At 49.0% G+C, this 57671-nt stretch carries 57 protein-coding genes and 2 riboswitches (2 of these 59 running past the window's edge); of the genes, 42 read left to right on the forward strand and 15 right to left on the reverse strand.

Annotation, left to right across the window (positions count from 1 at the left end):
• The 13 genes from EDM56_RS20660 to EDM56_RS20720 form a co-directional block, all read left to right on the forward strand.
• A protein-coding gene (locus EDM56_RS20660; RefSeq protein WP_122919812.1) for a phosphodiester glycosidase family protein crosses the window boundary here: on the forward strand, positions 1-321 show its 3' end. It extends 645 nt beyond the left edge of the window; 321 of the gene's 966 nt are visible here — the last part of the coding sequence; its start codon lies off the left edge, out of view; it ends in the stop codon at positions 319-321.
• A complete protein-coding gene (locus EDM56_RS20665; RefSeq protein ID WP_122919813.1) occupies positions 318-1097 on the forward strand; it encodes a hypothetical protein in 780 nt (259 codons plus the stop codon). The genes EDM56_RS20660 and EDM56_RS20665 overlap by 4 nt, the downstream gene beginning before the upstream one ends.
• Positions 1098-1302: 205 nt before the next feature.
• A complete protein-coding gene (locus tag EDM56_RS20670) occupies positions 1303-2463 on the forward strand; it encodes an iron-containing alcohol dehydrogenase (RefSeq protein WP_122919814.1) in 1161 nt (386 codons plus the stop codon).
• A 30-nt stretch (positions 2464-2493) separates the two neighbouring features.
• A complete protein-coding gene (locus tag EDM56_RS20675) occupies positions 2494-3903 on the forward strand; it encodes an APC family permease (RefSeq protein ID WP_122919815.1) in 1410 nt (469 codons plus the stop codon).
• 36 nt (positions 3904-3939) lie between these two features.
• Complete coding sequence (locus EDM56_RS20680) at positions 3940-4503, forward strand: DUF3156 family protein (protein ID WP_122919816.1); 564 nt, start codon at positions 3940-3942, stop codon at positions 4501-4503.
• A gap of 9 nt (positions 4504-4512) precedes the next feature.
• A complete protein-coding gene (locus EDM56_RS20685) occupies positions 4513-6024 on the forward strand; it encodes an aldehyde dehydrogenase family protein (protein WP_122919817.1) in 1512 nt (503 codons plus the stop codon).
• Positions 6025-6233: 209 nt separating this feature from the next.
• A complete protein-coding gene (locus EDM56_RS20690; RefSeq protein WP_122919818.1) occupies positions 6234-6455 on the forward strand; it encodes a hypothetical protein in 222 nt (73 codons plus the stop codon).
• Between the two features lie 101 nt (positions 6456-6556).
• Positions 6557-7720, forward strand: coding sequence for a tryptophan synthase subunit beta (trpB, locus tag EDM56_RS20695; RefSeq protein ID WP_122919819.1), 1164 nt, complete (start codon positions 6557-6559; stop codon positions 7718-7720).
• A gap of 157 nt (positions 7721-7877) precedes the next feature.
• On the forward strand, positions 7878-9479 hold the full coding sequence (locus EDM56_RS20700) for an acetate--CoA ligase (protein WP_122920022.1): 1602 nt from the start codon (positions 7878-7880) through the stop codon (positions 9477-9479).
• 99 nt (positions 9480-9578) lie between these two features.
• Positions 9579-10220, forward strand: a complete 642-nt coding sequence (locus EDM56_RS20705; protein WP_246009470.1) for a VanW family protein — start codon at positions 9579-9581, stop codon at positions 10218-10220.
• A 285-nt stretch (positions 10221-10505) separates the two neighbouring features.
• Positions 10506-11786 (forward strand): ArsB/NhaD family transporter, encoded by a 1281-nt coding sequence (locus EDM56_RS20710; RefSeq protein ID WP_122919820.1) that lies wholly within the window; start codon positions 10506-10508, stop codon positions 11784-11786.
• A 150-nt stretch (positions 11787-11936) separates the two neighbouring features.
• Entirely contained in the window at positions 11937-12518 is a 582-nt protein-coding gene (locus tag EDM56_RS20715) for a TetR/AcrR family transcriptional regulator (protein ID WP_122919821.1), read from the forward strand.
• Between the two features lie 28 nt (positions 12519-12546).
• Positions 12547-13107: an HXXEE domain-containing protein gene (locus EDM56_RS20720; protein ID WP_122919822.1), complete on the forward strand. Its 561-nt coding sequence runs from the start codon at positions 12547-12549 to the stop codon at positions 13105-13107.
• A 9-nt stretch (positions 13108-13116) separates the two neighbouring features.
• Here EDM56_RS20720 and EDM56_RS20725 read toward each other — a convergent pair whose 3' ends face one another.
• From EDM56_RS20725 to EDM56_RS20745, 5 genes are read right to left on the reverse strand one after another with little or no spacing between them, the layout of a single operon-like run.
• Entirely contained in the window at positions 13117-14154 is a 1038-nt protein-coding gene (locus EDM56_RS20725; protein WP_122919823.1) for a ThiF family adenylyltransferase, read from the reverse strand.
• A gap of 21 nt (positions 14155-14175) precedes the next feature.
• Positions 14176-14916, reverse strand: a complete 741-nt coding sequence (locus EDM56_RS20730) for an ABC transporter ATP-binding protein (RefSeq protein ID WP_122919824.1) — start codon at positions 14914-14916, stop codon at positions 14176-14178.
• A complete protein-coding gene (locus EDM56_RS20735) occupies positions 14913-15584 on the reverse strand; it encodes an ABC transporter permease (protein ID WP_122919825.1) in 672 nt (223 codons plus the stop codon). The genes EDM56_RS20730 and EDM56_RS20735 overlap by 4 nt, the downstream gene beginning before the upstream one ends.
• Positions 15585-15596: 12 nt before the next feature.
• On the reverse strand, positions 15597-16484 hold the full coding sequence (locus EDM56_RS20740; protein ID WP_122919826.1) for an ABC transporter substrate-binding protein: 888 nt from the start codon (positions 16482-16484) through the stop codon (positions 15597-15599).
• A gap of 28 nt (positions 16485-16512) precedes the next feature.
• Positions 16513-17457, reverse strand: a complete 945-nt coding sequence (locus EDM56_RS20745; RefSeq protein ID WP_246009471.1) for a substrate-binding domain-containing protein — start codon at positions 17455-17457, stop codon at positions 16513-16515.
• A 255-nt stretch (positions 17458-17712) separates the two neighbouring features.
• Between EDM56_RS20745 and EDM56_RS20750 the strand changes: the two genes are divergently transcribed.
• Entirely contained in the window at positions 17713-19521 is a 1809-nt protein-coding gene (locus tag EDM56_RS20750) for an aldehyde ferredoxin oxidoreductase family protein (protein ID WP_122919827.1), read from the forward strand.
• Between the two features lie 44 nt (positions 19522-19565).
• On the opposite strand, the gene EDM56_RS20755 is transcribed toward EDM56_RS20750, so the two are convergent.
• On the reverse strand, positions 19566-19841 hold the full coding sequence (locus EDM56_RS20755; protein WP_122919828.1) for a MoaD-like domain-containing protein: 276 nt from the start codon (positions 19839-19841) through the stop codon (positions 19566-19568).
• A gap of 1 nt (position 19842) precedes the next feature.
• A complete protein-coding gene (locus EDM56_RS20760) occupies positions 19843-20118 on the reverse strand; it encodes a ubiquitin-like small modifier protein 1 (protein WP_122919829.1) in 276 nt (91 codons plus the stop codon).
• A gap of 183 nt (positions 20119-20301) precedes the next feature.
• Between EDM56_RS20760 and EDM56_RS20765 the strand changes: the two genes are divergently transcribed.
• From EDM56_RS20765 to moaA, 3 genes are read left to right on the forward strand one after another with little or no spacing between them, the layout of a single operon-like run.
• Positions 20302-21534 (forward strand): molybdopterin molybdotransferase MoeA, encoded by a 1233-nt coding sequence (locus tag EDM56_RS20765; protein ID WP_122919830.1) that lies wholly within the window; start codon positions 20302-20304, stop codon positions 21532-21534.
• Positions 21535-21573: 39 nt separating this feature from the next.
• Entirely contained in the window at positions 21574-23478 is a 1905-nt protein-coding gene (locus EDM56_RS20770; RefSeq protein WP_122919831.1) for a molybdopterin biosynthesis protein, read from the forward strand.
• Positions 23479-23511: 33 nt separating this feature from the next.
• Positions 23512-24531, forward strand: a complete 1020-nt coding sequence (gene moaA / locus EDM56_RS20775) for a GTP 3',8-cyclase MoaA (RefSeq protein ID WP_122919832.1) — start codon at positions 23512-23514, stop codon at positions 24529-24531.
• A gap of 141 nt (positions 24532-24672) precedes the next feature.
• On the opposite strand, the gene moaD is transcribed toward moaA, so the two are convergent.
• The gene (gene moaD / locus EDM56_RS20780) at positions 24673-25368 is read right to left on the reverse strand and encodes a molybdopterin converting factor subunit 1 (protein ID WP_122919833.1); all 696 of its coding nucleotides are present in this window, start codon (positions 25366-25368) and stop codon (positions 24673-24675) included.
• A gap of 104 nt (positions 25369-25472) precedes the next feature.
• On the opposite strand from moaD, the gene moaC reads away from it, so the two are divergent.
• On the forward strand, positions 25473-25958 hold the full coding sequence (gene moaC / locus EDM56_RS20785) for a cyclic pyranopterin monophosphate synthase MoaC (protein ID WP_122919834.1): 486 nt from the start codon (positions 25473-25475) through the stop codon (positions 25956-25958).
• A 25-nt stretch (positions 25959-25983) separates the two neighbouring features.
• Here moaC and EDM56_RS20790 read toward each other — a convergent pair whose 3' ends face one another.
• Positions 25984-26544, reverse strand: a complete 561-nt coding sequence (locus tag EDM56_RS20790; RefSeq protein ID WP_122920025.1) for a PadR family transcriptional regulator — start codon at positions 26542-26544, stop codon at positions 25984-25986.
• Positions 26545-26726: 182 nt separating this feature from the next.
• A riboswitch (glycine riboswitch) is annotated at positions 26727-26838 on the forward strand.
• Positions 26839-26840: 2 nt separating this feature from the next.
• Positions 26841-26944, forward strand: a riboswitch (glycine riboswitch).
• Between the two features lie 81 nt (positions 26945-27025).
• Between EDM56_RS20790 and glyA the strand changes: the two genes are divergently transcribed.
• The 6 genes from glyA to EDM56_RS20820 all read left to right on the forward strand — a co-directional run bounded on the left by glyA (position 27026) and on the right by EDM56_RS20820 (position 31862).
• Entirely contained in the window at positions 27026-28276 is a 1251-nt protein-coding gene (glyA, locus tag EDM56_RS20795) for a serine hydroxymethyltransferase (protein WP_122919835.1), read from the forward strand.
• Positions 28277-28286: 10 nt separating this feature from the next.
• Positions 28287-28820: a serine dehydratase beta chain gene (locus tag EDM56_RS20800; protein WP_122919836.1), complete on the forward strand. Its 534-nt coding sequence runs from the start codon at positions 28287-28289 to the stop codon at positions 28818-28820.
• The gene (sdaAA, locus tag EDM56_RS20805; RefSeq protein WP_122919837.1) at positions 28802-29683 is read left to right on the forward strand and encodes an L-serine ammonia-lyase, iron-sulfur-dependent, subunit alpha; all 882 of its coding nucleotides are present in this window, start codon (positions 28802-28804) and stop codon (positions 29681-29683) included. The genes EDM56_RS20800 and sdaAA overlap by 19 nt, the downstream gene beginning before the upstream one ends.
• Before the next feature lie 30 nt (positions 29684-29713).
• A complete protein-coding gene (gcvH, locus tag EDM56_RS20810; RefSeq protein WP_122919838.1) occupies positions 29714-30103 on the forward strand; it encodes a glycine cleavage system protein GcvH in 390 nt (129 codons plus the stop codon).
• Between the two features lie 118 nt (positions 30104-30221).
• Positions 30222-30734: an RNA polymerase sigma factor gene (locus EDM56_RS20815; protein WP_122919839.1), complete on the forward strand. Its 513-nt coding sequence runs from the start codon at positions 30222-30224 to the stop codon at positions 30732-30734.
• A gap of 156 nt (positions 30735-30890) precedes the next feature.
• Entirely contained in the window at positions 30891-31862 is a 972-nt protein-coding gene (locus EDM56_RS20820) for a YpdA family putative bacillithiol disulfide reductase (RefSeq protein WP_122920026.1), read from the forward strand.
• A gap of 40 nt (positions 31863-31902) precedes the next feature.
• Here EDM56_RS20820 and EDM56_RS20825 read toward each other — a convergent pair whose 3' ends face one another.
• Together EDM56_RS20825 and EDM56_RS20830 are read right to left on the reverse strand one after the other, a co-directional pair.
• Positions 31903-32652: an SDR family NAD(P)-dependent oxidoreductase gene (locus EDM56_RS20825; RefSeq protein WP_122919840.1), complete on the reverse strand. Its 750-nt coding sequence runs from the start codon at positions 32650-32652 to the stop codon at positions 31903-31905.
• Between the two features lie 167 nt (positions 32653-32819).
• Positions 32820-34499, reverse strand: coding sequence for a PucR family transcriptional regulator (locus EDM56_RS20830; protein ID WP_148040409.1), 1680 nt, complete (start codon positions 34497-34499; stop codon positions 32820-32822).
• Positions 34500-34902: 403 nt separating this feature from the next.
• Here EDM56_RS20830 and EDM56_RS20835 point away from each other — a divergent pair, with 403 nt between their 5' ends.
• The 10 genes from EDM56_RS20835 to EDM56_RS20885 all read left to right on the forward strand — a co-directional run bounded on the left by EDM56_RS20835 (position 34903) and on the right by EDM56_RS20885 (position 45712).
• A complete protein-coding gene (locus EDM56_RS20835; RefSeq protein ID WP_122919842.1) occupies positions 34903-36114 on the forward strand; it encodes a cystathionine gamma-synthase family protein in 1212 nt (403 codons plus the stop codon).
• Between the two features lie 72 nt (positions 36115-36186).
• Positions 36187-37227: a homoserine dehydrogenase gene (locus EDM56_RS20840; RefSeq protein WP_122919843.1), complete on the forward strand. Its 1041-nt coding sequence runs from the start codon at positions 36187-36189 to the stop codon at positions 37225-37227.
• A 31-nt stretch (positions 37228-37258) separates the two neighbouring features.
• Positions 37259-38698, forward strand: coding sequence for an aldehyde dehydrogenase family protein (locus tag EDM56_RS20845; protein WP_122920027.1), 1440 nt, complete (start codon positions 37259-37261; stop codon positions 38696-38698).
• A gap of 249 nt (positions 38699-38947) precedes the next feature.
• Entirely contained in the window at positions 38948-40432 is a 1485-nt protein-coding gene (locus EDM56_RS20855) for an amino acid permease (RefSeq protein ID WP_122919845.1), read from the forward strand.
• 262 nt (positions 40433-40694) lie between these two features.
• Positions 40695-41315: an FMN-binding negative transcriptional regulator gene (locus EDM56_RS20860; protein ID WP_122919846.1), complete on the forward strand. Its 621-nt coding sequence runs from the start codon at positions 40695-40697 to the stop codon at positions 41313-41315.
• 239 nt (positions 41316-41554) lie between these two features.
• Positions 41555-42187, forward strand: coding sequence for an FMN-binding negative transcriptional regulator (locus tag EDM56_RS20865; protein ID WP_246009472.1), 633 nt, complete (start codon positions 41555-41557; stop codon positions 42185-42187).
• A gap of 46 nt (positions 42188-42233) precedes the next feature.
• Positions 42234-42839 carry an FMN-binding negative transcriptional regulator gene (locus EDM56_RS20870; protein WP_122919847.1) on the forward strand — a complete coding sequence of 202 codons (606 nt, stop codon included), beginning with the start codon at positions 42234-42236 and terminating at the stop codon, positions 42837-42839.
• A gap of 81 nt (positions 42840-42920) precedes the next feature.
• Positions 42921-43634: a B3/B4 domain-containing protein gene (locus EDM56_RS20875; RefSeq protein ID WP_122919848.1), complete on the forward strand. Its 714-nt coding sequence runs from the start codon at positions 42921-42923 to the stop codon at positions 43632-43634.
• Positions 43635-44061: 427 nt separating this feature from the next.
• Positions 44062-44862 (forward strand): fumarylacetoacetate hydrolase family protein, encoded by an 801-nt coding sequence (locus EDM56_RS20880; RefSeq protein WP_122919849.1) that lies wholly within the window; start codon positions 44062-44064, stop codon positions 44860-44862.
• A 283-nt stretch (positions 44863-45145) separates the two neighbouring features.
• Positions 45146-45712 (forward strand): SLOG family protein, encoded by a 567-nt coding sequence (locus EDM56_RS20885; RefSeq protein WP_122919850.1) that lies wholly within the window; start codon positions 45146-45148, stop codon positions 45710-45712.
• Positions 45713-45852: 140 nt separating this feature from the next.
• Here the strand turns inward: EDM56_RS20885 and EDM56_RS20890 are convergent, their stop codons facing one another.
• Positions 45853-46758 (reverse strand): DMT family transporter, encoded by a 906-nt coding sequence (locus tag EDM56_RS20890; RefSeq protein WP_122919851.1) that lies wholly within the window; start codon positions 46756-46758, stop codon positions 45853-45855.
• Positions 46759-47120: 362 nt separating this feature from the next.
• Here EDM56_RS20890 and EDM56_RS20895 point away from each other — a divergent pair, with 362 nt between their 5' ends.
• From EDM56_RS20895 to EDM56_RS20910, 4 genes are all read left to right on the forward strand, one after another.
• On the forward strand, positions 47121-47801 hold the full coding sequence (locus EDM56_RS20895) for a TetR/AcrR family transcriptional regulator (protein ID WP_122919852.1): 681 nt from the start codon (positions 47121-47123) through the stop codon (positions 47799-47801).
• A complete protein-coding gene (locus EDM56_RS20900) occupies positions 47801-48481 on the forward strand; it encodes a formylglycine-generating enzyme family protein (protein ID WP_246009473.1) in 681 nt (226 codons plus the stop codon). Before EDM56_RS20895 ends, EDM56_RS20900 begins: the two co-directional genes overlap by 1 nt.
• A gap of 101 nt (positions 48482-48582) precedes the next feature.
• Positions 48583-49035 (forward strand): VOC family protein, encoded by a 453-nt coding sequence (locus EDM56_RS20905; RefSeq protein WP_122919853.1) that lies wholly within the window; start codon positions 48583-48585, stop codon positions 49033-49035.
• A 207-nt stretch (positions 49036-49242) separates the two neighbouring features.
• Positions 49243-49710, forward strand: coding sequence for a DinB family protein (locus tag EDM56_RS20910; RefSeq protein ID WP_122919854.1), 468 nt, complete (start codon positions 49243-49245; stop codon positions 49708-49710).
• A gap of 135 nt (positions 49711-49845) precedes the next feature.
• Here the strand turns inward: EDM56_RS20910 and EDM56_RS20915 are convergent, their stop codons facing one another.
• Together EDM56_RS20915 and EDM56_RS20920 are read right to left on the reverse strand one after the other, a co-directional pair.
• A complete protein-coding gene (locus EDM56_RS20915; protein ID WP_122919855.1) occupies positions 49846-50184 on the reverse strand; it encodes a histidine triad nucleotide-binding protein in 339 nt (112 codons plus the stop codon).
• 84 nt (positions 50185-50268) lie between these two features.
• Positions 50269-51042, reverse strand: a complete 774-nt coding sequence (locus EDM56_RS20920; RefSeq protein ID WP_122919856.1) for an SDR family oxidoreductase — start codon at positions 51040-51042, stop codon at positions 50269-50271.
• A 530-nt stretch (positions 51043-51572) separates the two neighbouring features.
• On the opposite strand from EDM56_RS20920, the gene fdhF reads away from it, so the two are divergent.
• Together fdhF and EDM56_RS20935 are read left to right on the forward strand one after the other, a co-directional pair.
• Complete coding sequence (gene fdhF, locus EDM56_RS20930) at positions 51573-54530, forward strand: formate dehydrogenase subunit alpha (RefSeq protein ID WP_122919858.1); 2958 nt, start codon at positions 51573-51575, stop codon at positions 54528-54530.
• Positions 54530-55015, forward strand: coding sequence for a helical membrane plugin domain-containing protein (locus EDM56_RS20935; protein ID WP_122919859.1), 486 nt, complete (start codon positions 54530-54532; stop codon positions 55013-55015). Before fdhF ends, EDM56_RS20935 begins: the two co-directional genes overlap by 1 nt.
• Positions 55016-55062: 47 nt before the next feature.
• Here EDM56_RS20935 and xerS read toward each other — a convergent pair whose 3' ends face one another.
• Positions 55063-56229 (reverse strand): tyrosine recombinase XerS, encoded by a 1167-nt coding sequence (xerS, locus tag EDM56_RS20940; protein ID WP_122919860.1) that lies wholly within the window; start codon positions 56227-56229, stop codon positions 55063-55065.
• A 183-nt stretch (positions 56230-56412) separates the two neighbouring features.
• On the opposite strand from xerS, the gene EDM56_RS20945 reads away from it, so the two are divergent.
• Both EDM56_RS20945 and EDM56_RS20950 read left to right on the forward strand, forming a co-directional pair.
• The gene (locus tag EDM56_RS20945) at positions 56413-57285 is read left to right on the forward strand and encodes a transglycosylase domain-containing protein (RefSeq protein ID WP_122919861.1); all 873 of its coding nucleotides are present in this window, start codon (positions 56413-56415) and stop codon (positions 57283-57285) included.
• A 310-nt stretch (positions 57286-57595) separates the two neighbouring features.
• Positions 57596-57671: the start of an NAD(P)-dependent oxidoreductase gene (locus EDM56_RS20950; protein WP_122919862.1), read on the forward strand. The gene runs 563 nt beyond the window's last position; 76 of the gene's 639 nt are visible here — the first part of the coding sequence; it begins with the start codon at positions 57596-57598; the stop codon falls past the right edge of the window.

The raw sequence follows: 57671 nt of genomic DNA on the forward strand, positions 1-57671 counted from the left end.
TTGGTCAAGGATGGGAAGCCTTACTTGAAAGAATCGTCCGGATCGTGGGGGATAGCACCGCGTACGGCGATTGGGCAGCGTGAGGACGGGGCAATTTTGCTGCTTGCCATCTCTGGACGCGGCAACAACGGAATTGGAGCTACACTCTTGGACATTCAAAACGTCATGCTTGACCAAGGAGCCGTCATTGCCGCCAATCTAGACGGCGGATACAGCACAGAGCTTTATTATCAAGGGAAGTTTCTGGTACCGCCATCCAATCCGTTGGGTGAGCGCTATGTCGCAACCAGCTTCCTAGTCGATGGTGTGAAAAAACAATGATGAAACGATCAGTTAAAAAGAAACGAAAACAAACGCTTTTGAATAAATGGATCACAATCTTCCTGGTTCTCTCTCTCGTACAAATTGGCGGACTATATGGAATGGACCAATTTTTGCAGCCATCCTCCATTTCTGCGAATGGCAACAACCAAGGGAATCAAGAGCCGGTGAAGACGATCCTGATCCCAAAAGAAGCCACTGTGTCTGCGTACAGTCCAGACGGCAAGCATTTGGCCTACGTGCTGAATGACGGGACGTTCGTGGTTGCTGATGAGCAGGGGACCGTCTACAGCAAGCAGGCGGAGGAAATTCCCCATTTTCAATGGTTAGGAAATACCTCGATCTTGTTCTTTGCACAAGAAAACTCGCTGCGAGCTTACTTGCTTCAAGTGCACGGAGCTGGCACCGAGACACAGGAACCAGTGATGATCCAGCGCTGGTCAGGTAAAGAGACCAAGATCGAGCAAGTGGACTTCTCGCCGTATTTGGAATACCTGTACATCATGGTGAAACGCGGCGATGACAAGCTGCTTTATCGTTACGCAGCAGGAGAGGGCTTGAACCGGATTGCGCTTGGCAGCTTGAAGCTTGAATCCGTCACGTACGATGACAAAACCGACGTCCTGACCTTGTACATGACAGACGGCAGCGTCTATCGCTATGAGAAACGGCGTTTGTATGATGCGGAAGGCAAAATCGTGCGCGAAGACGCGTCGTCCGGTCAGCAAGCGGGCGGGAGAAATCAATATGAACCCAACTCAGTCGGGAATAAATAAAGAAAGCAAGGGGGAGGCGCTAAGCTTCCTCCTTTTTCTTTTTTTCGATCAATCAGCGAGGATAACTCGGAGAAAGTTTGGAATCTTACAATATGAATGAATATTTCGTCGATCATTCTTACACTTTGTAAAATGAACAAAGTAAAACAATTGGTGTACGATCAAAACATACTCTCACCATACATACTAGGAGGTTGAGCGACAGGTGATTTGGGACTTTCTTTTTCAATTGCCGACACGAATCGAATTTGGAAATGGAAAAGTGAAAGAACTGGCTCAGCGCGTTTTGGAGCTAGGAGGGAAAAAAGCGCTGCTGGTAACCGATCAAGGTATCGTCAAGTCGGGTATTCTCGACGTTGTGACAGGCGTTCTGGAGGCTGGTGGGATCGCGTACGCAGTGTACGATCAAGTGAAACCGAATCCGCGTGATGTCGATTGCATGAGCGCGTACCAATTGGCGAAAGAGGCAGAGGTAGACGTGCTGATCGGGTTGGGTGGTGGCAGCTCGATGGATACGGCCAAAGCGGTCGGAACGCTATTGACGCATGGCGGTGAAATCAAGGATTGGTACGGCTTGAATGTGCTGGAGAAACCCATCACGCCACTGATCTGCATCCCGACCACAGCTGGTACCGGCAGTGAAATCACCTTTTTCTCCGTAATCACCGACACGAATACAAAATTAAAAATGAACATACTTGATGCGAAAGTCGCGCCGAAAATTGCCCTGCTCGATCCGGAGCTGACTGTTACGCTACCTGCACATGTAACCGCTTCCACAGGGATGGATGCGCTGACGCATGCGATCGAGGCGTATACGTGCAACATTTCCGAGCCGATAACGGATGCGCTCGCGTTGTATGCAATCGATTTGATCGTTGAGAATTTGCCACTGGCTGTCGAAGATGGCGGTAATTTGGAAGCACGGCGGAACATGTTGGCTGGCAGCCTGATTGCGGGCATTGCGTTCGGCAACTCCGATGTAGGCGGCGTCCACTGCATGGCAGAGGCACTCGGTGGATTGTATGATACTCCACATGGCGTCGCCAATTCGATGCTCTTGCCGTACGTGTTTGAATACAACATTCCGGCAGATCCGCGCAAACATGCAATTGTCGCTGAAAAACTGGGAGCCAAACGGAATGGCCGCACGGATGAAGAAGTCGCACAGGAAGGCGTACAGCTGCTCAAAGACCTAGCAAAAACCGTCAGCATTCCGAAAATGAAAGAGCTAGGCAATGTAAATCCAGAAGATTTCCGCTACTTGGCTGAAGCGGCTACAAAAAATGTATCAGCACCAAGCAATCCGCGCCCTGCCACGATGGAGGACTATCTGAAATTATTCTACACCGCATATGAAGGATAATTCTGACGTACACAAGGGATAGGTGCATATATGAGCGATCTGAAATTAAATCGGACATTAGGCTTTTGGGCAGCGTACTCGGCTTCGGTTGGACTTGTCGTTTCAGGAACAGCGATGGTTGCCTTGGGCAATGGCTACGGCGTGAGCGGTCCTGCTTACAGCATTGTTGCATTCGGAGCATTGATCGTAATTTTATGTGTGGCGCTGTCATATTCTGAGATGGCAGCCATGATCCCCGGCGCGGGAATGGTAGGCGAATATACGCTTCCAGCACTGGGCAAGCTGCCCGCTCTGTTTGCGGTATTGGCAGGCTACATCGTCCTGGTCGGCACAGACGGCGGTACGAACATGATCGTCGGCGGTCAGTCGCTGGAAGCGCTGATCGGTGTCCCATGGTATTTATGCGTCGCAGTTATTTTAGTCTTTCTCGTCATTGTTAACATGATGGGCGTCGAGGTGTTCGGTAAAGTCCAGTCAGTGCTGGCAATCAGCATGATGGGGCTCCTCGGTCTCCTCGGGCTGTGCGGCCTGTTCGGGATTGGGACCCAAGAGCCTTTGGCTGTACAGCCGCCGTTTTCCCCCTTGTCGTGGCAGGAGCAAGCGGGGACGCTCGGTCTTGCAATATGGCTGTTCATCGGGATGGAATTCGTAGCACCACTTGCAGAAGAGGTGAAAAATCCGGGGAAAACAATCCCGTTCGCCATGCTGTTCGGCTGCTTCACCATCTGGCTGGTCGATTTGTTTTTCGGACTGGGCGTGACCAAATACATTCCGTTGGACAAGCTTGCCGCATCGACGATCCCGCATGTGGAAGGTGCTGCTGCCATGTTGGGCAAACCGGGCTTGGTCATCATGAGCATCGTTTCGATATTGGCTGCGGTCACGACATGTGATACGTATTTGGTCGCGGTTCCGCGCATGCTGTATGGTTTGTCAAAAGAAGGGCTGCTACCAAAAATGTTTTCCTGGCTGCATCCGAAAACCCGGACACCGTGGTATGGCATTTTCTTTGTCGTCGCGTTAATTTTGATTGTGCTTGTTTATGCGGTAATCAATAAAGCCAACATTGATTTTGTCACGACCATGATTGCAGTTGCCTGTGGAACATGGCTGATGTCCTACATGATCACACAGATCGACGTCATCGTGCTGCGGATCAAATATCCGAAAGCGGTGCGCCCTTTCAAAACGCCTTTGTATCCGCTCCCGCAGATTATTGGCATCATAGCCTGCATCTACATGATCTACACGCAGTACCAAGATCCGACCGTCTTGACCATTTCCCTATATGTCATCGCGGCCATCCTGATTTTTGGCATTATTTATTTGAAAATGACCGGTCAAAAGCTGTTTGAGCCAGTACCTTTAGAAAAAATTTACGAAGGAATCAGCAAGCGCAGCGAGTTGGACAGCGAGCTCGGCATCGTCGAGGAAAAGTAGCGAGGTTGTCCGTATGAAACGTAAAGGTGGGGGAGTATGGGATTATATACTGTCATTGATCAGCGCGCATTTAGGGTGCTGCGTTCCGTCGCAACCGATTTCGAACCATTCGCTCCCATCGATGCGGCTTCTCATAATCGCATTCATCTGGATGGTCATAAGCTCGGGGTAGACGGGTTGGAAGCAAGCTATCGGATCATCAACAAATGGATGGGCCGCGTCTATGTGTATACATGGAAATGGTCGCTTCCCGATGATTCAGTCCAATCAGATATTGTGATAAAATGTAAGTATTCTGGAAAAATGGGCAGCAGGGTAGCGCAGTTCGTCTCTAAGCAAGATTCCGCATTGCTGCAGCGCCTCAATCGAGATAAAGAGATTTTGGCGCTATGTAATGCGATCGATTATGAGGCGATCGAGCTGCGTTACTCCCGCGAAGAGCGGCGTTGGCATGTGGAGATGAAGCCGAATTACGGCGATTTCATCTGGATCTTGTTCCCACCCGTGCGGTATGCACGTAAGCCCAAGCAGCAAGAAATGGACGATACAATGCGTTTGATCAAGAGATTTGCCCAAAAAATTAAACAATCTATCAAGTGAGGTGTTTGCATGCTGCAAGCAAAAGCATTTTTGACGGATTTGAATACGGTGCAAAGAATGTATATCGATGGAAAATGGGTGACAAGCGATAGCAATGGAACCCGCAATGTGATCAACCCAGCGAACGGCGAAATCATCGGCGTCGTGACGGAAGGGACACGTGAAGACTCCCAAAAAGCGATTTTGGCAGCGAGACGCGCATTTGACAAAGATGGCTGGCTGGATAGCAAAGCCCGCGATCGCGCCGCTCTGTTGAACAAAGTGGCGGATGCGTTGGAAGCGCGTGTGGAAGAATTCGCTTCGCTCGATACCTTGAACAATGGCAAACCGTTGCGTGAATCCCGCTACGATGTCGCCGATGCGGTGAACCAGTTCCGTTATTTTGCCGGCTTGTGCACCAAGCCGCACGGCACGACATACGATGTGCCGGACGATATGCAGGCGATGGTGGTACGCGAGCCGATCGGCGTCGTCGGACAGATCATCCCGTGGAACTACCCGCTCGTCATGGCAACGCAAAAAATCGCACCGGCGATTGCAGCAGGCTGCACAGTCGTCATCAAGCCCGCCGAGCAGACACCGTTGTCTTTGATCCGACTGTTCGAAATCATCGATGAAGTTGGATTCCCGCCAGGAGTGATCAATCTGGTGCTCGGTGCAGGGGAGACTGTCGGAGCAGAGCTTTCCGAGAGCCCATTGGTGGACAAGGTGGCCTTCACGGGCGGAACGGATACCGGTATCCGCATCATGAAAGCGGCCGCGGAAACGATTAAAAAAGTCGGCCTCGAGCTGGGCGGCAAATCGCCAAACATCGTGTTCGCCGATGCGGATTTCGAGACAGCTGTAGATTTCGCATTGTATGCGATCTTTGCCAACCAGGGCGAGGTATGCTCCGCCGGTTCTCGCCTCCTGCTCGAGGAGAGCATTTATGAGCGATTCGTCGCGGAATTGACTGCCCGCGCTCAACAGATCGTTGTAGGAGACGGGACGGACGAAGGGACCGAGATGGGCCCGCTGATCACGGAAGAGCATATGAACCGTGTTCTCTACTATATTGAAGAAGGCAAAAAAGAAGGCGCAACATTGCTTTGCGGCGGCAATCGCTTGTTGGATAACGATCGGGACAAAGGCTTCTTCGTGGCGCCAACCATTTTCACCGACACGAAGCCCGATATGAAAATCATTCAGGAAGAAATTTTTGGCCCTGTTTTGGCGATCCAAACGTTCAGCACGGAGGAGGAAGCGATTGAGCTGGCGAACGGCACGCGTTTCGGACTGGCGGGAGCTGTCTTCACGACAGATGTCGCCAAAGCCCATCGCGTGATTAAGAAGCTCCGCGCAGGCATCACTTGGATCAACACCTACCACCCAACATATAACGAAGCGCCGTGGGGCGGATATAAGCAGAGCGGAATCGGCCGTGAGCTCGGTACGTACGGATTCGACGAGTATCTCGAAATCAAGCAGATCAATGTCAATCTGAATGTGGCGCCGAGCGGATGGTTCGAGAAGCGCAAGTAAGTAAAGAGAAAAGGAGGCAAAAGAGCGACCCTAGTCGGCCGCTCTTTTTGCTGTATAAAAGTTGCGTAAATTGACGAGAAAAAACCGATGGATGCACGCTAGCAATTGACATATTTTTCAGCACCTACGGCATATAATCGTACGTATGGCAGTTTGCACCAAAAATACATAGGCGTTCGCCATCGTCGAGCCGGGGAGGATTTTTTGTAATGAAAGTAACGTGGAACGAGCTTGTGATCGAAGGAACACCACACGAAATACAAACGTTTCTCACCATGTGCAACATGCTGCCTGCCGATTCGCAAGCACAAGGTGGCGAAGGTGTATCAGGCAGCACGACGGAATGGCAGCGCGCGCTGTATCGCGATTTGCTGCAAAAAAGCTACTATGGAAAAATGTTTGCGCGAAATGCCGCAAGAAACAGCAGATAAGGGAGGGGATTCGACATGTACCTTGACAAAATAAATGAAAATCGGTTAACTATTGTAATAGTGAAACAATTTAGTTCGATAGAGTCGAGGAGGACGTTGAGATGAGTAGAGTTGAGATTCAAGATGGATATTTTGGTCAATTTGGCGGCAGTTTCGTTCCGCCAGAGCTGCAAGAGGTGCTTGATTATCTGACGGCCCAATTTGAGCAATACAAGGATGATCCGGAATTCAATGCGGAATACCGCTACTATTTGAAGGAGTATGTCGGTCGCGAAAATCCGCTAACATTTGCACAAAATTTGACGAAAAAGCTGGGCGGGGCAAAAATTTACTTGAAACGTGAAGATTTGAACCATACTGGCGCACATAAAATCAACAACGTCATCGGCCAAATTTTAATGGCAAAACGAATGGGGGCGAAGCGCGTGATCGCCGAAACCGGAGCGGGCCAGCACGGTGTCGCGACCGCTACAGCCTGCGCCATGTTTGATATGGATTGCACGATTTACATGGGGGCGGAAGATATTCGCCGCCAGGCACTCAATGTGTTTCGGATGGAGCTCTTGGGGGCGAAAGTGGTTTCGGTTGCCAAAGGGCAAGGTCGTTTGAAAGATGCAGTAGATGAAGCGTTCGCTGATCTCGTGGAAAATTACAAGCACACGTTTTACTTGCTTGGCTCTGCCGTGGGTCCGCATCCGTTTCCGACCATTGTGAAGCACTTCCAAGCCATCATCAGCGAGGAGTCCAAGCGACAAATCCTCGAAAAGGAAGGGCGCTTACCTGACGCGGTCATCGCGTGTGCAGGCGGGGGAAGCAATGCAATCGGTGCGTTCGCGCATTATATCGACGAGCCTGGCGTTCGGCTGATCGGTGTGGAACCGGATCAGGCTGCTGCGCTGACAAAAGGTGTTCCTGCGGTTTTGCACGGATTCAAATGCTTGGTGCTGCTCGATGAAAACGGCAACCCGCAACCGACCTTTTCGATTGCGGCTGGACTTGATTACCCAGGTATCGGTCCTGAGCATAGTTACTTGAAGGAATCCGGACGTGCAGAATATTACACGATTACAAACGAAGAAGTGCTAGAAGCATTCCAAGTCTTGTCGAAGACGGAGGGCATCATTCCAGCATTGGAGAGCTCACACGCTGTCGCGTACGCGCTCAAGCTAGCGCCGACGCTGACTTCCGATCAAATCTTGATCGTCAACCTTTCGGGGCGTGGCGACAAAGACGTCGAGCAAGTCTACTCGATGCTGAAAAAATGATCAGGTCATCTGACCTGATTTTTTTTCTTCGCGATCACGGAAAAAGGTTCCTTTTACCATATGAATGACCAAAGATGCAAGTAGTGAAAATTGAAACGGTTTCGTGTTATGCTTATAAAAAAACAAGTAGTGCCCGGAAAGGGGATGGCAAATCATGATGCAATCACAGCAAAATGGAGAAGACTTCCGTTTCGAAATGCCAGAATATTATAATTTCACTACACAAGTGGAAGCGTTTGCAGCCGCACATCCTGAAAAGCCAGCAGTGCTTGTCGTAAATGAAGATGGGAGCAGCAAGAGCATGACGTACGCAGGGCTTACGGGCTATGCCAATCGGATCGCGAATGTACTATCATCGCTGGGCATCGGACACGGTGACAAGGCGATTGTACTCGTTCCGCGCGGGATCGAGGCGTACGGGATTTATTTGGCACTCGTCAAGCTGGGAATCGTGGTTTTGCCAGGCTCGGAAATGCTGCGTGTAAAAGATATTGAGTATCGTGCCAATCATGCGGAAGCAAAAGCGGTTATCGCCTTTGGCGGAATCGTAGAGGAAGTTGACAAGCTGCGCGGTAACTGTCCAACGCTCCGCCACTATCTGATCGTGGGAGAGGCCAAGGAAGGCTGGTTGGCGCTTGACGATTTGGCGGAAGAAGCCGAAGAGCTCGCGCTGAATGTGCAGACGCGTTCGGATGAGCTGGCGTTTTTATCGTATACATCGGGGACGACGGGTGGTCCGAAGGGGGTCATGCACGTGCACGGCTGGCCAGCCGCCCATATTGCGGTCGCCGCTACCTACTGGCTCGGCGTCGAATCGGAAGATCTCGTGTGGGCGACAGCGGGTCCCGGTTGGGCAAAGTGGCTGTGGAGCCCGTTCATTTCCACGCTCGGCAAAGGAGCGACCGCATTTGTCTACAAAGGGCGGTTTTCACCGGAGACGTATTTGAATTTGCTCGGGACTTATCCGATATCTGTTCTTTGTGCGACACCAACCGAATATCGGATGATGGCAAAGGTTACGGATCTGGAAGCATACAAACTGCGTGCACTGCGCTCTGCAGTTTCGGCTGGAGAGCCATTGAATCGCGAGGTGATCGATACGTTCCGCCGCGTGTTCAACATCACTGTCCGTGACGGCTACGGGCAGACGGAAAATACGCTAATGATCGGGACATTCGTCGGAATGGAGCCACGCCCGGGATCGATGGGCAAACCATCGCCGGTTGTGAACGTTGCCATCATCGATGACGAAGGAAATCCGGTGCCGAATGGCGAGGTCGGCGATATCGCAATCGATCGTCAGATGGTGGCGCTTTTCAAAGGGTATCTCAATGATCCGGAACGGACTGCGCGTGCGTTTCGTCGTGACTGGTATGTAACCGGCGACCAGGGGCGTATGGATGAGGATGGGTATATTTGGTTTGAAGGACGCTCTGATGACATCATTATCTCAGGCGGTTATACGATCGGCCCGTTCGAAGTGGAGGATGCCCTCGTGAAGCATGCGGCGGTAGCGGAGTGTGCAGCAGTTGCCAGCCCTGATCCGGAGCGCGGCAATGTCGTAAAGGCGTTCGTCGTTCTCAAGCAAGGCTATGCAGGCTCCGATGCGATGGTAGCCGAGCTGCAAAACCATGTGAAGGAGCTGACGGCCCCATATAAATATCCGCGCAAAATCGAGTTCGTCGCCGAGCTGCCCAAGACGACATCGGGCAAAATCCGTCGCATCGAGCTGCGCCAGCAGGAGGCAACCCGCTCGTAGCTGGCAGCGCGCGCTAGTGTAACCAGTCATTTCTATTGATTTCGCACAGCCCGATCAGGTAGTGTACTAGATGTACTTATACCTCGAGGAGGCTGCGACATGAATCGAAATCGATTTTGGATGGTGACAGCCGCACTTGCCGTGTTGTTTACCAATGGAATGTTTTTTGGCGGGTCGATGTCATTTGCTCATGCACAAACACAGCCGATCAGCGAACCGTTCTTTTTTGATAAACCTGCAGTTACGCAGCATCAATTTGATTTGTTCCAGAACTTTCTAAAGCCGAAAAAAGGGCAGCTCGGCTCTTACTATACAGAGATGGACCCTACGAACGTAAACCGTGTGGCAAACATTAAGCGAGCGGTTGATAAAATTGACAACGTGGTCATCCAACCCGGTGGCAAGTTTTCATACAATGAAACGGTAGGGAATGCCAATTTACCGGAGGATGGCTGGCTGACAGCTGGAGTCATCATGAACGGCGCGTTGACAGAAGGATACGGCGGCGGCATTTGCCAAGTTTCGTCGACACTGTTCAATGCTGTTGATCAAGCTGGGCTCACGGTCATTGAGCGGCATTCGCACAGCTTGCCGACGAAGTATGTACCAGCAGGTCGCGATGCGACAGTAGCCTATGGCACGCTTGATTTTGTGTTCAGCAATGCCTTCGATTATCCTGTAAAAATCAAGGCAAAATTGTATGATGACAGCTACGTCTTGGTCCGCATTTTGAAGGCGTAATATTTGCAGGAAGTCGAAATTTCTTTACAAATCGTATGATTTACGCTATGATGAAAGTGTTGTTAAACAGAAGTTTAATTAAATATGGATATGTAACTTGGTGGAGCCTGTCATTTGCAGGCTCCTTTTTGCATTTTTTTCGTTTGCCAGGGAGGAGTCTGCAAACATTGACGTGGCCTGATATCCACCTTTGTTTAAGAAGGAGGGAGTGGCATGCATCACGTTTGGTACTGGTTTGCAAACTAAGGGAATCATTCGATTCTACTTCATCCTCAGGAGGTTGACATGGAACAACAAGCTATTCTCGCGATCGGGATTTTTCTCGTCATTTACGCATTGATCATCACTGAAAAAATACACCGTACCATTGTCGCTATGATCGGCGGGATTCTGATGGTGGTGCTTGGCATTGTCGATCAGGAAGTCGCACTGCACCATATCGACTTTAATACGTTGGGACTTTTGGTTGGGATGATGATAATCGTGGGGGTTACAGCGGAAACGGGCCTCTTCACGTACATCGCCATCTGGGCAGCTAAGAAGGCAAAAGGAGAGCCTGTGCGCATCATGGTGCTTCTTGCCCTCATCACGGCGGTCGGATCGGCTTTTCTGGACAATGTGACGACAGTTTTGCTGATGGTACCCGTAACATTTTCGATCACCAAACAGCTCCGGGTTCAGCCGCTGCCGTTTTTGATCACGCAAATTGTCGCATGCAACATCGGAGGAACCGCGACCTTGATCGGGGATCCGCCGAACATCATGATCGGCAGTGCCGTTAAGGAGCTTACCTTTATGGCGTTTATCAACAATCTAGCGCCAGTCGTTTTGATCATTTTGGCTGCTACAGTTCCTTTGTTTATCTTGATGTTCCGCAAGCAAATCCAAACGACGCCGGAGCTTAAACAAAGCTTAATGGAGATCGATGAAAAACAGTTTATCACCGACCGTACACTTCTGATCAAAAGCGCTTCTGTGCTGGTACTCACGATTTTCGGGTTCTTCCTGCACCAAGCGTTTCATTTGGAATCGGCGACCGTGGCGCTTACCGGAGCGTTTCTCCTTTTGCTTCTGACTGGCGAGCACATGCTGGAAAAGGCATTGGTAAAAGTCGAGTGGACGACCATTTTCTTTTTTGTCGGGCTGTTTGTTTTGGTTTCCGGCTTGATTGAAACAGGTGTGATCGCGAAATTGGCGGAACAAGCCATCCATTTGACCGGAGGAGATAAGTTTGCGACATCGATGCTGATTCTCTGGCTGAGTGCAATCGCGTCGGCGTTCGTGGACAATATTCCGTTTGTGGCAACGATGATTCCGTTGATTCAGGAAATGGGCCGGATGGGCGTCAGCGATTTGGAGCCGTTGTGGTGGAGTCTCGCGCTGGGGGCATGCTTGGGAGGAAACGGAACATTGATTGGAGCGAGCGCGAATTTGATCGTCGCAGGACTTTCCGGTAAAGAAGGTCATCCGATCAGTTTTGTCCGTTATCTCAAGGTCGGATTCCCGCTGATGCTGCTGTCTGTAGTCATCGCCAGCATCTATGTGTATCTGCGTTATCTGCTTTAGATTAATCAAAGAAATCGATTGACAAACTCTAACAAGTGCGATAAAACTAACTCGATGGTTATATAACTTTTGAGTTAGTTTTTTTTATTTAGATTCCCGGTTGCGCAGTGTAAACTGCACATCGAATAGATGAATTAAGGAGGAGTATGGATGGAACGAAGTATCACACCAAAAGGCCAAGCGAGTAGGGCGCGCCTGTTGCAGGCAGCTGCCACTGAATTTGCTGCGAAAGGATTTGCTGCGACGAAGGTGAGCGACATCGTGAAGGCGGCGGGGCTTACCCAAGCAGCGTTTTACCTCTATTTTTCGAGCAAAGAAGCGATGTTTGCCGAACTCGTGCAAGAATTCCGCGAGCAGCTCAAACATTTGGCGAGCGCAGGGGCGATCGCGAGTGGACTACCTGCCGAACAAGTGCCCGTGCAAGTGAAGGCCAATTTGCAGGCGGTGTTTGCCTTTCTCGGCACGATGCCAGAATTGACCAAAATCGCGCTGGTGGAATCGCCGGATGCGGAAGCGATCAAGAGCGAGATGATCGCGATGGTCATTGAAAATATGAAGAAAAACCAGGAAGCGGGTTATGTGCGCAAAGAGCTGGTACCGGAAGTGGCGGCCGAATGCATGATGGGGATGGTGGACCGCTTGTGCATGAAATGGCTGGTGACGCAGGATAAAGATGCGGAGACGCTAGCTGCGGAGATGGCGGACGTGCTCATGTACGGCATTTTGGCGTAACGACAGAAGCGCTGCAGGGGGATGCGTGATGCATGATACATTGAATCGTTTGATCGATATCAGCACAGTGCTATGGTTATTCCCGATTTGCTTCATGCTGCATGATTTTGAAGAGATCGTTGTCGTGGAAGGCTGGTTGGCGCGCAATCGCGACCACATCCGAACGATTTTACCAGTGAAAACGCTGAGGCTGCAGCAGAGACTTGATAGCGTGACAACGCTGGGCTTTGCGCGGGCAGTGTTGCTCATTTTCATCCTGCTGTCCGCCGTCACGTTTTATGCTGTGTTGACACTTCATTCAGGATGGGTTGGGCTGTTGGTGTTTGTCGGCGCCCTTAACGTGCTGTTTTTAAATATATGTACGCATTTAGGCCAATCGCTGCTGTTTCGCGGCTATACGCCGGGTGTTCTGACGGCTGTGATCGTGCTCTTGCCGTATACGCTGTATACGTATCAGCGGCTGTTTGCTGAGACGCTGTTGGACTGGGGGGCAATCGGTCGTTCGCTGCCAATTACTCTCGGCTTCCTGCTGCTGTTTGGCATTGCTGTCTCTGTTGACCGGACTGGCAAGAAAAAAGAAGAGCGATAAGACGCTCTTCTAATGACCGACATACTTGGCATATAGTGACTTGGCTAACGTGATATCGTCCGTTCCTTGAATAAGCACGCGGCCGTCCTTGAAAAAAACCATCGTGTAGCCGTCCACATAGAAACGAAGCAGGAACGCATTTTGCTCCACATCGCCCAACGGGGCAAACCGCGCAGCTAGTGTGGCGAAATCAACACGCGCGGCTTTCAACGGGCTGATTTGCACCGTATCGCGACCGCAGAGAGTAGTGAATTCCTCTGCGTCCTGATCTGACAGATCGAGGTACGCAAACTGCTTGTGAGCGCAGGCCGGGCATTGCGGGTTTCTACCTTTGGCAACGTTCATCTGCATGTGCTCGTTTGCCCATAAATCGATTTGCATCAAGTGAGGGCTGATGGCATCCGTTGCTTGAACCAACAGCTTAAGCGCTTCTGTCGCCTGATACGAGGCGACGATATGGACGATCGGGCCGATGACACCAACAGTATCGCATGTTTCTCCTCTTCCAGCAGGGGCGTGAGGGAACAAACAGCGGAAGCAGGGGGTCACAGTGGGAACGATAACAGAGACCATTCCACGCGCGCTGACGGCACCTCCGTACACCCAAGGAATGCCGTTTTTGACGGCGACATCATTGATCAGATAACGAACCTGAAAATTGTCCGAACCGTCCAAAATCAGATCGACATCGCGAAGGTACTCTTCCGCATTACCTGCATGCAGGTCGGCGACGATACCTTCGACACGAACGCCTGAGTTAATTTTGGTCAATTTCCGTTCGGCTGCAACCGCTTTTGGCAAATGGCTTTGCGCATCTTCTTCGTCGTACAGCATTTGTCGCTGCAAATTGCTTTCCTCGACAAAATCGCGATCGATCATCCGAACATGGCCGATGCCTGCACGGACCATATGATTGGCAAGCACGGTGCCGAGTGCGCCCATGCCGACGATGGCCACTTTCTTTTGCAGCAATTGCTCCTGCCCGTTCGCGCCAATCGGAGGGAAGAGGATTTGGCGGGAATAGCGCCGTTTTTCTTCTGCTTTCATCGTTACATTCACTTCCTTTCCTCAGTAAATCATCCGTCCCGCCATGAAATCCTGTACTTCCTGCGTTTCTGGCGAGTGAAAAAATGGTTCGGTGTCGCTTGCTTCCAAGATACGGCCTTTGTGTACAAATAGACACGCATGTGTTAAACGTTTCGCCTGTGCGAGATTGTGCGTCACCATCAGGATAGTTGTCTTGTGCATTGCATGGATTGACTGAATAACTCGTTCAAATATCGCAACATTCGAAGGATCGAGACTGGCGGTCGGCTCATCGAGCAGAAGCAGTACAGGCTCGTATACCATGGCTCTGGCCAAAGCGATTCGCTGCATTTCTCCACCTGAAAGCGTGTTAGCCATCTGGTTGGCGGCATGGGTCAAGTCGACTTTTTCCAGTGCGTCTTCGACCCGAATGCGGATTGTCTCACGGGGAAGCTTGCGATAACGCAAGCCTTGCGCGACATTGTCAAATACGGACGAGTGGAACATGGATGGCTTCTGTGGAACAAATCCCATCTGACGCTGCAGCGAAAGCCCTTCCCGATGAGAGAGGGAGGGCAAATGGACGTCGACGCCAAAAAAATGCAAATGTCCGGAGGCGGGTTGTGTAAGCAGATTGATCACACGCAAAAGCGTGCTTTTTCCGGATCCACTCGGCCCGATAATGCCATAGATGCGGCCACACTCAAACGAAGCGTGAGGTACGTCCAATATTGTTTTTTGATCATAGGTAACGGTCAGGTCGCTTACACGCAATTCGGTCATGAACGTAATCTCCGTTTTGGCTGGATTTGCTGCAAAGCGCCGATCAACAAAAAGCTGTTGAATAAAAAGCTGATCGCAAGCAAGACCAATCCCAGGGCGAGACCGGAGGAAAAATTGCCCATCCGCGTCTCCAAAATGATGGCTGTCGTCATGACGCGCGTGTGGTGAAGAATATTTCCACCGACAAGCATGACAGCGCCAACCTCAGAGATGGCCCTTCCATATGCAGCGGCGATACCCGAAAAAATTCCTTTCCGCGCCTCCATAATGATGGTCAGCATCATCTGGATCGGGCTTGCGCCAAGGCTTTTTGCTGTTTCCCAATAGGCTTTCTCTTTCGCTTGTACCGCAGACATCGTCAGTCCCGTGATGATCGGTGATACCAAAAGAACCTGCGCGATCACCATGGCTTGCGGCGTGAACAGAAGCCCAAGCGAACCGAGTGGACCATAACGGGAGAACAGCAAATAAACGATAACACCAACAAGCACAGGCGGCAACCCCATAAGTGTGTAAATGATGATCACCACCAAGCGCTTTCCTGGAAACGAATACAGCCCCAAAAAGGCGCCAAAGGGGATGCCAATCAGCATCCCAATCACGATTGCAGTAGTAGTCACTTGCAAGGAAAGCCAAATGACCTCCCATACGTCCATTGGCACATTCACGTTGCGATTCTCCTATCGTTTTTTTGCGTTAGGGACAAAAAGCCCTTTTCCATACTTGTCTTGACCGAACGTCCCGATCTGTTTTTGTCCCTCTTCGCCTACGAAAAACTGGATCAACTCCATGCCTTCGTCCGGTTTTTGCGACGATTTCACCTGGATGATGCCATATGGGTTCAACAATGACTTGTCGCCTTTCATCAAAATCTGCAGGTTCATTTTACGGGAGAGGAAGGTTGCCTCGTCAGTCAGCGTATAAGAGCTTTTCTCGTCGGCCATTTGCAGCGTAGCGCCCATCCCTTGTCCGGAAGAGAGATACCAGTCTCCCTCAGGCTTGATTTTAGCTGCTTGCCAAATGCTTTTCTCTTTTTTGTCCGTACCGGAATCATCGCCACGTGAGATAAACGGCGCTTTTTTGGCGGCGATGGCGGAGAAGGCATCGGTCGCCGTTTTTGCGGTTTTGACGCCTGCCGGATCATCTGCCGGACCGACGATATAAAACTGGTTATACATCACATCGTACGCATTGATGCCGAATCCTTTGGCAACGAACTCATCTTCAGCTTTCCGGGAATGCACCAGCAAAACGTCTGCATTCCCATCTTCGCCGAGCTTGATGGCTTGTCCAGTGCCGACAGCGACGACTTTTACCTTGATGCCGGACTTCTGTTCGAAAACCGGCAATAATTCGTCGAGCAGGCCGGAATCTTGTGTGCTTGTGGTCGTGGCCAATGTGATCTCTTTCGGTTGAGATGTCTTCCCTTGGTCGGAAGGCGCAGTGCTGCTTGCTGGCTGAGCTGGTTGTTGTGGAACGACAGGTTGGGTGGTAGCAGTCGAACAGGCTGATAATGAAAACGTGATAGCGAGCATCAAATAAGACAACAAAGATAAAGATCGTTTCATCATTCGCAGCTCCTTTGTTTGGGAATGTTTATGTAATTCTGGCAATTTCAACACCGGTTTGGGAAACGTTGTAGCCACCTTGTGCGACAATTGCCTGCTTGAATCCCGGATCGTTCAAGACTTCTTGCAAAATGGAAAAACGCTCCTCATGCAGCAGACTTGAGGGAATGACCAGATCGTAGCGCTCTTCCTGGATGGGAAAAAAGTCAAGGCCCATGCCTCTGGCGACACTTTCGATGCCCAGCGCCGCATCTGCATCGCCTTTGGCAACTGCGGAGGCAGTAGCGTAATGGGTTGTGGCCTCCAGTTCATAGCCGGGAATCAGGTCTGGCGATTTTCCGAATTGACGAAGCTTGAAATCCAGCAACAGCCTTGTCCCTGATCCGCGCTGTCGATTGATGATGCGGTGGTTACCGCTGAAAAACTCTTGCCAGCTTGTGATCATGCGCGGATTTGATTTCGGCACGATGAAGCCTTGCCAACGACTAACCAAATTAACAACGACTGCCCCTTCCGTCGGTAGCAGACATTGAATGTGCGGCAAATTGTATTCACCACTCGTGCGGTCGAGGAGGTGGCAGCCAGCCAATTCGACGCGACCCTTGTACAGCTCGATCAACCCGTCCAGACTGCCTGAGAACACGGGGAGCAGCGAGATGCCGCGTTGGGCGAGATGCTGCGTCAGCAAATCAATCGTAAGATCATGGCTCCCGGCAAAATAAATGTCCATCGGCTGGGTATTCTTGCGTAGCAATCCGCCAGAGGCACCTGCCTGAAGGGGGAGCTCTTCCTCTCGAGTCTTTTGCCCATTCATGAATGCATCCAAATCTGTACGCATCACACGTAATGAGCGTCCTAGCTTGGAAGCGGGGAGTTCCTTGCGCTTGATCAGCTCATAGACGGTATACTTGGACAGTTTCAATTCAAGGGCAACTTCGTCGGGTGTCAAATATTCACTTTTCAGACGAATCACCTCCGATCGTTTGGTCTAGTTAGGTTTAGTTGGTTTTAGTTTGATTGAACTTGTCTGAGTTGGTATAAGATTAAGATACTTGAAAAAACAGTGTAATGGCAATACATATTTTGAGAATATATACCAGTAAACTCAGCGAAAAACCAAAAATTTTGCTGAATTTTCTTGGAATAACGGAAGGAAATGACACATACAAGTCGAACTAGGAGGATATTGTTAGTTTTTACTAATAGTGAAGAAATGAGGAGGTAATCAATGAGTATCGGCGGATTCAAAAATCGCGAAATCGTTGTAGACCTATCCAAAGGCACCGTCGGCTATCGGGAGATCAATGAGGAGCTTGCCAAAAAATATGTTGGCGGACGCGGGCTAGGTGTTAAGTATTTGTTGGATAACGGGCCACAAGTGGAAGCGTTTTCGGATGAGAACATGCTTTGTTTGATGACAGGTCCTGTCACGGGCTCCAGATCCTCGATGAGCGGACGCTTGTGCATGGTGACCAAGTCTCCGCTTACTGGCACCGTGACAGATTCCCACATGGGAGGCTGGACGGCTGCACGACTGAAATGGGCGGGCATCGACAATGTCATCTTCACTGGTAAAAGCGACAAACCGACGTATCTGTATATTGAGAATGGGCAGGGAGAACTGCGCGATGCCAGCGATGTATGGGGGCTCGGGACTCGTGCCACTGTCAAAACCATGCAAGACCGCTACGGCAAAGAAGATTTGAGTGTGATGTGCATCGGACAAGCGGGAGAAAATCTCATTCGCTTCGCTGGCTTCATCAATGAAAACGATCGTGCTGCCGGACGGGGCGGCACCGGCGCAGTCGCCGGATACAAAAACTTGAAGGCAGTCGTCATCAAGGCAGCGCAAAAAGGAAATATGCCAAAGCCTGCACAAGAGGAAGAATACAAGCAAGCCAACCAGAAAGCGCTGAAAGCCATCATGGAAGGCGGCCTGACCGCACCGAAGAAAGGCGGCCTTTCCGTTTATGGCACGAATGTACTGACCAGCATCATCAACGAGGTTGGCGCATTGCCGACCATGAACTCCAAATACACACACTGGGACGAAGCGGAAGGCCACAGCGGCGAAACCGTGAACGCCACCTTGCTCGTCGCGGACAATACGTGCCACGCTTGTCCAGTTGCCTGCAAAAAAGAAGTGGAAGTGAAGGAAGGCAAGTACAAGACGCGCGTAGAGAGCTTTGAGTATGAATCGGGCTGGGCGCTTGGCGCCAACTGCGGACTCGGCGATGCTGCACCGATTTCATTTATGATCAATATGTGCAATGAGTATGGGTTCGACACGATCGAACTCGGAAACACGCTTTCCTGTATGATGGAAGCGTATGAAAGAGGGCTGACCGAGGAAAAGGTAGATTGGGGCGACGCCGACCGGATGATCGAACTGACGGAGATGCTCGTTTTCCGCAGAGGGATCGGCGATGTACTGGCAGAAGGAACGACCCGTGCGGCAAAGCATTTTGGCGATGAGAATTTGGCGATGTGCGTGAAAGGGCAAGCGATCCCAGCGTATGACCCGCGCGGCATCCAGGGCATTGGTCTCGGCTATGCAACCAGCAACCGCGGTGCATGTCACCTTCGCGGCTATACGGTTGCCAGTGAGATTGCTGGCATTCCGATGCCGACAGACCGCTTGAAGCCGGAAGGAAAAGGAGAGCTGTTGAAGGTGTTCCAGGATCTGCTCGCCTTCTCCGATTCCATGAACATTTGCAAATTCTCGTCGTTCTCGGAAAACGCTGAGAATTACGCTGAACAGTACGCGACCATGACAGGATTGCCGGTAACAGCGGACGATGTGATGAAAATTGGTGAGCGTATCTACAACCTGGAGCGCCATTATAATAACCTTGCAGGATTCGACAAACGCGAGGACGACTATTTGCCAAAACGTTTCACGGAAGAGCCGGGCACCGGAAACAGCGCTGGACAGCTGAGCCGAATGGACATCATGCTGGATGAATATTATCAAGTGCGCGGTTGGGTGGATGGAGTCGTACCGGAAAACAAGCTGAAAGAGTTGGGCATTTCCTAAGGGGACGCGAAAAAAGGTGGAATCAGCTTCCACCTTTTTTTCTACTACCCTCCCACACGAATGACCTTAACTTTAAAACGCGCTAATAGGTTAGTAAGGATCTCCTCATCATCAGCCTGAAATGAGATGAAAACGGCATTGACGTGAAAACGCTTGGTGATCGTGACGGTTTCCTCACGAAGGATTTCCGCCCGCCAGCCCTCTGCTTCGACCGTCGCCGGAAGTGTTTCATCGCTCGGCTTTCTGCCACCGCATTCTATCAGATAGGTGATCAGATGCGACAAGGGGATCCCGCGCAGCTCGAGAGTTTGCTCAATCATCCTATCCTCCCGCAACCGGTGGGAACAAGGCGAATTGATCAGCCTCATCGACAATCGTCTCTAGGCCTTCCGCATGAATCACATTGCGTCCGTTCAAAAAGACATGAACAAACGGCTGAAGTGTTCGTTCCGGTGTGAAAACTTCTTGTTCCAATGCGGGAAACATCCCGATGAGCGTTTCCAAAATATCGATGACCCGCCTGCCGTTCGTAAGAGGGACCTCGACCGCTTTAGCAGCACATATTTCACGGAAATTGGCAAAAACTTTCACTTTCATATCTGCGGAATTCTCCTTTTTCTTTTTATCGTGCTTGAAAATGCATTCGCTGTAAAGAACAAAATGTTTGAGTAGTGGAATTTTTCTGAATCAGGACGATTTTTTTCGAAAAATAACCAGTGTCCGGTTTGGGCCTGTTGAAAATGATTTGTCTGTGCATGACGCACGTGGATGGAGGCACATATGAAATTCTTCAATGTAAAAACGGTGATGGAGACGCTAGACCTGATCGCAAATGAATATCAACCAATCCGCCAACCGATCGAAGTGCCGCTCATCGAAGCGTTGGGAATGGTCAACGCTTTTGACATCTACTCGGACGAACAGGTGCCACATTTTTCCCGCTCAACGGTTGATGGCTTTGCCGTCAGGGCTATGGATACGTATGGTGCATCGGAATCGTTGCCCGCCTTCCTGTCGATTACAGGAAAGGTTGACATGGGGAGAGCAGCCACAATGAAGCTGCGAGAAGGACAAGCGCAGGCGATCCCAACAGGAGGAATGGTACCTGAAGGCGCAGACGGGGTCGTCATGATCGAGCATGTGGAGGAGTTAGGCGATCTGCTCAACGTGTACCGTCAAATTGCACCAGGCGAAAACATCATCCGCGCTGGTGATGATGTCCAAAGTGGCGAAAAAGTATTGGCGGCGGGCCGCAAGCTAAGGCCGCAAGAATTGGGCGTGCTGGCGGCGATCGGGAAAACGACGGTTTGGGTCTATCCACGACCGATTGTCGGAATTTTGTCCACCGGCGATGAGATCGTTCCGTGCGAAAAGCAAACGCTTGCTGCAGGTGAGATTCGTGACATCAACAGCATGACGGTGGGTGCAGCTGCGATGCAAGCAGGGGCGGAAGTGGTGTACGGCGGAATCGTAGCCGATGAGCTTGATTCGTTTGCCATACGGGCAAAAGAGCTTTACGACAAGGTTGATTTCCTCATTCTCTCGGGCGGAAGCTCGGTCGGAACCAGAGATTACTCCGTGCAGGTGCTGGAATCGCTGGGGAGTCCCGGCATTTTGGTACACGGCGTCTCGATAAAGCCGGGTAAGCCGACGATACTCGCAAAAGCGAATGGAAAGCCCGTGATGGGGCTTCCCGGACACCCAGCCTCCGCTTTAATTATTTTTCATCTCTTTGCGGGCCCGATCATCGAGAAGCTGCAAGGACGCAAGCACGAATCAACTGACAAGCGGCTAACAGCAAAACTGTCACGTAATGTCCCGTCTGCTGTAGGACGAACCGATTATGTCCGGGTGGGTCTAGAGGAGCGTGAGGACGGGCTTTGGGCGGTGCCGGTTTTTGGCAAGTCAGGCTTGATCACCACGTTGGTGGACAGTGATGGCATGGTTGAGATTCCCGCGAGCAAAGAAGGGATTTTAGAAGGCGAATTTGTGAAAGTACATATGTTTTACTAGGAAGCGTGCTTACGATGATGGAATTGCAGGAGGAGTAACATGCGCAAAATCTACCTGGAAGACAAACCGCTCCAAGAAGCGCAGCTTCAGCTGTGCGAACGGTTCCGCTTTGAGCCGCAAGTTGAGATTGTTTCGACGCCACGATCGCTCGGACGCGTGACGGCGCAGCCTGTATATGCAAAGGTATCGATGCCGAACTACCATGCGTCCGCGATGGATGGCATAGCGGTGAAAGCAGAGAAAACGTACGGTGCGTCCGAGCTTCAACCGCTGCGGTTAAAGCAAAATGATGAGTACGTCGTCGTCGATACCGGAGACCCGATACCCGCAGGATTTGACGCCGTTATCATGATTGAAGACATTCACCAGGTGGATGAGGAAACGGTCGAAATTTTGGATGCAGTTGCCCCATGGCAGCATATCCGCCCGATTGGCGAGGATGTGGTGGTAGGTGAGGTGATTGTACCGGATCACTATAAGCTGAGACCCGTCGATTTGGGTGCGCTGCTGGCTGGTGGTAATGTGACTGTCTCTGTTTTGCGAAAACCGAGAGTCGCGATCATTCCGACCGGAACGGAGCTGATCGCACCGGCCGAAAGCGTGAACGAGGGGGAAATCATCGAGTTTAACGGGACGGTTTTTTCTGCGTATGTGGAAGAGTGGGGCGGAGAACCGCTGTATCGGGGGATTGTTCCCGATGATTACGCGCTGATACGCGAGGCGGTTCGGACCGCTGTGAAGGAAGCAGACATCGTTCTTTTAAATGCGGGTTCATCGGCAGGTAGAGAAGATTACACCGTACATGTGCTTGAAGAGCTTGGGGAGGTGTTGACGCACGGCGTCGCTACACGTCCGGGAAAACCTGTCGTTGTCGGGATCGTCGAGGGAAAACCGGTGATCGGCTTGCCGGGGTATCCGGTTTCAGCCTACCTCAACCTGGAATGGTTTGCTCGACCGCTGATCCATCAGTATTATGGACTAATTGAGCCAAAGCGCCAGCGTATTCAGGCAAAAATCGGCCGTCGTATCGTGTCTGTCATGGGCGCAGAGGATTTCGTTCGGGTGACGATCGGATGCATTGATGGACAATACATTGTCAATCCGTTGACGCGTGCCGCTGGTGTTACGATGTCGATGGTCCGGGCCGACGGACTTTTGCGAATTCCACCTGGCCATTTGGGCTATGAGCAAGGTGAGATGGCGGAAGTAGAGCTCTACCGGCCTTTGGAACAGATCAACAATACGATCGTGTCGACGGGAAGCCATGATCTGTCGATGGATATTCTCCATACGCTGATTCGCCAAGAAAACCCACAGCTTTTTCTCAATTCCTCTCACGTAGGCAGCATGGGTGGAATATTGGCCGTACAAAAAGGAGAAGCACATATGGCGGGTGTCCATCTTTTCGATGAGGCAACTGGCACGTATAATGAAACATACATCGCTAAATATGCAAAGGAACGCGATGTCGTTTTGGTCCAGCTGGTTTATCGACAGCAAGGCTGGATCGTGCCGAAAGGAAATCCGCTGTCGATTCAGTCAGTGAATGATTTGACCCGAGCGAACATCACGTACATGAACCGTCAGCGCGGGGCTGGGACTCGCCTTTTGTTCGATTATTTGCTGAAAGAGCAGGCGATCAACAGAGAGGACATTTATGGATATTTGCGCGAGGCAGTCTCTCACCTGAGTGTAGCTGCCGCTGTTGCTGGGGGGACGGCTGATGTTGGACTCGGCATTTTTTCTGCCGCACAAGCGATGGGGTTAGATTTCATCCCCGTTGCAGAAGAGCGGTATGATCTTTTGATGAGCCGTACGTTTTTTGAGAGCCCAGAAGGCGCTACGCTGATGAAAATCATTCGTTCAGCAGAGTTTGCAGATCGGATGGAATCTTTGGGTGGCTATAGCTGCCGTGATTCAGGTACAATTCTTATACAATCGTGACTGATCCATCCTCTCGAAAGGAGAGTGAACAACATGCAAAACCACGTGTTAGACGCACGAAACCGTCCTCTCCGCGATTTGCGCATTTCCGTGACAGACAAATGCAATTTTCGCTGCCAATATTGCATGCCTGCAGACATTTTTGGTCCCGATTATCCATTTTTGCCGCAGCACAAGCTGCTGTCGTTTGAAGAGATCACTCGTCTTACGAAAATTTTCACCTCACTTGGGGTTGAGAAAATTCGCATCACTGGCGGCGAGCCGCTCATGCGCAAAGACTTACCGGAGTTAATTGCCATGATTCGCCAGGTGGATGGGGTACGCGATATCGCGATGACCACAAACGGCTCGCTTTTGGCCAAGCATGCCCATGCGTTGAAGGCGGCGGGGCTCGACCGTGTGACCGTCAGCCTGGACAGCCTCGACCGTGAGCGCTTTGGCAACATGAACGGTAGAGGATATGAGGTAGAGACGATTATCCAAGGAATCGACGCCGCGGCCGCGGCTGGGCTTTCTGTGAAAATCAATATGGTTGTTCAGCGGGGCGTAAACGACCAGGACGTGCTGCCGATGGCGATCTTTTTCCGTGAAAAAGGCTACACGCTCCGCTTCATCGAATTCATGGACGTTGGGAACAGCAATGGCTGGAAGCTCGATCAAGTCGTACCGAGCCAAGAGATCGTGGAGCTGATCCATGCCCACATGCCGCTTGAGCCTATCGATCCTAACTATTTTGGCGAAGTGGCCTCGCGCTATCGATATGTCGGAACTACGCAAGAAATCGGCTTGATCTCGTCGGTTACCCAGGCGTTTTGCTCGACCTGTACGCGAGCGAGGCTGTCAGCGGAAGGGAAGCTGTACAATTGTCTGTTTGCTTCTGTCGGCGAGGATTTGCGCGCTCCCATGCGTGAAGGTAAGAGTGATGAGGAGATTCGGGAACAGATTGTGGACATTTGGCAGAAGCGGGATGATCGCTATTCCGAGATCCGCTTGAGCAATACGCCGGACTTGCCGCCGCGTTCCAAGGTGGAGATGTCGCATATCGGCGGCTAAAAATGGATGCCAGTGAACGTTAGAAAACCTGGCTACGCCAAGCTTTTGGCGGAGCCGCGGTTGCACTTATACTGGATAAGAATTTTATAAATTCTTATCTGTACAAAAAAGGGGACCTGCAAAGATCCCCTTTTCGCGTTATTATTCATACGAGGAAGAAAGCGGATTCCATGGGCCTTGCTGATGACCCTTCCATTCGCTTCCATCTTCCCACAATTCTTTTTTCCAGATCGGTACGATTTGTTTGAGGCGTTCAATCGCATAGCGTCCAGCCTCAAACGACTCATCACGGTGAGGCGTCGCCACGGCGATGACAACCGCGATGTCTTCGATCGCTAGATTGCCGATGCGGTGATGCATGGCGACCTCCGCTTGCGGCCAACGCTCTTTGATTTCGCTTGCGACCTGCTGCATCTTTTGCACGGCCATTGGTACATAGGCTTCATACGTGAGAGAGACTGTTCGCTGACCGTGGGTGAATTCACGCACAGTTCCGACAAACGTCAGGATGGCACCGGCACGAGGGTTGGAAACCAGCTTGACCAGCGCGTCCGCAGAAATCGGCTGCTCGGTGATTTGGAAGCGAGGATCTTCGCCGCCGCTGACTGGTGGAAGGATGGCAACCTCGTCGTTTTGCGAGATGGTTGTATCTGGATTGGCATACTCTTGGTTTACAGAAACAAAGCAGTTGGGCAAAAGCTCGGCCAGCTGCGGATAGTCGGAACCGATCGTTTCTAGCAGCGCATGAACGGTGGCTGATTCATCTACTTCAATCAGCAGCTCACGCTTGCCGGCCCGCTCGGCAAGCCCTGCGAATAAGAGGATTTTCACTTGCATCTGCATTCTCCTTTGCGGATGAACTATACTATGACAATATCACAAGATGGCTCGTCTTGATAGAGAGTGAGCAGGTTTTTGGATAGACCAACTAGGAGGAGAACATGACAGACCGATTGACACATTTCAACGAACAAAACCGCGCGCAAATGGTAGACGTATCTGACAAACAAGTGACCACGCGGACTGCGGTCGCGCACAGCCGTGTCCAAATGAAGCCGGAAACGATGCAGCGCATTCGCGAGGGTACGATCAGCAAAGGGGACGTGCTGGCTGTCGCGCAGGTGGCAGGGATCATGGCCGCCAAAAAAACCGCTGACATCATCCCCATGTGCCATCCGCTGCCGCTGACCAAAATCAACATCTCATTCGGCTACGAGGGCGAGGATACCTTGCTGATCGAAGCGGAAGTGAAAACGACCGGTAAAACTGGAGTGGAAATGGAGGCGCTCACGGCGGCCAGCGTAGTCGGGTTGACGGTGTATGATATGTGCAAAGCGATGGACAAAGGAATGATTCTCGGTCCGACGTATTTGCAGAGCAAAACAGGCGGGAAAAATGGCGATTTCGATCGCAGCGCACAGGAATAATCAACCGAAGAAAAAAGCTCAGGCCTCATGTAGGACGGCCTGAGCTTTTTGAGTCGTGCAAAAGACCGATGACCCACTGGCACCATTCCAGCTGATCTTTGGAGCTGCGCACGGCACGGTGCAGCAACACGAAATCACCGAAAAACGGAGAGCTGAAATCTTCTACGGTGTTCCCATGCTTCGCTTTCAAGTCTGCCAGCATTTCTTGATAGGTGGCCAATTTACCCTCGTATTCGGAGATCCGATGGGAAAACAAAGCGATGGCCGCTTGTGCATCGGTCAGCCAGAGACAGTATGTTTTCAAAAACAGTTCATCACGGGTGATCGGGGCTGAAGCAGGTTCGGCTAACCACGCCTGCAAGGCATCTCGCCCTTTTTGCGTGATGGTGTACATTTTTTTGTCCGGCTTCTCTGTCTGTTCCACTCGCGTGTATTGCAGATAGCCTTCACCCTCCAGATTGGCGAGCAGTGGATAGATTTGGCTGTGCTTCGCCTGCCAAAACGGCTGCAGCTGGAGCATCAGTTCGTAGCCGCTACACGATTTACGGGCCAAGAGCCCGAGCAACCCATATGAGAGTGTGTTCATTTCCTTCACCTCAAGCGATCTTGTTGAAAATGCCAAACCGTTTGCAAAAACGTTTGTCCTACTATTCTCCACGCAAGGCGCGATTCCTTTTGACAGAATAAAATGCGAAATGAAAACGCATGCAAGAATGATTGACGTGATTTGCAACTTTTGATAAGATTCCAATAAATGCATATGAGCGGATGATGATTGCGGGAGAGACCGGATGATGTGATGAGGCCGGCACCGAAGGAGCAAGCACCCATAAAACCCTTGGGATGCAATCTCTCAGGTACAATGTACCGCAAGCGGACGCACCTCTGGAGAGAGCTACGAGCCACCCAAGGGGAATACTTCGGCCAAGACAAGTTCAGTATGCTAGTCTGGCGGAAGTTAAACTCTCAGGTAAAAAGGACAGAGGAAAGGTAGATTACGGTCTATCTTTCCCTGTTCTTTTTTTACGTTTTCGGGAAAGGTGCCGACTTTTGAAGGGGGATGCGGCATGGGGCTGCGCGAAGCGGATTGGGAGATTTTTCAGGCAATTGAGGATGAGAGAGGACGCCAGCAGGACACGCTGGAGCTGATCGCGTCCGAAAATTTTGTCAGCGAAGACGTAATGGCGGCAATGGGATCCGTTTTGACCAACAAATATGCGGAAGGGTATCCGGGCAAGCGCTACTACGGTGGCTGCGAGCATGTAGATGTCGTCGAACAACTGGCCATCGATCGCTTGACGAAATTGTTCGGGGCGAGCTTTGCCAATGTGCAGCCGCATTCCGGTGCACAAGCGAATACAGCGGTCTATTATTCGTTGCTGCAGCCAGGTGATACGATCATGGGCATGAATCTGTCCCACGGCGGGCATTTAACGCATGGCAGTCCAGTCAGTATCTCAGGCAAGTGGTTTGGCGTCGTCGCCTATGGCGTGCGCGAGGATACGCATCTGATCGATTATGACGAGGTAGAGGCTGTCGCCCTGCGCGAGCGTCCGAAGCTGATCATCGCAGGTGCCAGTGCATATCCGCGAGTCATCGATTTTTCCCGTTTCAAGGAGATTGCCGATAAGACAGGAGCCCGCTTCATGGTCGATATGGCACATATCGCCGGGCTGGTGGCGGCAGGACTTCATCCATCGCCAGTGCCCCATGCGGATGTTACGACATCGACGACGCACAAGACGTTGCGCGGACCGCGCGGCGGCGTCATTTTGACGAATGATGAGGAGCTGTCCAAAAGGTTCAACAAAGCGATCTTCCCGGGTATCCAGGGCGGTCCGCTGATGCATGTGATCGCGGCGAAGGCTGTCTCCTTTAAGGAAGCGCTCAGCCCAGATTTTCGTACGTATGCCAGCCAGGTTGTGAAAAATGCAAAGGCGCTCGCCGATGCTTTGCTGCAGGAAGGAGCAACGCTCGTTTCCGGAGGGACCGACAATCATCTGGTCCTGCTGGATGTGCGGCCGTGGGGCTTGACGGGAAAAGAAGCAGAGCATGTGTTGGAGACTGCTGGCATCACGGTGAACAAAAACACCATCCCGTTCGATACGGCGAGTCCGTTCGTAACAAGTGGCGTTCGCATTGGAACGGCTGCAATAACGACGCGCGGCATGAATGAGGAGGATATGATATCGATCGGCAAGGCGATTGCGTCGGTTTTAAAGGCAAAAGGGGATGCACAGACGACGGACAAAGTGCGCGAGACCATCCGCGAGCTGTGCCAGGCGTATCCGCTGTATCAATGTCAGACGAGCGGATAGGAGGCGGCCCATGATTTACAACAGCTGCTTTGATATCATCGGACCGATCATGGTTGGGCCCTCTAGTTCGCATACCGCAGGGGCGGTATCGATCGGCAAATTCGTGTACGACTACCTTGGCTGCATGCCCGAATCCGTGCAGATCGTATTTTATGATTCGTTCGCTCAGACGTATCGCGGGCACGGGACGGATAAAGCGATAGTCGGCGGCCTGCTCGGACTGGAAACGGATGACTTGCGGATCAGGCACGCGCGCGAGCTGGCGGAAGAGGCAGGCGTGGAGGTTGGTTTCACCTTGGCGGACATGTGCCCGTTTTATCTTCATCCTAATACAGTGCTGATTACAGCGAGTGTCGGTGATCGACAGGTCAATATCGGCGGTGCATCGCTTGGCGGCGGAATTTCCACTATCGCGTATATCAACGGGCATGTTGTTGATATTCCGCTCAATGTACCATATGATCTTGAACGCATTCGCCAGCAAACCGAACTGCTACAACTTGAATCCACGGGGAGAGAAATGGCATGGACTTCACAACAATGACTGAGCTTCTCGCATGCTGCCACCGTGAGCAAAAAAGCATCGCGGACATCATGCTTGACGTCGAACAGCAAAAATCGGGCCGGTCGCGGGAAACGATCATCGAGATGATGACGGAACGGCTAATCAAAATGAAGCGGGCCGTCGATCAAGGGGTTGCCGATCCATCAAGCGCGCCAAGCGGAATCTCGGGCGGCGACGCGTACCGGATGAAAGCCTACCTCGAAAAAGGTGACTTTTTGTCAGGAGCGATCATAGCGGATTCCATGCGTTTTGCGTTTGCCACATCGGAAACGAATGCGCGCATGGGGGTAATCGTGGCGACTCCTACAGCTGGCTCTGCCGGCATCTTGCCCGGCGTCCTGTTTTCTTTGCACGAAAATGCAAACATTCCTTATGACGAGCTGGTCAAAGGGCTATTCACCGCAAGCGCCATTGGATACGTCATCGCCAACCGCGCCTTCATATCTGGGGCTGCGGGGGGGTGTCAGGCCGAAATCGGCTCCGCCACGGCAATGGCGGCGGCAGCGATTGTCGAGCTAAAAAAAGGCACGCCGGAGCAGGCTGTTCAAGCAGCGGCCATCGCGTTGAAATCGTTGTTGGGGCTTGTGTGCGATCCAGTGGCTGGGTTGGTGGAAGTGCCTTGCATCAAGCGAAATGTAATCGGCACTTCGATCGCCATTTCATCAGCGGATATCGCACTGGCTGGTATCGAAAGCAGGATCCCATGCGATGAGGTGGTCGGGGCCATGTATGAGATCGGCAAGTCGATGCCGCGTGCCTTGCGTGAAACAGCCTTGGGCGGGCTTGCAGCGACACCGACTGGCAAACAGATTCAAAAGCGCGTGATGGGCGCGGAAATGTAATAAATAGAAGCAGAGGAGAGACTTCGGGATATGGCAAACGTGGTTGCGAATTTTTTGTACAGCAAAGAGCATGAATGGGTGGAGGTGATCGGAGAAGGCCGCGTGCGCGTGGGCATAACGGATTTTGCCCAGCACCAGCTTGGCGATCTCGTGTTTGTCGATTTGCCGCAAGTCGGCGCATCGGTAACGGCGGATGATAGCATGGGCTCGGTGGAATCGGTCAAGGCTGTTTCGGATATTTTTTCGCCGGTTACAGGTACGGTCGTGGAGGTTAATCCGGTGCTTGAGGATGAGCCAGAAACGATCAACAGCGATCCGTTCCAAGGCGGCTGGATGGTTGTTGTCGAGCTTAGCGATCCTGACGAGCTGAACGGGTTGATGAACGCGGAGCAGTATGCTGCGTTTACAGAAGAAGAATAAGAACGAAACATTACAGAACTGTAATCTTCGTGTAAGCTGCTTCGATGGTTTGACTTTTCAACGCTCTCTATAATGGGAACCAAGAGTACCGCATGTAGAGAAAGGAATCGTTGAGAACATGGAGACGAACCAAGAGCGAGTCGAACTGATCGAATTCATTTATAGACAACATTATTCGTATTTGTCTTACAATTTATCCACTTTGACACCTGACAAACAGCTGGTGGAAGACATCATTCAGGATGTGTTCACCGCATTGATGAGGCGCCCGGACCTTGTGATTGACATGAAGCATGTGCGCCAATATTTGCTCCGCAGCGGAAAAAACCGCTTGATTGACATTTACCGCAAAGCGAAACCAGCACTGTGCGGGGATGATCAAGTGATCAACGAAGCGGCCGGCAGCCAAGCGTCTTTTGAGACAAAAGTCGTGCTCGGCGATGTGATTGAAGAAGTGCTCAACGAGCTGCCGGAATCGTACCGTTACGTCATTTTGGCACGTGATTATTACGGCTACAGCTTTCAGGAGATCGCTGACGCGACCGGAGGCTCCTGCAACAGCGTCAAGACCAAGATTTGCCGGGCGCGTAAACAGTTCAACAATACGTATAAAAAGGTTGCGAACGGTTAAGTATAGCGTGAATAGCATCTTGTGGAACGAGGATTCCGCAGGATGCTTTTTTTGTGGGTGTCAAGTCAGCACGTTTCCGCTTCCCTGCTGCTCGTCAGAAATGATACAATGCAACAAGAGAAACTGTTACAAAAAAAGGAGCAGAAGAGAAGCCATATGGAACAAGTAATTATCATCGGCGCAGGCCCTTGCGGCTTGTCTGCTGCCATCGAATTGAAAAAGGCGGGGATCGATGCGCTGATCATCGAAAAAGGGGCGGTCGTGCAATCGATCAGCAACTATCCGACATACATGATATTTCATAGCACGCCGGAGCTGCTCGAAATCGGAGAAATTCCGTTCACGACGATCCAAGAAAAGCCGTCTCGCCAGGAGGCCCTCAACTATTATCGGATCACAGCCAAGCGTTATCAGTTGCGTATCCAAACGTATGAAAAGGTGGTAGAAGTCGAGCCGTTATCAGACGGGTTCCGGCTTACGACGCAAGACCGATTTGGCGATGAAAAAAGCTACGATACAAAACGTGTCATCATCGCCACAGGCTATTTTGACCATCCGAACAAATTGGGCATTCCCGGTGAAGAACTGCCGAAGGTATCGTCACGTTACACAGAGGCGCATCCATATACCGGTATGAACGTCGCCATTGTGGGTGGCAACAACTCCGCCGTAGACGCTGCGCTTGATCTGGAGCGCGCGGGAGCGAACGTGACCGTTGTTTACCGGGGGGCTGAGGTATCGAGCCATGTCAAAGCATGGACAAAGCCACTGTTTTTAAGTGCAGCGGAGAAAGGCAAAATCAACGTCATGTACTCGTCTGCCGTGAAAGAGATTCGAAAGCATGTAATCTTGGTCCAAACAGGCGATGAGGTAGTGGAGCTGGCCAATGATTTTGTCTTCACGTTGATCGGCTTTCGTCCGGACCGGTCCCTCTTGCAAAAGCTTGGCGTCAGCTTTGACGAAGTGTCGGGTTCGCCAGCATTCCATCCTGAAACGATGGAGACCGCGGTGCCGAACCTGTATATCGCTGGGGTCATTGCCGCTGGCTACAGAGGCAATTCCATTTTCATCGAGAACGGCCGCCATCACGGGAAGCTCATCGCTGCGCACATTGTAGGGCAGGGGTAAAATAGACCTCGTAATAGGAAAAGAAAAAAGAGCCATTTGATTATGGCTCATAAATCATTTTGCGGGTCATCCCGCCATCGACGTTCAGGTTCGTTCCCGTGACAAATTGATTGGAAGGGTCTGTCAAATAGAAGCAAGCCTTCACGATATCCGCGGGGGAACCAACCCTTCCTGCGGGGTGCTGCGTATGGTCCACATCCCGTAGTACATCATAATCACCCGTCTCGATCCAACCAGGGGAAATACAGTTCACCCGGATGTTATCTGGTCCGAGCGAGACGGCGAGAGCATGGGTAAGCGCAACAATGCCGCCTTTTGAAGCAGCGTATGCCTCGGAATTCGGCTCGGACATGAATGCCCGTGTCGAAGCGAGGTTGACGATCGAGCCTCCGCGCCCGTCTTGGCGCATCCGTTTGGCTGCTTCTCTTGCACAAAGAAAGGTACCGCGCAAATTGGTGTGTAGCACATCATCCCAATCCTCGAGCGAAAGCTCATATGGCGAATTCCAGCGCCCGATCCCCGCGTTGTTGATCAAAATGTCGACGGTGCCGTAAGCGGTCACAGCGCTTTCGATCAATGCGGCAATGTCCATCGGGTACCGCATATCAGCCCGCACGAACTGAGCGACACCTCCATCGGCGAGAATCTGCGTAACAGCAGACTCGCCTTTTTCAGCATCGATGTCGGCGAGCGTGATGCGGGCGCCCGCTTTTCCATAGGCGATGGAAAGCTCACGGCCGATCCCGTTGCCGGCGCCGGTTATAATCACAGACAAATGGTGAAAAGTCATAGGCAATTCTCCTTTTATTGGTTGCTTACTTACTGGCGGCAAAGGGATTGCGTATCATTGGGATATGTATCCAAGCAGAATTTATTATTACTTTTGCTCACCTTATTATACTTGGGTGGATCCAGAACCCGCATTAACCTAACAAAAGATGCCGAAGCGCCCAGACGTTACTGTGTGGGCCATTCGGCATTTTTCTTATTTGCTACTAAACCTGTGGTCCAAAGGCGAATACTTAAGTCCAGCAAAAATAGGTCATCTGGATCAATCAAAGAACGGTCTGTTAAGCTTTCTATTTTCCGTAAGCGATACAGAAGGGACTGACGATGTAGATTCAAGGCACGGGATGTTTGGCTAACATTCATTTGGTTGCGGATATAGGCAATTAAGGTTTCAACTAAGTCCAGTTCTTTATGCTGGTCATAAACAAGTAAGGAACCAATCGTAGATAAAGTGATTTCCTGAATTTCGGGACTATTGGCTAAACTGTTCAAGGCTCGGAATATTCCCGTATTGGTGAACGTGCTGCGGTTCCCCGGCCCTTTTTGGTGGATTCCGATATCCAAAGCGATACGTGCATCATTGAAGCTTTGGTGGAAGCTTTTTACACCGGCATGATTCTCACCGACTCCCCATGACATGATGATTCCTGGGAGTGCTTGCTGCAATCGAGAATCTACCCGATTCAGGAAGCCATTAACGGTATCAAGAATGGAATCCATCGGGATTTCGAGGAATATGATTAAACGTCCCTGATGGTGGGTGATCATGACCCTTCTTTGGATGGAGTTAGCCGCTTCCTCAACTTTCTTTTCGATGAGTCGGTAAGCAGTTTTTGTCCATTGATCGAAAGAATCACGAGCAGAATTACTTTTTTCGTATAGGATGTCAAAATTGGATACAGAGCCTAAGATACAGACGTGGGGAAGCTCCACTTGGTAATCCAACGCTTTTGCCCTTGATAGAATAAGTTCCCATACTTGCTCCCCCTTAGCAAGCATCCAGACAAAATCATCTCGCAATCGTAGCTCGGTTTCGAAGATCACATTTTCCCGTTGAAACCATAAGCAAAGGGCGACAACAGCGTGATTTAACAAATATTCTTCACCGTTACACAAAAAATGTTCAATAGGGACATCTTGAGGTAGTTCAAATCCAAGATAGCCATGGAGTGTATTGGCGGTCTCGATTTTATACGTAATGAGAGAATTTTCAGTCATTAACATACAATTTTTACCTATTTCAATCATTGATCCTTGATCGTGATTTGATTGCCACTTCTCCTGCAGGCTTTGAGAGTTACGGCTTTTTCCGTTTATGACTCCTTCTGTATCAAGAATAATGACAGCACAGTCCATTTCATGACTAATGACTTCCGCTGCGTCAGTGAGGGAGCCGCCTGTCAAAAATTGATGGAGCAGCTGTTTCTGGAGCTCTTCCGCTCGATTTGCATTGTGGCGCAGCCAATTATTTAACGCTCCTAAAATCGATTGCGTAATATCGGCAAAGCGTAACTCCCAAGGAAGTTCAATAAGCGGGAATTGACGAGTCTCGGCCAATTCCAGTACTTCTGGAGGGAAGCCACTGACGTGATGACCAGTTGCTACACCCAATGCAGCGGCTCCAGAGTCGATTACGTCTTGTACGAATTTTTTGAATGCAGAGACATCCGCACCGCAACCGATTGCCGTAGTCAAAACAAATTCATTTTTCCGAACAAAATCTTCTACGGGGATTTCAATTACAGATATCGATTCTACCAGTCGCTCAATTAATATGCCTTCTGCGGAACGGACTGTAGAGCGCTTCATCACATCGATTTCCATTACATCCTTCATGGAAAACTTCAATTTACCCCCATCCCATCTTTCTTTTTTATCTGCAAGTGATTAAGCGTAAACGAATTATACAAATGGGAAAATGTAATGTCAATTTTTAAAAATGACTATACACAGTTCAATGTAGAATGGTTCTTTCATTAGCTAAAATGACTACAGTTCAACGAAAAAGTTCATACACATTTGCAGATGTTGCCTTGCATGAGAGCGTTTACTATTTAGTTACAAGTTGCAAAAACATTCGAACATAAAGGGGAGTTGCAATGCAAAACAGCTATTGAAAAACAACAGTGGTCATGTTAACCAACGGTAAGCACAACTAAGAATGACCCAGTTCTCCATTGGTGCTTTGAAAAATAACCAAGGTTAACCGAATCTCGATTCATAAAAAACAGTTTACTAGGAGGAAATTCGAATGGCTAAAAATTTTAAAAATGTAGATGTTGCAACAAAGTCTGTATGGGCTGGTGAAGAAGAATATTTAGTTCACGGGGCTACCCAAGTCCCTGTTATGGTCAGTGTTGCTTATGGATACGACGATATGGACGAATGGTATGAGGTAGCAACGTATAAGAAACATGGCCATATTTACGGACGTAATACCAACCCAACCGTTCAAGCTTTTGAAGACAAAGTGAAAATCTTGGAAGGAGCCGAGGCGGCAACAAGTTTTTCTACTGGTATGGCAGCGATCAGCAACACATTGTACACCTTCCTTCGACCGGGCGATCGCATCGTTTCCATAAAGGACACGTACGGTGGAACAAATAAAATTTTCACCGAGTTTTTACCGCAAATGGGTATTGAAGTCGTGCTTTGTGACACGGGTGAACATGAACAAATCGAAGCAGCAGTAGCAAATGGATGCAAAATTTTATATTTGGAAACGCCTACAAATCCTACCGTGAAAATTACCGATATCGAACGGATGGCAGCTGCAGGTCATGCAGTAGGAGCATTGGTTGTAGTGGACAACACGTTCGCTACACCAATTAACCAAAATCCACTTCAATTAGGTGCTGACTTGGTCCTCCACAGTGCCACAAAATTCCTTGGTGGGCATGCGGATGCACTTGGCGGTGTGGTTTGCGGAGCGAAAGATTTGGTTAAGAAGATTTACCACTATCGTGAAATCAATGGAGCTACCATGGATCCTTGGGCAGCTTACCTGCTCTTAAGAGGAATGAAAACACTGAAACTTCGAGTTGAACAGCAAGAGAAGAACGCGAAGGCTATTGCGGAGTACTTGCAAACGAAGGATATTGTGGAAGCTGTTTACTATCCGGGATTAGAAACACACAAGCATCATGATATCGCGAAGAAGCAAATGCGTGGATTCGGAGGCATGTTAAGCTTTGCGGTGAAGGGCGGTATGGATTCAGTAAGAGTATTCCTGCCTAAATTGCAATTTGCAAACCGCGCGGCTAACCTTGGTGCGGTAGAAACGACTTATGGTCCTGCCCGTACCACAAGCCATGTAGAATGTACACCTGAGGAACGCGCAGCAGTGGGAATTCCTGAAGGCTTGGTTCGTCTCTCTTGCGGTATCGAAGATGCTAATGATCTCATTGCTGACTTGGAACAAGCTTTTGCCTTTCTTGAATCCAATTTGGAAGTGACCAAATAAATAAACCATTCGGGCAGACTGTATCGGTCTGCCCGTCGATTCTAGAGCAGAAGCGACAGGAGAGAATTTACTATGGAACATCGTATTGCTTTACTAGGCTTTGGAGTCGTTGGCCAGGGACTGGCTGAAATTTTGCGAGACAAAAGTTACGCGTTACGTAGTGGTCTTGGTTTTGATGGTCTGATTGTGGCAATTTCTGATCCCATGAAAGGGTCGCTCTATCATCCGGAAGGGTTGGATCTGAGCCAGGCACTAAAAGCTGTAAAAGACACAGGAACACTGGATGCATATCCCGATACGCCTGGATTGATTCGTGGCTGGGATAGCTTTCAAACGATTCGGGAGAGCAATGCAGAGACAATTGTAGAAATTACGTTCACCGACGTAAAAACAGGACAACCAGCCATCGATCATTGTCGAGCAGCCTTTCAATGTCAGAAAAACGTAGTGATGAGCAATAAAGGACCGGTTGCGTTAGCTTATCAGGAATTGTCACAGTTGGCGAAAGAAAAAGGGGTTCGTTGGGGTTATGAAGGAACAGTGATGTCTGGAACTCCTGCTTTACGAATGCCGATCGTTGCCCTCGCCGGAAATGAAATAAGCGAAGTGAAAGGGATCTTGAACGGGACGACCAACTACATCCTCACGAAGATGGAAGAAGGTTACACATACGAAGATGCCCTAAAAGAAGCTCAGTCATTGGGTTATGCAGAAGCGGATCCAACAAGTGACGTTGAAGGATATGATGCCCAGTATAAGGTTGTTATTTTAGCCAATGTGGTTATGAATACGCCGTTAAAACGGGATCAAGTATCATGCGATGGAATCAGTAGCCTCACACCACAAGATATTGAATCGGCGAGGTCACAAGGGAAACGCTGGAAGTTAATTGGTCGTGCAAGAAAAGAAGGGGAACAGGTGGTGGCAAGTGTTGCACCAGAAATGATTCCCGTAACGGATCCACTCGCTGGAATTATGGGTGCTACAAATGCGGTTACGTACGATTGCGATCTAGCGGGTCCGATTACCTTGGTTGGAGCTGGAGCAGGCCGTAAGGAAACCGGGTTTTCCATTCTTATTGACCTGATCAATATAGCACGAGAACAACTTTAGAACGAAAGGAGAATGGAAGGTGGTTTTGTCTGTGAACACGAGTGTAAAGGGAAGAAAGATGCTGGTTGAAGGGCAATGGATGGAATGCGAACAGGTTATTGAAGTCCGCGATCCGAAAAACAATAGCTTGATTGATACCGTTCCTGCCGCTACTGCTGAAGACATGCGTAAGGCGATTGAAGCAGCGAAGGAAGGGGTTAAAATCGCAGCCGAAATGCCTGTTCATGAACGGATTGCCGTCTTGAACAGAGCAGCTGATAGCATTCAAAGACGCAGCGAGGAATTCGCTACCATGATTGCTCGCGAGGGAAGCAAGACGATACGGGAAGCGCGAAAAGAAGTCAGACGTTGTGTCGAGACGCTTCGGATTAGTGCAGAAGAAGCGAGGCGGATTCATGGAGAGACGATTTCTTTTGACCAAATGCCAGGTAGCGAGAATCGGATCGGTTACTTCTATCGTTTTCCGATTGGATTAATCGCAGCGATCACACCGTTTAATGATCCATTAAACCTGGTGGCGCATAAAGTAGGACCTGCTATCGCATCGGGCAATGCGATTATCGTCAAGCCTGCAGAAGCGACGCCGATCAGTGCGCTGCTGCTTGCTGAAGCATTTGATGAGGCTGGTTTACCGCCAAAGGTTTTGAGTGTGATTACAGGAAACGTCAGTGAAATTGGAGATGTTTTAATCACCCATCCTGATGTGCGGATGATTTCCTTTACTGGTGGCTTGCAAGCAGGACAGGAAATTTTAAGTAAAGCGGGTTTGAAAAAGATAGGGATGGAGCTTGGTTCAAATTCTCCGGTCATTGTATTGAGCGATGCCGACCTCGATGAAGCGGTAGAAGCAAACGTTTCGGGCGCTTTTTGGGCTGCAGGCCAAAATTGTCTCGGCGTGCAACGGATCTATGTGGAAGAATCGATATTTCAAGAGTTTGCAGCCAAATTCATTGAACGCACCTTACAGTACCGTGTAGGTGACAAGCTGTCTGAATTGACGGATATGGGCCCCATGATCAGCGAACGTGCTGCGATCCGTGTAGAGAAATGGGTAAACGAAGCGATTGAAAAAGGCGCTACGCTGCTTTGTGGGGGACGCCGGGACGGAGCGTATTACATGCCAACCGTGCTGACGAATTTGCCGAGCGATTGTACACTTGCGGAAGAAGAAGTATTCGGACCGGTCGTTACCTTGCACCCCGTGTCGGATTTGGATGCTGCTATTCAACAGTCAAATCATGTAAACTTCGGGTTGCATGCTGGTATTTTTACCCGTGATTTAGACAAAGCATTTAAGGCGATTCGTCACTTAGATGTAGGAGGTGTTATGGTAAACGATAGCACTGACTACCGGATCGACGGAATGCCTTTCGGCGGTGTGAAGGGATCCGGTTTAGGCAGAGAAGGAGTTAAGTTCGCCATCCATGAAATGACAGAACCCAAGGTAGTTTGCTTTAAGCTTTCAAAATAAGTTCTAGTTTTTGTTAGAGGAGGGCACGTGATGCTCTCCTTTTTTGTTATCGCCAACCCTTACCCTATACATATTGACTACAACACTCGAGAAATCTTCATACAGTTTTGCAGATGTATCAAAATCAACATGGAATTACAATTTGGAAAGCAGAAAATTAGTATTCTGCAAATAGACCAGAGAAAACACAAGGCTAGAAGGAGAGGGTTTTAGCCATCTGTGGTAGCGCTTACAAAAGGAGGAATAAAGATGGAGCAATTGAATTTGACAACAGAATCAAACGTGACAGAGACAAAGTCAGAAGGAAGATTACATCGCACGCTAAAAACACGACATTTATCGATGATTGCACTTGGGGGAGCCATTGGTACGGGGCTGTTCCTGGCTAGTGGATCATCGATCAGTACAGCAGGAGCTGGTGGCGCGCTAGTGGCCTTTCTTGCAGTCGGTATCATGATTTATTTTATGATGACGAGCTTGGGAGAAATGGCTACACTGATTCCCTCAGCAGGATCCTTTGATACGTATGCAACGAGATTTGTCGATCCAGCGTTAGGGTTTGCCATTGGCTGGAGCTATTGGGCAACTTGGGCTTTGACATTGCCTACAGAGCTTACTGCCGCTTCTTTGGTGATGAAATATTGGTTTCCCGATTCTTCCTCTTTTCTGTGGTGCTTCCTATTTCTTTCTCTGATGCTTTTGCTCAATGTTTTTTCGGCTAGAGGGTATGGTGAAGGTGAATATTGGTTCTCGATTATAAAGGTGGCTACCATCATCCTGTTTTTGATCGCCGGACTTGCCATGATCGTGGGAATTCTAGGTGGGAAAGCAGTTGGTTTTGAAAATTTTAATCTCGGTGGTACGCCATTTCACGGTGGTTTTGCTGCGATTTTCATAGTCTTTCTAGCAGCAGGATTTTCGTTTCAAGGAACGGAATTAGTTGGTCTTGCATCGGGTGAAGCAGAGAACCCGGAAAAAACGATACCCAAATCGATCAAGCAAACGTTTTGGCGAATTCTCATTTTTTATGTACTAGCGATCTTTGTCATTGGTATCCTCATTCCTTATAATGATCCGAGTCTGCTGAATTCCAGCACGGATGTAGCAGTAAGTCCATTCACACTTGTTTTCAAGAGAGCTGGTCTCGCCGCGGCAGCTGCCGTCATGAATACGGTTATTCTCACAGCAGTGCTATCAGCTGGAAATGCATCCATCTATGCATCATCGCGTATGCTTTGGGCCTTGGCAAAAGAGGGGAAAGCCCCCCGTTGTTTTACAAAATTAAGCTCCAAAGGAGTTCCCTTGAATGCCATTTTCCTCGTTGTCATTGTTGGAATGCTTGCGTTTTTATCTTCCTTTTATGGAAACGGTGTTGTTTATTCATGGTTAATCAGTGCTACTGGTTTAGTAGGATTCTATACATGGCTTGGGATTTCCATTAGTCATTACCGATTCCGCAAGGCGTATATCGCACAAGGAAGAGATCTAAACAAACTGGTTTACAAGGCAAAATGGTTCCCGTTTGGTCCTATCTTTTCGATCGTAATAAGCATCATGATCATTCTTGGACAAAGCTATAGCTTTGCCACAAGTGGTGACTCCATTCCTTGGGGGGATTTTATTGCACCGTATTCTTCTCTCCCGATCTTCCTGGTGACTTGGATAGGGTATAAGTACATGAAAAAAACGAAGGTTGTTCCCTTAGAAGAGTGTGATTTTGAGTTTAAAGATTAATGGTGAAATAACGATAAACAGCGGCTAGTCTAAGACTTTCTTATCAGGTCTTAGGTGGTCGCTGTTTTATTTGAATTTGACATGTTAATTTTATGGAAATTGTACCTTTTTTCATGTCAGAATGTATATTACTATTTGTGTTGACAAGGAGGTACTTGCGTTATATCCCAAAGCATTTAGAATGATGTCCAGGCTTTGCTTGCATGTAATGTAATCAAAATGAACAAGCTAGTACAATTCGTTATGAAGGAGAGCGGTAATCATGTATATTCCTAAATATTACAAAGTGACAGATATAGATGAAATTAGAGAATTCATCGAAAAGAACTCATTTGGTACGCTTGTAACAACAAAACAGGGAAAACCAATTGCTACGCATATACCATTGGAGCTAAGAAAAAATGGAGATGACTTCTATATTACGGGGCACATGGCCTATGGAAACCCACAATGGAAGACATTTGAAACCTGTGAGAGTGTACTCGTTATGTACCAAGGACCACATGCTTATATCTCGTCTTCTTGGTACGGGCATGAAAATGTTCCAACATGGAATTACCAAGCCGTACATGTATATGGCTCGGCTAGCATTCTCTCACAAGAGGAGCTAAAAGAAGATCTAAAGTTGCTGCTACAAAAATACGAGAACCATCGTGACAATCCTATTTTATGGGAAAAGCTTTCTCCCCAATTTCTAGAGGATGAAATAAAAGGCATCGTTGGTTTTAAAATAAAAGTGCAAGAAATTCAAGCAGCCTATAAACTAAGTCAAACTCGAAATGAAGCGGATTACCAAAATATCGTTCATAAATTGTCTGAAGAAGAAGATGCGAACGCGAAAGAATTGGCGAAAGTGATGAACAAAAGGATGACAGAAAAGTAAAACCTTCCTTTGAAAGTTCCCCGTTTGCCCCTAGGGTAGACTTCAATCATTGAAGTTTGCCCTATTTTCATATTCACCAAAACCATGTTTAGCGTAAACTTATTATAAACGCTTTATATAAAAATAGTATTTTTCATTTGAGCTTCCTCTGACATATGCATTTGTTCGATATTGTACCTTTTTGTATGTCAACTTGTATATTATTATTTTTTAATCGGATATTTATACAAGATGAGAGGATGATGATTGTGTACATTCCTAAGTACTATCGTATGGAACATGATAAGGCAGTTCAACTTATGAAATCGAACCCGTTTGCCTTACTGATTACTGTTGACGGATATCGCCCATTGGCTACACATATCCCGTTGGAAATTCGTGAAGACGAAGGGAAAATCTATGCAACTGGGCACATTGCATACGGAAACATGCAGAAGAAAACGTTGGAAAATAATCGTGAGGTGCTGCTTGTTTTTCAAGGACCGCACGCTTACATTTCGTCAAGCTGGTATGAGATTGAAGAAGTTCCTACATGGGATTACCTCGCTGTACATGCGTATGGAACCGCACGAGTAATCAGTGGGGACGAACTGAAATCAGCTTTGGAAACGATGCTTGCACACTATGAGTCTCATCGTGAAAATGGCCGGCTCTGGGATTCGTTTGACCTGGAGTTGCTAGAGAGTGAGATGAAAGGAATCGTTGGCTTTGAAATTGAAATCACCTCTATTCAAGGCGCAGCCAAAATGAGTCAGACTCATAGTGACACCGATTACAAATCAATTGTTGGAAAGCTTGAAAAATCGAATGAGCAAGGGGAAAACCAGGTTGCTCAGTGGATGCGTGAGCAACGAAAAGGGTTATTTACATGAATGACCTAATGATTACCTGTCAAAAATAGGATCGAGGCGATTTCAAATGTATATCCCGGAGCATTTTACGATGAAAGATGTAACTGCTGCGTACACTGTCATTCAGGAGAATAGTTTTGCAACACTGTTTTCCATTCATAATGGTATGCCCTTCGCGACGCATTTACCGTTGATGCTGAATAAAGAGAAAACCTATTTGTACGGACATTTTGCCCGTCCGAACCCGCAGTGGAATGATATTCAAAACCAGACAGTCCTAACCGTTTTTCAAGGTCCACATTGTTATATCTCTCCCTCTTGGTATGAGACTAATAGAGCAGTGCCAACATGGAATTATGTGACCGTTCATGTTTACGGTGCAGTTGAGCTAGTCCGGGATGAACACGAGTTAGTGAGTTCCTTGAATGAGCTGGTACTAAAGTATGAAGCACCTGACAGTTCTTACAGAATACAGGATGTTGATGCTGAATTTCTCAATGGTATGAACAAAGGCGTTCAAGGATTCAAAATCAAAATCGATCGGATTGAAGGGAAAGCAAAGATAAGTCAGAACCATTCCTTACGCAGACAAGAGCTCATTATCAAACAGTTGGAACAGATTCCAAATTCAAACGAGCAACAAATTGCCTCGTTGATGAAAGAGAACCTTTAAAAGAGTACAAGCTTGGATTCACCAACCAAGTAGAAGCCCCGCGATTCTACCAGACAATAAAATGAAATGGAGAGATCGTTTATGTCTAAATTTATCATTGAGGATGAGTTTTGGTCGTTATTCCCTCATGCAAAAATAGGCACCGTTATTTGCCAGGGGATTGATAATTCAATAAGGGACGTAGAGATCTACGAGAAGCTGCTGCAGGAGGCTGAGAAAGAAACGCATAAATTCCTAAGTTTGGAGGAATTCAGCAGTAACCCAGTCATATTTGTTTGGCGAGAAGCGTTTCAGAAATTCAAGACTAAAAAAGGGGCAAGGTGTTCCATTGAAGCTTTATTAAAAAGAGTGAAAAATGGCAATCATATCGGAACAATAAACCCGCTTGTTGACATCTATAATTCAATTTCATTGCGTTATGGGCTTCCGTGTGGTGGAGAAGATATCGACACTTTTGTAGGAGACATACGGCTCACGAAGGCAATTGGGAACGAATCGTTTCTCCCATTAGGAGATGTTGAAAATGCTTCGCCATATGAAGGTGAAATTGTTTATAAAGATGATGAAGGTGCAATATGCAGATGCTGGAATTGGCGTGAAGCTCAGCGGACGATGCTAACAGAAAATACGAAAAATGCATTCCTCTGCATTGAATTAATCGATGAAACAAGAAGCGATGAATTTCATATGGCGCTTAAAGAATTGGCTGATTTAGTGTCACATCATCTTGGTGGTACTGTGAAAATAGAAGTGTTAGATCGTAATAATAATAGGGAAATGACGATCTTTGGTTAAGGCCAACCTACGTTGATTAAGCCCTTTCTGGTTAGCATGCTTCCCATTGCAGCCCCAAATGTAAGTTGAGTAAGAAAACTTGGGGCTGCTTTTTGATTTGCCCATACACATAAATAAAGAAAATGGTGGTCATTTACTTTCGTTTTACTTGGAGCAGTTTAAACACTGGTACAGTTGCTTATAAGGGTCTTTTCTAGGCAACTAAATGGAGTGTTTAAGCTCCACTCCTTCTATCGGAGGGAAGTAGGACTTCCCTCTCCTTTTAAAATAATTTAATATAGTTAAAAGAAGGTTTGCCTTACTTATAACTCTGGTGTATGAAAAGGTGGTAACCATAGAGCAAGTTGGGTGAATCGACTGAACGCATGTACCGATCCATGTTGTTTGAGGAAATGCGTTATTTAATCTTTAGATGGAGGGTAAAGGAATGCTGGTATTACAAAAAACACAAACGATAGTTCGCTATCAGAATGATAACGGTAATATATACTATGGAATTGTTGATGGTGACGCAATTTTACAATTGTCCAGCGATTTTACCGAAATTGTAAAAAACGAACTGAACTATGATGGTGTAAGAATTAGATATGGTGATGTAAAAATTCTAGAGCCTGTTGTCCCCTCAAAAATTGTTAACTTCGGCTGGACATACGCTGGACATGCAAAAGAGACTGGGGGACAAGCCAATCTCAAAGAACCGTTTTTGTTCTTAAAACCAACATCCTCATTGATTCCAGATGGGGGCGACATTATTCTTCCTTCAAGTGAATTAACCCAGCAGGTGGAAATGGAGGGGGAGGTAGCACTCGTTATTGGGAAACGGGGTAAAAATATTAAAGAAGAAGACGCCTTAGATTACGTTTTTGGTTGTACGATATTCAATGATGTGACTGCGAGAGATCTTACAAAAACTGATCCCCAGTTCACACGCGGTAAAGGTTTTGATACGTTTGGGCCACTGGGTCCGTGGATAGTGACCGGTATAGATCCTTCGAATTTACAAATCGTTACGACGTTAAACGGTAAAGTTGTCCAAGATGGTAATACGAATCAAATGTCACTTTCAATTCCTTTTCTTATTAGTTGGATTTCGCAGGTTATGACTTTGGAGCCAGGTGATGTGTTGGCTACTGGTTCACCTTCTGGTAGTTGTCCCATGAAGTCAGGTGATGTTGTGACTGTGGAAGTGAAGAATATCGGAAAATTAACGAATTATGTAAAATCGTAGATAAAATTTGGGCGCTTTTATTTGTATGGTAAATGCAAGTAAGTTTTTGATATTCAGATGTTGTAGAAATCCAAATAATCGATCCAACTTACGTATTCATCAAGAATTTCCCGTGGGAGAAATCCCAGGGGATTTTTCTTATAACGGACCATATGCTAGTTACCAAAAAGATAGAACGACTGATAAAGACTAGAAACATCAAATAAATGTATAATGAAGAGAGATAGCGAGTGAAATGAAATCTATTTTCTGCTAGAGCTTCTTTTAAACTAGAGGTGGCATTATGTTAAAACGTTTATTTGTTTCAGGATACAAGGCTCACGAGCTTGGCATATTTAATGAAAAAAATCCGGGGTTAGCAATAATTAAGAAAGCACTGAAACGCGAACTCGTAAGATTCCTTGAGGAAGATTTGGAATGGGTCATCATTTCAGGTCAACTCGGGGTAGAGATGTGGGCAGCCGAAACTGTTCTGGAATTAAAAAAGGAGTATCCACATCTAAAACTGGCGGTAATTACTCCCTTTTTGAATCAAGAAGAAAAGTGGAAAGAAGAAACCCAGGATTACTACCGAAATATTGTGATGCAGGCCGACTATAGTAATAGTGTCTATCAAACACCGTACCAGGGAGTTTGGCAGCTTGCAGAGAAAGACAAATTCTTGCTTTCCAATTCAGACGGAATCTTGTTAGTTTACGATGAAGAAAACGAAGGATCCCCGAAATTTTTAAGTAAGCTAGCCGCAAAAAAAGCGGATATGGGCGAGTATCAGTTATTTCGAATTAACGCATATGACTTACAAACCATTTCAGAGGAACAGCAGCAAGAATTATACAATGACTATTTCTAAACAGAGAATGTATTTATCTATTTTATTTAAAAATGTGCGATTAATCTTCCCACACATTGTTGTTGAGCGAAGAACCGCAGCGGCAATCTGGGATAAGGAATAAAGCCCTAGACTGCCGCTGTTTCAATTCATGCTTCTATTCATTTTACCACGGTTATGGTTTTTTTCTGGGGTTTATCCTCGCGAATGACTAATAGCACCCCAATAAAAATCAATGCTGTACCCATCCAAAAAGACAACCCAATCTGTTCGCCTAATAATAACCATCCTAAAAACGTACCGACAATAGGTTGGAAAAAGAAAAACAATCCGCCACTGGAAGCGTTAAGCTTTTGCAAGCCTCGATTCCATAACAAAAAGCCACACGCCGTAGAAATGACCCCCAAGTATAGAAGGCCTCCCCAAATGGAAGGATGCATGATCGCTTGAAAATCAAGCTTGGTTAATCGCTCAAGTGTAAAAGGCGTTAGTAAAATAATGGCTACAAGGATACTGTAGCTTGTTACAACAATTTGTGAATATTGCCCGGGAACACGCTTTACGAGTACAGACATAAGTGACCAGGTAAGCGCCGCGATAATCAGGGATAAGCCACCAAGCTGATTTGAGGGATCAATTTGGGAAGTTCCGACAATAACACAAACACCAATAGTGGCTAAAACAATCGAAATAGCTTTCCTTGCCGTAATTTTTTCTTTCAGGATCATTCGTGCAAACAGCACCATAAATGCAGGTGTTGTTGATGTAATAATGGCCCCCATTTGTGCAGAAGATAGCATCGTTCCGGCCTCTTGAGTTACGATGGAAATCGTATTCCCAATGAACCCAATCATAACAATTAATAACCAGCCGCGTTTCGCCACATACCATGACTGTTTTGTAATGGCTCCGATCATTAGTAATGCTACGAGAGCAATTACATAGCGAAGCCATACTAATTCGAGTGGTGGGACGATGCCGACTACGACTTTAACAACAACATACATTCCGCCCCAAATACTGGCAGCGAGTGATAAATATAAAGAACCTAATAAGGTATTTTTCATGGTTGCCCTCCGTTTTTTAGACAATAATTCATGTCCTTAACGGAGATGTAAACATTCTTCCGTTAAGGGAGAATAGTTACAGGTACATCATTTTCAAAAAGTGGTGAATACATCATCGACTTTCATCTCCTTTCAATGCTGTCTCATAATAATACTACAAAATCGCTTTTAGCAGATCCACAAAATCGAAACTGCAATAGGTCATTCTAGCCCTTTGTTTTGAGTAGTCCTTCATTCTGAATGATTGTATGGGCTTGAATTTACCCTAACAGCTTTTCACTATTATTTGACAAATTACCAGGCATTGTGTAAGTTTTATTTATTCTGACCGTACGGAATAAATAAATGACCAAGGGGACCACATGCCGAAACTGGGAATGGAAGAGAAGCGCAAAGCAGATGTCATCGACGCTGCGTTAACGTGCATTAGTGCTTATGGAATCGACGGAATGACACTGGAAAGGGTGGCTGAATTCGCGAATTGCTCGAAAGGGGTAATCGCGTATTATTTCAAGAATAAAGAGAATTTGACAATCGAAGCTTTCAAAGCGTTTTTAGCCTATTATGGCAAAAAGATCGAATACGAAATTGATCGTTCGATGACGTCTGGTGAAATGCTTGACGTGGTACTGAAGCATATTTTGCCCCCATACTGCGACGATCAGGAGAAAAAGATTCATGTCTCAGAGCTTGATGGCGTTGAATGCATGTATATCCCATATGAAGATCAAGCGAAGCTCTTTGTGCAGTTTTTCTCCAAAACAGCGCTCGATCCTAAGCTACAAGAGATCGCGTCAGAGAGCTATCAAAGAGATTTTCAGGGGATCGCAAAGATTATAGATTCCGGCAACAAAAAGGGAGCAATAGCACCGGTAGATCCACAAAGCACGGCATACGGTATCCTAGCGATGGCAGTCGGGTTAAGCTTCTTTCGCGCGGCGAATATTCCACTACCATTCGGCGGCGATAACAGAAAGATATGCGAGGACTATGTAAAACGTCTTTGCGGGGAAGAGAGCATCCGTAGAACGGAGGAAAACTAATGTCATTCGCATGGGGGAATCAAACCAACTATCCAATGGTGAACATTCCATCGGGAGAAGTCCAATTAAGGGATGACCGCATCAAGAAAGCGTGGGTGGTGCAGGTAGATGCTTTTCAGATGGCGCCAATTCCTGTTACGAAAGACTTGTACAGCTTCATGATGCATCAAGCAAAGTGGAATACGAAAGATTTGAAGGTACCGGTTACAGAAGTATCATGGCGAGATGCGGTCACCTTTTGCAATATGTTTTCACGGTATCTGGGCTTCATGGAATGTTATACGATAAGCGACGACAGTGAGGACGTTGTTTGGAACAAGGAGTCAAATGGATTTCGGCTCCCAACAGAAGCGGAATGGCAATATGCGTGCAAAGCGGGAACAAGCGGATATCGGTATGGTGAACTGGAAACCATTGCTTGGTATCGCGAAAATTCGGGAGGCGGAGTTCAAGAGGTGATGAAAAAGGAGCCCAATGCGTGGGGGCTCTACGACATGCTAGGTAATGTCTGGGAGTGGTGCTGGGACATTTATGATGAAGATGTGTACGGATCTTACAGGGTTTTTCGTGGTGGTAGCTGGGCGGAGGAATCAAGAGGTTGCGGTGCGAGTTGCCGTCGTCGCAGTCATCCGACTTTTCGTATCGACGATCTCGGCTTTCGCCTTGCTAGGTCCGTATAAGGCGATGGATATTCATCTAGCAGGTCTTAAGACCGGCCTACGACCAATGGTCAATCGCGCGAATCGTGGAAATCATCTACAGTACAAGAGAGGTGATAACCATGATAAAAGGGTTGTTTGAAACGCATGTTTTGGTCACGGATTTGGAGGCGTCACGGCTTTTTTACGAACGGATTGGACTGTCATTCGCGCACAGGGTACCGGAGCGCAGGGTGGATTTCTTTTGGATCGACAAGCAGGGGCAAGCAATGCTCGGCGTATGGGAAGTGCCGCAAGACAAATGGGTGAGTCGCCATTTCGCGTTTGAAGTGGAACGCAAGGACATGAAGAACGCCGTCGCTTTTTTGAAAGAAAAAGGGCTCTGCCTCAGAAGCTTTTCCAATGATGGCACAGAAGACCTGGAAGTGGCGGCATGGATGCCGGCGGTGTCAATATTTTTCCGGGATTTGGACGGGAATTCGCTGGAATTCATCAGCATGCTGACGGATGAACCTAAACCGGAGCTTGGCGTTGTGAAATATTGGGAGTGGGAAGCCATGCACAATCGGACTTAAGAAGGGTATGTCAAAGGCAAGATTCGTTACATAGGTCTATTGGAAGTGAGACATGAACAGAACCGGTTGTTTGATAAGGCAATCGTGATACGGGCAGTCAGTGTGATGTGAAAATCAATTTCTTTTTTTCGTTACCACTTCACTGACCGATTTTGTCAGGGATGGCAGGGTAGAATGAGGTGAAACGAACAAAAGGAGGACAATCACATGATTCGAACGACGACCGAGTTTCTTACGGAATGGAAAAGCGAGACGGAGGCAACGCAGCGTCTCTTAGATGTTTTGACAGATGAATCGCTCGGACAGGCAATGACGCCGGACCATCGGACGTTGGGCCAAATCGCCTGGCACCTCGCCTGGGTGCTCGGGAGCATGACGCAACTAGGCCTTAACTTCCCTAAGCCGGACGGCAAGGAGCTCGCTCCGTCTTCTGCTGAAAAAATCGCTAGTGAGTACAAACGGGTATCGCAGCAATTCGCCGAAGCGGTGGAGTCTCAGTGGAACGATGAAACAATCCTGGAAAACGCCGCCCATTTACGCTTGTTGATCCAGCACGAAGTTCACCATCGCGGACAAATGACCGTGCTGATGCGCCAAGCAGGACTGCCAATTGCAGGCGTGTATGGGCCATCGAAGGAAGAATGGATCGTGCAAGGCAAGGAACCCTACTTGTAAAAGAACATCGTTATCGATAAAAAAAGTCGGTGCTTCCCCAAAACGGAGAAGCAACCGACTTTTTTTATCCAGTATAAGTGCAACCGCGGCTTAAGCCAAAACATGGCGTAGCCAGGCTTTCTAACTGCTCGATCGTTACATTTTCCATTCCAGCTGGCGGCCGCCAACCAAATGATAATGAATGTGGAAGACCGTTTGCTGGCCGTGTACGCCAGTGTTGGTGATGACGCGGAAACCGTCTTCGTTCACGCCGGTCGCTGCCGCCACTTTTTGCAAGGCCAGATGCAAGTGACCGATCAGTTCCTTGTCTTCCTCTTTGATATCGAGCACGGAAGAGATGTGTTTTTTCGGAATGGTCAAAATATGTACAGGGGCAATCGGGTTAATATCCTCGAATGCGACGACATGCTCGTCCTCATACACTTTTTTGGAGGGGATCTCGCCGTTTACGATTTTGCAGAAAATGCAATCCATGGATAAACACGTCCTTTTCTCTCAATTCTCTTTTTTATTGTAGTGGATGTGCAGCGGTTTTTCCAGTTTTTCGCTCGCATTCTGCTAGACTCGCCGAAAGCCGCCTTCGGAGTGAATCACTTGTCCGGTGATCCAAGCAGCTTCTTCACTTGCCAAAAAGGCAACCAAGCGCGCAGCATCTTCCGGTTGCCCGATGCGCCCAAAAGGGAAGCGGGGGCCGAGAGCAGCCCGGGTCTCATCGCTCATCCAGCCTGTGTCGGTAGGGCCAGGGTTGACCGCGTTCACCGTAATGCCTCGGCTCGCGACCTCCGCTGAGAACGTCAAGGTGAATGCCTCGACGGCTCCTTTTGACGCGACATAGGCGATTTCTCCCGGCATCGGGCCGCGCGATTGTCCGGAAGTGAGATTGATGATTCGGCCGCCTTTTTCTGTGGTAAAACGTTTGGTGAATGCAGCGCTGAGCAGGATGGTGCCGCGAACGTTGACGGCATAGTGACGGTCCAGAATGTCGGCATCTAAGGTATCGATGGTGTCTGGTAGAGAAAAGGCGGCATTGTTGACCAAGATAGACGGAACGCCAAGCTGTGCCACGACTGCTTCCATGATGTTTTCAGGCGTATCGGGCTGTGACAGATCGGCCTCGATATGTGCACACCGAACTCCTAATCTGATTATGTCCCGTGCCAGCTCCTCAGGCTCCGATGCTCCCACTCCCCAAGGCATGCTTGCATCATAGCTACGCCAATGGGTGAAAAAAATATCGGTGTTTTGTGCAGCCAGCGCTTTGCAAATGGCGGCGCCGATCCCTACAGAGCGGGTAGCACCTGTGATGACGGCGATTTTGCGCGTTTGTGTCATATATCTTCACTCCTTTTCGCACAAAGTGGAATCGTGCAAAAGAATTCATTTATTGGAAAATTATATCAACGTTTCTGAGTTCTAGCAGTAGAAATGCCAAAAATTCGAGACCATCTTGTTGTGGATTCCAGCAACCGTTTTCTTCTTGAGAATTGCCTGCATCCTCTATACTTTTTGCGCGATTTCGATTAGTATTATAGATAACGTTTGTCGATCGTTGTGTCTGGCACCTGGCCATCGCACAGCATCCTGAACGTGGATCATTGCGATGGCGGGATGGATAACAGGTAGGATGTGCCTTGTGTTACCCCACCATGAAACAGCTTGGGTTGTCCAACGGGCGGCGTAGGTTGTTTTATGGTGGTTTTTTGTTTTCCCGCAACCATGCGATAACTTCTTAATGAATTGGCTCCGATAAAGGTTTTTGTTCTACGGATAAGAATTTATAAAATTCTTATCCAGTATAAGTGCAACCGCGGCTCCCCCAAAAGCTTGGCGTAGCCAGGTTTTCTAATCAAGGAGGATGGCACATGACGAAACAGATTCAATTCGTGTTAAACGGGGTTACCCATGAAATCACAGAAGGAACCAGATTGCTCGATTATTTGCTTGAGAATGAGATCAAGCATCCACACATATGCTACTCGCCCGTATTGGGCCCGATCCAAACCTGTGACACCTGCATGTGTGAAATCGACGGCAAGGTGATGCGCGCATGCTCGACGGTCGTCACGGATGGAATGAACATCCTGACCTCATCCGACAACGCGCGCCAATCGCAGCAAGAGGCGATGGACCGGGTATTGCAAAACCATATGCTGTACTGCACCGTCTGTGACAACAACAACGGCAACTGCCGGGTACACAACACGGTGGAGCTGATGGAGGTTGAGCACCAGGAGCGGCCATTCCGTGAAAAAGGGTACGAGGTTGACATGACCCATCCGTTTTACCGGTATGATCCGGACCAATGCATTTTATGCGGTCGATGCGTGGAGGCCTGTCAGGACTTGCAAGTGAATGAAACGCTGACCATCGATTGGGAGCGTGACATGCCGCGCGTCATCTGGGATGACAACAAATCGATCAACGAATCGTCCTGTGTCTCATGCGGCCATTGTGTCACCGTCTGCCCGTGCAATGCGCTGATGGAAAAATCGATGCTCGGTGAAGCGGGCTTCATGACCAGCATCGGCAAAGACATGCTCAATCCGATGATCGACTTGGTTAAAGAGGTCGAGCCGGGGTATGGTGCGATTTTGGCCATTTCCGAAGCGGAATCGGCGATGCGTGAGACGCGGACGAAAAAGACGAAGACAGTCTGCACGTTTTGCGGGGTCGGCTGCACATTTGAAGTGTGGACAAAAGACCGGCATATTCTCAAAATCGAGCCATCGGAAGACGCGCCGGTCAACAGCATTTCTACCTGTATCAAAGGGAAGTTCGGCTGGGATTTCGTTAATAGCGACCAACGCCTGACAACGCCTTTGATTCGCCGCGGTGACACGTTTGTGGAAGCGACCTGGGAAGAGGCGCTGTCTCTAGTTGCCCGGCGCCTCGGGGAGCTGCGAGATACATACGGCGGCAATGCGCTCGGGTTCGTCAGCTCATCGAAAACGACGAATGAAGAAGCGTACTTGATGCAAAAGCTCGCTCGACAAGTGTTCGAGACAAACAATGTGGACAACTGTTCACGCTATTGCCAATCTCCGGCCACGGACGGTCTGCTTTCCACTGTCGGCTATGGCGGCGATTCTGGCACGATCAAAGACATCGCCAGCGCCGGCTTGGTGATCATCATCGGGGCGAATCCGACGGAAGGCCATCCCGTGCTTGCCACGCGTGTGAAGCGGGCGAAAAAGCTGCACGGACAAAAGCTGATTGTGAGCGACCTCAGACGGCATGAGATGGCGGAGCGTTCCGACATTTATTTGCACCCGCGCCAAGGCACAGATTTTGTCTGGCTGACCGCGGTCGCCAAATACATGATCGACCAGGGCTGGCAAGACGAATCGTTCATCTCTGCGCGTGTCAACGGATATGAAGACTACCTGCAATTTTTGCAGCCATACACGCTTGAGTATGCGTCGAACATTACTGGCATCTCCATTGCACAGCTGGAGGAGACAGCTCGCTTGATTCATGAGGCGGACGGTACCTGCGTGCTGTGGGGAATGGGCGTCACGCAAAACATCGCGGGTTCGCACACGTCGGCTGCGATTTCCAACCTGCTTTTGGTCACCGGTAACTACGGTCGTCCCGGCGCAGGCGCTTATCCACTGCGCGGGCACAACAACGTGCAAGGGGCATGCGACATGGGCACGCTGCCACAATGGCTGCCAGGCTACCAGCATGTATCCAATGACGTTGCGCGAGCCCATTTTGAAAAAGCGTATGGCGTAAGCATTTCGCCGAAGCCAGGCTACACCAACATTGAGATGCTGAAAGCGGTGGAAGCAGGCAAGCTGAAAGGCATGTATTTGATGGGGGAAGACATGGCATGGGTTGATTCCAACTCACTGCATGTGCACGAAATGCTAAGTGAACTAGAGTTTTTCGTTGTCCAGGATGTCTTCTTCACAAAAACCGCGCAATTCGCGGATGTCATTTTGCCGGCATGCCCGTCGCTTGAAAAAGATGGCACCTTCACCAACACCGAGCGCCGTATTCAACGCCTGTATCAAGCGCTTGAACCTTTGGGCGATGCCAAGCCAGATTGGCAGATCATCCAAGAAATCGCGAACCGACTCGGCGCCAGCTGGAATTACAGCCATCCGGGCGAAATCATGGACGAAATCGCCTCGCTTGCTCCGGTATTCTCCGGCGTATCCTATAAGCGCCTGGAAGGCTGGAACAGCCAAGTTTGGCCGGTGCTGCCAGATGGCACCGACGAGCCGCTGCTGTATCTCGAACGGTTCAACTTCCCAGACGGCAAAGCGCGCTTCTCCATGGTCGATTACGTGGCACCGGTTGAGTTCCCGCCGGAATTCGATTTGGTCGTAAACAACGGACGCATGCTGGAGCATTTCCATGAAGGGAACATGACGAACAAGTCAAAAGGCATTCAGTACAAGGTGCCGGATGTATTCGTAGAGGTGCCCCCTGCGCTCGCGCAAGAGCGGGGCGTGAAGGATGGCACGATGGTTCGACTCGTCTCGCCATACGGAGCGATCAAGCTGCGCGCGCTGGTCACCGATCGGGTTCAAGGAATGGAGCTGTATGTGCCGATGCATTCGGTAAGCCATGAAAATGCGATCAACATTTTGACCGGCAATGCGGTAGATGTACGGACACAGACGCCTGCGTACAAGCAGACGAAAGTGCGCATGGAAATTTTGGCGGAGATCGGAAAAGTGCCGCTGCCCAAATACAATCCGCGCTATGCGAAACGCAATCCGCAGCTCGGCGTACAGGTGGAGCGCAAATGGGCGCGGGAAGACTATGTGCCGATTGCGGACGTCAATCTGGCGGGAGGGGGGAAACGATAATGGCGAAACCGATCACGACCATTCGCAAAGCGGAGCCGACGCCAGAAGAATGGCAAAAGGCGCGTCTCGAAGAAGTGCTGCAAGAAGTGTCGGAGAATGCGGAAGGCTTGCTCGAAACGGTCAAGCTTTTACAAGAGCTGCATGAAGCTGGCATTTTGCCCGCAATCCATTCGCTGGTTAAGGCGAAGGAAGATATTGCTAAAATCGCACTCGGCCAGCTACTCCGTCCCCCAGTGACCAATGCGATTAACAGCGCGATGGGCGTGATGGAGGCGTTGACCGAGATCGATCCAGACACGAGCAAAAAAATGGTCCATTCCCTCGCAAATGGCGTCAAAAAAGCGCAGGAAGGCTTGGAGGCGAACCAGACCGTCAGCCTGTTCGATCTGATGAAGGTATTGAAAGACCCGGACATCAACCGCGCAATTGGCTTTGGCCTGAATTTCCTCAAAGGAATGGGCGAAGGGTTGAAGGAAGAGAAATGAGCAAAAGAAAAAGGCGGCCTGCGGGCTGCCTTTTTTTCATCGAATGATTACAGGTCATGCTTGGGCATGCCATCCACCTGATCGTCTGAATCTAGACCACGATGGGTGGTTCGGTTCACCGCGTCGATCAGGCGATCTTCCAGCACGTGCGCATACTGCATCGTCGTCTCGATTTTGGAGTGACCAAGCTGTGCCTGCAGCTGATGGGGATCGGGATTGATGCGTAAAAACTGGGTGGCGAAACTGTGCCGCAGCTTATGGACGGACAAGTCAGGTATGCCGAAGGCCGTAGCGTACTTTTTGACCAGCTTTTGCACGCTTCTCAGCTCGATACGGTGGCCAGTCGGCTTCGTAGCAGAGATGGCAAGAAACAGGGCATCTTCCCCATCCGTAGGCCGATAGCGGTCTCGCTGTGCCAAATACTCCATCAAATATTGTTTGCCCCAGTCGCTGAAAAAGGGCGCATCTTCTTTTTTGCCTTTGCGCACCATGCGCAGTTGATTCTTTTCCAGAATGACATCGGACAGATTCAAATTGATAACTTCAGACACGCGGAAACCGCCGGATAAGATCAGGGCGACGATCGCCGTATCTCGCATACGGTTGCGCTGGTGGGATTCCAACTTCTTTTTCGTGTCACAATGGGCTGCATAACCGTGGGAGACGAAATCGACAAAGCGTTGGATTTGCTCGTCAATCAAGATTTTGGACCGAATGGTGTTGGCACGCGCAAGTGGCGTCGCTTCCTCCACGTTCATCTCGATTTTGGCCATCACATTGCGGGTTAAGTACGATTCGCCGTGTTCGTCCTCTGAAAGGGCTGACAGGTAGTAGAACAGCGATTTTAAGCTAGAGATTTTGCGGGCGAGTGTATGGTCGCTATATTCCTTGCGCGAGCTTTTGGTCGGATTATCGACTAGAACGGCGCGTTTATACAGATGGGATTCTTGTAAATAAATGAGATAGCCTTCGATCGACTCTTTACGCAGCTGGTTCAGCTCAGCCAGCGTCACCTCTTTGATCGTGCTCGATTCGCTTAACCCCTCTGCAATCATCCAGCGGAAAAAGAACTCATAGTCGCGCAGGTAGGCAAGTAATGTCGAAACGGATGATTTTTTTGCTTTTTTGTGATTGATGAATTTTTCGACAAACCAAGGAAAATGAGGGATGCGGCCAAGCAGCTGCTGGGCGTCGCGTTGCTTCGTCGTTGACAAGATGGATCACCTCAAAACACATACTTTCTACCAGCTTACCATGTTTTCCTAGCTTTTGCTGTGCGCTTTTTTCACAGATTCGCACGTTTCCTTACAATGCTGTAAGATTGCTGAAAGCTAAATCGATAGAACCAGCGCACTCGAATCCCGTAAAGTGGAGGTAATCGGTAGGGGGTGTCAGCAATGAATGAAACCGGAATGATACTCGAAAGACCCTTGCTTCACGAGAAAACGATTGACGATAAAACATCACAAGTAACATACATGCCGGCGGCGGAACAGGCGACGGATCGACGCACAATGGCAAGGCTGCGCTGGCGCATCTTGCTCACAGTCCTCATGTGTTTGCCATTTTTTGCCTATATCGGAATGGTAGGGACGGGGTATTTGCTAGCCGATCAACAACAGCTGGTACAGCTGGAAGCATCGATTCAAAACGGCTGGATCAAGGGTGAAAAAGGACTGCCAGATCGCCCGGCCGTTCGCATTCAGGATTTGCCTCCTTATGTCTATCAATCGATCATTGCGATTGAAGATCACCGTTTTTATCAGCATGCTGGCGTCGATCCGCGCGGTCTGGCACGAGCGGTATATGTCGATTTGCTCGAAGGACAAAAAGCACAGGGCGGAAGCACGATTACGATGCAGCTCGCACGGAACCTATTTTTGACCCAGGACAAAACGTTTTTGCGCAAAGGCAAAGAAATGGCACTCGCGCTTTATTTGGATCAGGCTTATACCAAACAGCAATTGCTGGAGGTGTACATGAATCAGGTCTATTATGGCCACGGGAAATATGGAATCGAATCAGCAGCGAACCTTTATTTCGGCAAAACCGTCAAAAAAGGGGTGCCTGGAAAGTCGACGATTACGGAAAATGAGGCAGCGATGCTTGCCGGCTTGCTCAAATCGCCGGAAACGTACTCGCCCCTAAAGAATGAAGCAAAAGCGAAAGCCCGCGGGCAGATCGTGCTGCAACGGATGGATAGCCTCGGATATCGCGACTTGTCTGCCACAGGGCAGGCAAGCGAACACTTGCTGCAACCGGCGCAGTAATCCGGTAATGAAAAAATAGGTTGACTTCAATGTATCGCTGTAACTATAATGGTTACATCGGGAGCGGAAATGAGATGAAAACATCATCCTTTCGTGAATGAATTACCGAAGCGAGTGGAAAGTAGTGGCGGTAATTCTTTTTTTTGACCGTGTTGTAACTTTTGTGGTTACATCGAAGACTTGCAGCATCAAGCAATAAAATCGCTCTTCCGGTGCCATGACGATTGAAACAAAAGCAAAACGGGCATTGTTACGAGAGCGGACGCGTTGATAAAAAAATCCATCCAACAACCATTAGGAGGAAACAAAGATGAAAATCGCAGTAATCGGAGCAACAGGTAAAGCAGGGAAACAGATCGTAAAGGAAGCGGTGGAACGCGGGCATG

This window comes from Brevibacillus fluminis (genome assembly GCF_003710825.1).
GTDB lineage: Bacteria > Bacillota > Bacilli > Brevibacillales > Brevibacillaceae > Brevibacillus_D > Brevibacillus_D fluminis.

Excerpts from the sequence above, each read along its gene's own strand:
- EDM56_RS20665 (WP_122919813.1), top strand. The coding sequence starts at position 318 with ATGATGAAACGATCAGTTAAAAAGAAACGAAAACAAACGCTTTTGAAT.
- EDM56_RS20675 (WP_122919815.1), top strand. The coding sequence starts at position 2,494 with ATGAGCGATCTGAAATTAAATCGGACATTAGGCTTTTGGGCAGCGTAC.
- EDM56_RS20680 (WP_122919816.1), top strand. The coding sequence starts at position 3,940 with ATGGGATTATATACTGTCATTGATCAGCGCGCATTTAGGGTGCTGCGT.
- EDM56_RS20685 (WP_122919817.1), top strand. The coding sequence starts at position 4,513 with ATGCTGCAAGCAAAAGCATTTTTGACGGATTTGAATACGGTGCAAAGA.
- EDM56_RS20690 (WP_122919818.1), top strand. The coding sequence starts at position 6,234 with ATGAAAGTAACGTGGAACGAGCTTGTGATCGAAGGAACACCACACGAA.
- trpB (WP_122919819.1), top strand. The coding sequence starts at position 6,557 with ATGAGTAGAGTTGAGATTCAAGATGGATATTTTGGTCAATTTGGCGGC.
- EDM56_RS20700 (WP_122920022.1), top strand. The coding sequence starts at position 7,878 with ATGCAATCACAGCAAAATGGAGAAGACTTCCGTTTCGAAATGCCAGAA.
- EDM56_RS20705 (WP_246009470.1), top strand. The coding sequence starts at position 9,579 with ATGAATCGAAATCGATTTTGGATGGTGACAGCCGCACTTGCCGTGTTG.
- EDM56_RS20710 (WP_122919820.1), top strand. The coding sequence starts at position 10,506 with ATGGAACAACAAGCTATTCTCGCGATCGGGATTTTTCTCGTCATTTAC.
- EDM56_RS20715 (WP_122919821.1), top strand. The coding sequence starts at position 11,937 with ATGGAACGAAGTATCACACCAAAAGGCCAAGCGAGTAGGGCGCGCCTG.
- EDM56_RS20720 (WP_122919822.1), top strand. The coding sequence starts at position 12,547 with ATGCATGATACATTGAATCGTTTGATCGATATCAGCACAGTGCTATGG.
- EDM56_RS20725 (WP_122919823.1), bottom strand. The coding sequence starts at position 14,154 with ATGAAAGCAGAAGAAAAACGGCGCTATTCCCGCCAAATCCTCTTCCCT.
- EDM56_RS20730 (WP_122919824.1), bottom strand. The coding sequence starts at position 14,916 with ATGACCGAATTGCGTGTAAGCGACCTGACCGTTACCTATGATCAAAAA.
- EDM56_RS20740 (WP_122919826.1), bottom strand. The coding sequence starts at position 16,484 with ATGAAACGATCTTTATCTTTGTTGTCTTATTTGATGCTCGCTATCACG.
- EDM56_RS20750 (WP_122919827.1), top strand. The coding sequence starts at position 17,713 with ATGAGTATCGGCGGATTCAAAAATCGCGAAATCGTTGTAGACCTATCC.
- EDM56_RS20755 (WP_122919828.1), bottom strand. The coding sequence starts at position 19,841 with ATGATTGAGCAAACTCTCGAGCTGCGCGGGATCCCCTTGTCGCATCTG.
- EDM56_RS20760 (WP_122919829.1), bottom strand. The coding sequence starts at position 20,118 with ATGAAAGTGAAAGTTTTTGCCAATTTCCGTGAAATATGTGCTGCTAAA.
- EDM56_RS20765 (WP_122919830.1), top strand. The coding sequence starts at position 20,302 with ATGAAATTCTTCAATGTAAAAACGGTGATGGAGACGCTAGACCTGATC.
- EDM56_RS20770 (WP_122919831.1), top strand. The coding sequence starts at position 21,574 with ATGCGCAAAATCTACCTGGAAGACAAACCGCTCCAAGAAGCGCAGCTT.
- moaA (WP_122919832.1), top strand. The coding sequence starts at position 23,512 with ATGCAAAACCACGTGTTAGACGCACGAAACCGTCCTCTCCGCGATTTG.
- moaD (WP_122919833.1), bottom strand. The coding sequence starts at position 25,368 with ATGCAAGTGAAAATCCTCTTATTCGCAGGGCTTGCCGAGCGGGCCGGC.
- moaC (WP_122919834.1), top strand. The coding sequence starts at position 25,473 with ATGACAGACCGATTGACACATTTCAACGAACAAAACCGCGCGCAAATG.
- EDM56_RS20790 (WP_122920025.1), bottom strand. The coding sequence starts at position 26,544 with ATGAACACACTCTCATATGGGTTGCTCGGGCTCTTGGCCCGTAAATCG.
- glyA (WP_122919835.1), top strand. The coding sequence starts at position 27,026 with ATGGGGCTGCGCGAAGCGGATTGGGAGATTTTTCAGGCAATTGAGGAT.
- EDM56_RS20800 (WP_122919836.1), top strand. The coding sequence starts at position 28,287 with ATGATTTACAACAGCTGCTTTGATATCATCGGACCGATCATGGTTGGG.
- sdaAA (WP_122919837.1), top strand. The coding sequence starts at position 28,802 with ATGGACTTCACAACAATGACTGAGCTTCTCGCATGCTGCCACCGTGAG.
- gcvH (WP_122919838.1), top strand. The coding sequence starts at position 29,714 with ATGGCAAACGTGGTTGCGAATTTTTTGTACAGCAAAGAGCATGAATGG.
- EDM56_RS20815 (WP_122919839.1), top strand. The coding sequence starts at position 30,222 with ATGGAGACGAACCAAGAGCGAGTCGAACTGATCGAATTCATTTATAGA.
- EDM56_RS20820 (WP_122920026.1), top strand. The coding sequence starts at position 30,891 with ATGGAACAAGTAATTATCATCGGCGCAGGCCCTTGCGGCTTGTCTGCT.
- EDM56_RS20825 (WP_122919840.1), bottom strand. The coding sequence starts at position 32,652 with ATGACTTTTCACCATTTGTCTGTGATTATAACCGGCGCCGGCAACGGG.
- EDM56_RS20835 (WP_122919842.1), top strand. The coding sequence starts at position 34,903 with ATGGCTAAAAATTTTAAAAATGTAGATGTTGCAACAAAGTCTGTATGG.
- EDM56_RS20840 (WP_122919843.1), top strand. The coding sequence starts at position 36,187 with ATGGAACATCGTATTGCTTTACTAGGCTTTGGAGTCGTTGGCCAGGGA.
- EDM56_RS20855 (WP_122919845.1), top strand. The coding sequence starts at position 38,948 with ATGGAGCAATTGAATTTGACAACAGAATCAAACGTGACAGAGACAAAG.
- EDM56_RS20860 (WP_122919846.1), top strand. The coding sequence starts at position 40,695 with ATGTATATTCCTAAATATTACAAAGTGACAGATATAGATGAAATTAGA.
- EDM56_RS20865 (WP_246009472.1), top strand. The coding sequence starts at position 41,555 with ATGATGATTGTGTACATTCCTAAGTACTATCGTATGGAACATGATAAG.
- EDM56_RS20870 (WP_122919847.1), top strand. The coding sequence starts at position 42,234 with ATGTATATCCCGGAGCATTTTACGATGAAAGATGTAACTGCTGCGTAC.
- EDM56_RS20875 (WP_122919848.1), top strand. The coding sequence starts at position 42,921 with ATGTCTAAATTTATCATTGAGGATGAGTTTTGGTCGTTATTCCCTCAT.
- EDM56_RS20880 (WP_122919849.1), top strand. The coding sequence starts at position 44,062 with ATGCTGGTATTACAAAAAACACAAACGATAGTTCGCTATCAGAATGAT.
- EDM56_RS20885 (WP_122919850.1), top strand. The coding sequence starts at position 45,146 with ATGTTAAAACGTTTATTTGTTTCAGGATACAAGGCTCACGAGCTTGGC.
- EDM56_RS20890 (WP_122919851.1), bottom strand. The coding sequence starts at position 46,758 with ATGAAAAATACCTTATTAGGTTCTTTATATTTATCACTCGCTGCCAGT.
- EDM56_RS20895 (WP_122919852.1), top strand. The coding sequence starts at position 47,121 with ATGCCGAAACTGGGAATGGAAGAGAAGCGCAAAGCAGATGTCATCGAC.
- EDM56_RS20900 (WP_246009473.1), top strand. The coding sequence starts at position 47,801 with ATGTCATTCGCATGGGGGAATCAAACCAACTATCCAATGGTGAACATT.
- EDM56_RS20905 (WP_122919853.1), top strand. The coding sequence starts at position 48,583 with ATGATAAAAGGGTTGTTTGAAACGCATGTTTTGGTCACGGATTTGGAG.
- EDM56_RS20910 (WP_122919854.1), top strand. The coding sequence starts at position 49,243 with ATGATTCGAACGACGACCGAGTTTCTTACGGAATGGAAAAGCGAGACG.
- EDM56_RS20915 (WP_122919855.1), bottom strand. The coding sequence starts at position 50,184 with ATGGATTGCATTTTCTGCAAAATCGTAAACGGCGAGATCCCCTCCAAA.
- EDM56_RS20920 (WP_122919856.1), bottom strand. The coding sequence starts at position 51,042 with ATGACACAAACGCGCAAAATCGCCGTCATCACAGGTGCTACCCGCTCT.
- fdhF (WP_122919858.1), top strand. The coding sequence starts at position 51,573 with ATGACGAAACAGATTCAATTCGTGTTAAACGGGGTTACCCATGAAATC.
- EDM56_RS20935 (WP_122919859.1), top strand. The coding sequence starts at position 54,530 with ATGGCGAAACCGATCACGACCATTCGCAAAGCGGAGCCGACGCCAGAA.
- EDM56_RS20945 (WP_122919861.1), top strand. The coding sequence starts at position 56,413 with ATGAATGAAACCGGAATGATACTCGAAAGACCCTTGCTTCACGAGAAA.